This window comes from Streptomyces sp. NBRC 110028 (genome assembly GCF_001417735.1).
Lineage (GTDB): Bacteria > Actinomycetota > Actinomycetes > Streptomycetales > Streptomycetaceae > Streptomyces.
This window is the reverse complement of the sequence record NZ_BBUZ01000029.1, coordinates 1-56,350: the sequence shown is the minus strand read 5'-3', so window position 1 is coordinate 56,350 and position 56,350 is coordinate 1. Positions and strand designations below refer to the sequence as shown.

52 protein-coding genes are annotated in these 56,350 nt (G+C 72.8%); 18 read left to right on the top strand and 34 right to left on the bottom strand.

The features are described from left to right. Window positions 1-88: 88 nt before the first annotated feature. Entirely contained in the window at window positions 89-586 is a 498-nt protein-coding gene (locus tag ASC60_RS20925) for a MarR family winged helix-turn-helix transcriptional regulator (RefSeq protein ID WP_055553231.1), read from the bottom strand. A 109-nt stretch (window positions 587-695) separates the two neighbouring features. Here ASC60_RS20925 and ASC60_RS20920 point away from each other — a divergent pair, with 109 nt between their 5' ends. Next, complete coding sequence (locus tag ASC60_RS20920) at window positions 696-1,112, top strand: organic hydroperoxide resistance protein (RefSeq protein ID WP_055553565.1); 417 nt, start codon at window positions 696-698, stop codon at window positions 1,110-1,112. A 62-nt stretch (window positions 1,113-1,174) separates the two neighbouring features. Here ASC60_RS20920 and ASC60_RS20915 read toward each other — a convergent pair whose 3' ends face one another. From ASC60_RS20915 to ASC60_RS20905, 3 genes are all read right to left on the bottom strand, one after another. Beyond that, window positions 1,175-1,921 (bottom strand): VCBS repeat-containing protein, encoded by a 747-nt coding sequence (locus tag ASC60_RS20915; RefSeq protein ID WP_055553229.1) that lies wholly within the window; start codon window positions 1,919-1,921, stop codon window positions 1,175-1,177. A gap of 151 nt (window positions 1,922-2,072) precedes the next feature. Continuing rightward, window positions 2,073-3,122: a helix-hairpin-helix domain-containing protein gene (locus ASC60_RS20910; protein WP_055553227.1), complete on the bottom strand. Its 1,050-nt coding sequence runs from the start codon at window positions 3,120-3,122 to the stop codon at window positions 2,073-2,075. Further along, entirely contained in the window at window positions 3,119-6,607 is a 3,489-nt protein-coding gene (locus ASC60_RS20905) for a DNA polymerase III subunit alpha (protein WP_055553225.1), read from the bottom strand. Before ASC60_RS20905 ends, ASC60_RS20910 begins: the two co-directional genes overlap by 4 nt. 211 nt (window positions 6,608-6,818) lie before the next feature. Between ASC60_RS20905 and ASC60_RS20900 the strand changes: the two genes are divergently transcribed. Further along, entirely contained in the window at window positions 6,819-7,271 is a 453-nt protein-coding gene (locus ASC60_RS20900) for a PPOX class F420-dependent oxidoreductase (protein ID WP_055553564.1), read from the top strand. A gap of 378 nt (window positions 7,272-7,649) precedes the next feature. Then, window positions 7,650-8,096: a subtilase-type protease inhibitor gene (locus ASC60_RS20895; protein ID WP_055553224.1), complete on the top strand. Its 447-nt coding sequence runs from the start codon at window positions 7,650-7,652 to the stop codon at window positions 8,094-8,096. Window positions 8,097-8,198: 102 nt separating this feature from the next. On the opposite strand, the gene ASC60_RS20890 is transcribed toward ASC60_RS20895, so the two are convergent. The 10 genes from ASC60_RS20890 to ASC60_RS20845 all read right to left on the bottom strand — a co-directional run bounded on the left by ASC60_RS20890 (window position 8,199) and on the right by ASC60_RS20845 (window position 20,589). Continuing rightward, complete coding sequence (locus ASC60_RS20890; RefSeq protein ID WP_055553223.1) at window positions 8,199-9,275, bottom strand: S1 family peptidase; 1,077 nt, start codon at window positions 9,273-9,275, stop codon at window positions 8,199-8,201. Window positions 9,276-9,546: 271 nt separating this feature from the next. Then, window positions 9,547-10,488, bottom strand: a complete 942-nt coding sequence (locus ASC60_RS20885; RefSeq protein ID WP_055553562.1) for a slipin family protein — start codon at window positions 10,486-10,488, stop codon at window positions 9,547-9,549. 167 nt (window positions 10,489-10,655) lie between these two features. Next, entirely contained in the window at window positions 10,656-11,564 is a 909-nt protein-coding gene (locus ASC60_RS20880) for a S1 family peptidase (protein WP_055553221.1), read from the bottom strand. 315 nt (window positions 11,565-11,879) lie between these two features. Continuing rightward, the gene (locus tag ASC60_RS20875; protein ID WP_055553219.1) at window positions 11,880-13,187 is read right to left on the bottom strand and encodes an NtaA/DmoA family FMN-dependent monooxygenase; all 1,308 of its coding nucleotides are present in this window, start codon (window positions 13,185-13,187) and stop codon (window positions 11,880-11,882) included. After that, window positions 13,184-14,266 (bottom strand): LLM class flavin-dependent oxidoreductase, encoded by a 1,083-nt coding sequence (locus ASC60_RS20870; protein WP_055553216.1) that lies wholly within the window; start codon window positions 14,264-14,266, stop codon window positions 13,184-13,186. Before ASC60_RS20870 ends, ASC60_RS20875 begins: the two co-directional genes overlap by 4 nt. Before the next feature lie 31 nt (window positions 14,267-14,297). Beyond that, the gene (locus ASC60_RS20865) at window positions 14,298-15,287 is read right to left on the bottom strand and encodes an ABC transporter substrate-binding protein (RefSeq protein WP_199831006.1); all 990 of its coding nucleotides are present in this window, start codon (window positions 15,285-15,287) and stop codon (window positions 14,298-14,300) included. A 22-nt stretch (window positions 15,288-15,309) separates the two neighbouring features. After that, a complete protein-coding gene (locus tag ASC60_RS20860) occupies window positions 15,310-16,062 on the bottom strand; it encodes an amino acid ABC transporter ATP-binding protein (RefSeq protein WP_199831015.1) in 753 nt (250 codons plus the stop codon). A gap of 5 nt (window positions 16,063-16,067) precedes the next feature. Next, window positions 16,068-16,955, bottom strand: coding sequence for an amino acid ABC transporter permease (locus ASC60_RS20855; RefSeq protein WP_055553211.1), 888 nt, complete (start codon window positions 16,953-16,955; stop codon window positions 16,068-16,070). 61 nt (window positions 16,956-17,016) lie between these two features. Further along, window positions 17,017-18,918 carry an FAD/NAD(P)-binding domain-containing protein gene (locus tag ASC60_RS20850; protein ID WP_055553209.1) on the bottom strand — a complete coding sequence of 634 codons (1,902 nt, stop codon included), beginning with the start codon at window positions 18,916-18,918 and terminating at the stop codon, window positions 17,017-17,019. A 432-nt stretch (window positions 18,919-19,350) separates the two neighbouring features. Continuing rightward, complete coding sequence (locus ASC60_RS20845; protein ID WP_079038513.1) at window positions 19,351-20,589, bottom strand: DUF5685 family protein; 1,239 nt, start codon at window positions 20,587-20,589, stop codon at window positions 19,351-19,353. 233 nt (window positions 20,590-20,822) lie between these two features. On the opposite strand from ASC60_RS20845, the gene ASC60_RS20840 reads away from it, so the two are divergent. Beyond that, the gene (locus ASC60_RS20840; RefSeq protein ID WP_055553205.1) at window positions 20,823-21,257 is read left to right on the top strand and encodes a cell division protein SepF; all 435 of its coding nucleotides are present in this window, start codon (window positions 20,823-20,825) and stop codon (window positions 21,255-21,257) included. A 234-nt stretch (window positions 21,258-21,491) separates the two neighbouring features. On the opposite strand, the gene ASC60_RS20835 is transcribed toward ASC60_RS20840, so the two are convergent. After that, window positions 21,492-22,679 (bottom strand): acyl-CoA dehydrogenase family protein, encoded by a 1,188-nt coding sequence (locus tag ASC60_RS20835; protein ID WP_055553203.1) that lies wholly within the window; start codon window positions 22,677-22,679, stop codon window positions 21,492-21,494. A gap of 113 nt (window positions 22,680-22,792) precedes the next feature. Further along, window positions 22,793-24,553, bottom strand: a complete 1,761-nt coding sequence (locus tag ASC60_RS20830) for an MFS transporter (RefSeq protein WP_055553201.1) — start codon at window positions 24,551-24,553, stop codon at window positions 22,793-22,795. A 382-nt stretch (window positions 24,554-24,935) separates the two neighbouring features. Here ASC60_RS20830 and ASC60_RS20825 point away from each other — a divergent pair, with 382 nt between their 5' ends. Next, a complete protein-coding gene (locus tag ASC60_RS20825) occupies window positions 24,936-26,120 on the top strand; it encodes a hypothetical protein (RefSeq protein ID WP_055553199.1) in 1,185 nt (394 codons plus the stop codon). A 313-nt stretch (window positions 26,121-26,433) separates the two neighbouring features. Continuing rightward, window positions 26,434-27,480: a phosphatase PAP2 family protein gene (locus ASC60_RS20820; RefSeq protein WP_055553197.1), complete on the top strand. Its 1,047-nt coding sequence runs from the start codon at window positions 26,434-26,436 to the stop codon at window positions 27,478-27,480. Between the two features lie 130 nt (window positions 27,481-27,610). On the opposite strand, the gene ASC60_RS20815 is transcribed toward ASC60_RS20820, so the two are convergent. Further along, window positions 27,611-27,826: an I78 family peptidase inhibitor gene (locus tag ASC60_RS20815; RefSeq protein WP_055553196.1), complete on the bottom strand. Its 216-nt coding sequence runs from the start codon at window positions 27,824-27,826 to the stop codon at window positions 27,611-27,613. 405 nt (window positions 27,827-28,231) lie between these two features. On the opposite strand from ASC60_RS20815, the gene gvpO reads away from it, so the two are divergent. The 8 genes from gvpO (at window position 28,232) to ASC60_RS20775 (ending at window position 31,810) form a co-directional block, all read left to right on the top strand. Next, a complete protein-coding gene (gvpO, locus tag ASC60_RS20810) occupies window positions 28,232-28,537 on the top strand; it encodes a gas vesicle protein GvpO (RefSeq protein ID WP_055553194.1) in 306 nt (101 codons plus the stop codon). 51 nt (window positions 28,538-28,588) lie between these two features. After that, on the top strand, window positions 28,589-29,053 hold the full coding sequence (locus tag ASC60_RS20805) for a gas vesicle structural protein GvpA (protein WP_055553192.1): 465 nt from the start codon (window positions 28,589-28,591) through the stop codon (window positions 29,051-29,053). A gap of 11 nt (window positions 29,054-29,064) precedes the next feature. Next, entirely contained in the window at window positions 29,065-29,784 is a 720-nt protein-coding gene (locus ASC60_RS20800; protein ID WP_055553190.1) for a GvpL/GvpF family gas vesicle protein, read from the top strand. After that, window positions 29,784-29,990, top strand: coding sequence for a gas vesicle protein GvpG (locus ASC60_RS20795; RefSeq protein WP_055553188.1), 207 nt, complete (start codon window positions 29,784-29,786; stop codon window positions 29,988-29,990). Before ASC60_RS20800 ends, ASC60_RS20795 begins: the two co-directional genes overlap by 1 nt. Beyond that, a complete protein-coding gene (locus ASC60_RS20790; protein ID WP_234357049.1) occupies window positions 29,969-30,349 on the top strand; it encodes a gas vesicle protein in 381 nt (126 codons plus the stop codon). The genes ASC60_RS20795 and ASC60_RS20790 overlap by 22 nt, the downstream gene beginning before the upstream one ends. Next, complete coding sequence (locus ASC60_RS20785) at window positions 30,346-31,185, top strand: GvpL/GvpF family gas vesicle protein (RefSeq protein WP_055553186.1); 840 nt, start codon at window positions 30,346-30,348, stop codon at window positions 31,183-31,185. The genes ASC60_RS20790 and ASC60_RS20785 overlap by 4 nt, the downstream gene beginning before the upstream one ends. A gap of 146 nt (window positions 31,186-31,331) precedes the next feature. Next, window positions 31,332-31,535, top strand: a complete 204-nt coding sequence (locus ASC60_RS20780) for a gas vesicle protein (RefSeq protein WP_055553184.1) — start codon at window positions 31,332-31,334, stop codon at window positions 31,533-31,535. After that, window positions 31,532-31,810, top strand: coding sequence for a gas vesicle protein K (locus ASC60_RS20775; RefSeq protein WP_055553182.1), 279 nt, complete (start codon window positions 31,532-31,534; stop codon window positions 31,808-31,810). The genes ASC60_RS20780 and ASC60_RS20775 overlap by 4 nt, the downstream gene beginning before the upstream one ends. 45 nt (window positions 31,811-31,855) lie before the next feature. Here ASC60_RS20775 and ASC60_RS20770 read toward each other — a convergent pair whose 3' ends face one another. From ASC60_RS20770 to ASC60_RS20760, 3 genes are all read right to left on the bottom strand, one after another. Beyond that, a complete protein-coding gene (locus tag ASC60_RS20770) occupies window positions 31,856-32,848 on the bottom strand; it encodes a YafY family protein (protein ID WP_055553180.1) in 993 nt (330 codons plus the stop codon). A 65-nt stretch (window positions 32,849-32,913) separates the two neighbouring features. Beyond that, entirely contained in the window at window positions 32,914-33,822 is a 909-nt protein-coding gene (locus tag ASC60_RS20765) for a hypothetical protein (protein ID WP_370592948.1), read from the bottom strand. 14 nt (window positions 33,823-33,836) lie between these two features. After that, entirely contained in the window at window positions 33,837-35,075 is a 1,239-nt protein-coding gene (locus ASC60_RS20760) for a glycosyltransferase family 4 protein (RefSeq protein ID WP_055553176.1), read from the bottom strand. Between the two features lie 269 nt (window positions 35,076-35,344). Here ASC60_RS20760 and ASC60_RS20755 point away from each other — a divergent pair, with 269 nt between their 5' ends. Next, window positions 35,345-36,169 (top strand): hypothetical protein, encoded by an 825-nt coding sequence (locus ASC60_RS20755; protein WP_055553174.1) that lies wholly within the window; start codon window positions 35,345-35,347, stop codon window positions 36,167-36,169. 5 nt (window positions 36,170-36,174) lie between these two features. Then, window positions 36,175-36,597: a hypothetical protein gene (locus ASC60_RS20750; protein WP_055553172.1), complete on the top strand. Its 423-nt coding sequence runs from the start codon at window positions 36,175-36,177 to the stop codon at window positions 36,595-36,597. Window positions 36,598-36,666: 69 nt separating this feature from the next. Here the strand turns inward: ASC60_RS20750 and der are convergent, their stop codons facing one another. From der to ASC60_RS20680, 14 genes are all read right to left on the bottom strand, one after another. Next, window positions 36,667-38,130, bottom strand: coding sequence for a ribosome biogenesis GTPase Der (gene der / locus ASC60_RS20745; RefSeq protein WP_055553170.1), 1,464 nt, complete (start codon window positions 38,128-38,130; stop codon window positions 36,667-36,669). A 54-nt stretch (window positions 38,131-38,184) separates the two neighbouring features. Then, complete coding sequence (locus tag ASC60_RS20740) at window positions 38,185-38,865, bottom strand: 1-acyl-sn-glycerol-3-phosphate acyltransferase (RefSeq protein WP_055553169.1); 681 nt, start codon at window positions 38,863-38,865, stop codon at window positions 38,185-38,187. Then, a complete protein-coding gene (gene cmk / locus ASC60_RS20735; RefSeq protein ID WP_055553167.1) occupies window positions 38,862-39,566 on the bottom strand; it encodes a (d)CMP kinase in 705 nt (234 codons plus the stop codon). The genes ASC60_RS20740 and cmk overlap by 4 nt, the downstream gene beginning before the upstream one ends. Window positions 39,567-39,658: 92 nt before the next feature. After that, window positions 39,659-40,744, bottom strand: coding sequence for a prephenate dehydrogenase (locus ASC60_RS20730; RefSeq protein ID WP_055553165.1), 1,086 nt, complete (start codon window positions 40,742-40,744; stop codon window positions 39,659-39,661). Continuing rightward, window positions 40,741-41,103 (bottom strand): chorismate mutase, encoded by a 363-nt coding sequence (gene aroH, locus ASC60_RS20725; RefSeq protein WP_055553163.1) that lies wholly within the window; start codon window positions 41,101-41,103, stop codon window positions 40,741-40,743. Before aroH ends, ASC60_RS20730 begins: the two co-directional genes overlap by 4 nt. A gap of 130 nt (window positions 41,104-41,233) precedes the next feature. Continuing rightward, window positions 41,234-42,301, bottom strand: a complete 1,068-nt coding sequence (locus ASC60_RS20720; RefSeq protein WP_055553161.1) for a pseudouridine synthase — start codon at window positions 42,299-42,301, stop codon at window positions 41,234-41,236. Next, window positions 42,301-42,969 (bottom strand): SMC-Scp complex subunit ScpB, encoded by a 669-nt coding sequence (scpB, locus tag ASC60_RS20715; protein WP_055553159.1) that lies wholly within the window; start codon window positions 42,967-42,969, stop codon window positions 42,301-42,303. The genes ASC60_RS20720 and scpB overlap by 1 nt, the downstream gene beginning before the upstream one ends. Next, window positions 42,966-44,147 (bottom strand): ScpA family protein, encoded by a 1,182-nt coding sequence (locus ASC60_RS20710; RefSeq protein WP_055553157.1) that lies wholly within the window; start codon window positions 44,145-44,147, stop codon window positions 42,966-42,968. The genes scpB and ASC60_RS20710 overlap by 4 nt, the downstream gene beginning before the upstream one ends. A 69-nt stretch (window positions 44,148-44,216) precedes the next feature. Continuing rightward, the gene (locus ASC60_RS20705) at window positions 44,217-44,822 is read right to left on the bottom strand and encodes a hypothetical protein (protein WP_199831005.1); all 606 of its coding nucleotides are present in this window, start codon (window positions 44,820-44,822) and stop codon (window positions 44,217-44,219) included. Continuing rightward, the gene (locus ASC60_RS20700) at window positions 44,807-45,982 is read right to left on the bottom strand and encodes a ParA family protein (RefSeq protein WP_078510474.1); all 1,176 of its coding nucleotides are present in this window, start codon (window positions 45,980-45,982) and stop codon (window positions 44,807-44,809) included. The genes ASC60_RS20705 and ASC60_RS20700 overlap by 16 nt, the downstream gene beginning before the upstream one ends. Window positions 45,983-46,366: 384 nt before the next feature. After that, window positions 46,367-47,482 carry an alanine dehydrogenase gene (gene ald, locus ASC60_RS20695; protein ID WP_055553560.1) on the bottom strand — a complete coding sequence of 372 codons (1,116 nt, stop codon included), beginning with the start codon at window positions 47,480-47,482 and terminating at the stop codon, window positions 46,367-46,369. Window positions 47,483-47,727: 245 nt separating this feature from the next. Next, complete coding sequence (locus ASC60_RS20690) at window positions 47,728-49,740, bottom strand: tetratricopeptide repeat protein (RefSeq protein ID WP_370592947.1); 2,013 nt, start codon at window positions 49,738-49,740, stop codon at window positions 47,728-47,730. Between the two features lie 192 nt (window positions 49,741-49,932). Next, window positions 49,933-50,559: an NUDIX hydrolase gene (locus ASC60_RS20685; RefSeq protein ID WP_055553153.1), complete on the bottom strand. Its 627-nt coding sequence runs from the start codon at window positions 50,557-50,559 to the stop codon at window positions 49,933-49,935. Window positions 50,560-50,649: 90 nt separating this feature from the next. Next, window positions 50,650-52,305 carry a CTP synthase gene (locus tag ASC60_RS20680; protein ID WP_055553151.1) on the bottom strand — a complete coding sequence of 552 codons (1,656 nt, stop codon included), beginning with the start codon at window positions 52,303-52,305 and terminating at the stop codon, window positions 50,650-50,652. Between the two features lie 515 nt (window positions 52,306-52,820). On the opposite strand from ASC60_RS20680, the gene ASC60_RS20675 reads away from it, so the two are divergent. Beyond that, window positions 52,821-54,623, top strand: coding sequence for a glycoside hydrolase family 15 protein (locus ASC60_RS20675; protein ID WP_055553149.1), 1,803 nt, complete (start codon window positions 52,821-52,823; stop codon window positions 54,621-54,623). 31 nt (window positions 54,624-54,654) lie between these two features. Beyond that, window positions 54,655-56,328 carry a PucR family transcriptional regulator gene (locus tag ASC60_RS20670; RefSeq protein ID WP_055553147.1) on the top strand — a complete coding sequence of 558 codons (1,674 nt, stop codon included), beginning with the start codon at window positions 54,655-54,657 and terminating at the stop codon, window positions 56,326-56,328. Window positions 56,329-56,350 lie beyond the last annotated feature (22 nt).

Below are 56,350 nucleotides of genomic sequence, written 5' to 3'. Positions count from 1 at the left end.
GCTCAATCATTCCCGGCGTGTGGCAACGCTCTCCCCTCCGCACCGGGCCGCCGATGATCGCGGCAGGGCACGTACGCCGGGGGCGCGCTCAGGCCTCTTCGTCCGCCAGCGCCGCGTCGAGCGCCGCCGTCAGCCGCTGCACCCGCGACCGCAGATCGACCAGTTCCTCCTTGTCCAGACCGCTGGCCCGGATCACCTTCAGGGGCACCTCCCGGGCGCGCTCCTTGAGCGCCACGCCCTCCGCCGTCGGCCGGACCGTCACCGAGCGCTCGTCGTGCGCGCTGCGCTCGCGCTCGACGAGTCCGGCCGACTGCATGCGCTTGAGCAGCGGCGACAGGGTGCCCGAATCCAGCCGCAGGTACTCGCCCAGCTGCTTGACCGGCATCTCGCCGTGTTCCCACAGCACCAGCAGCGCCAGGTACTGCGGGTACGTCAACTCCGTGTCGCGCAGCACCCGTCGGTAGATGCCGCCGAAAGCGCGCGAGGCGGCGTGCAGGGCGAAGCAGAGCTGCAGGTCGAGCCGGAGCGGATCGTCCTCCGTGGCGGCCCCGCTCTGCGCGGAAAGCGGGTCGGGCTGAGATGACATATGACCAGCGTACCTCTTAGTTGTGCACAATTTAATTGTGTGCTCTACTGCCACTGCCGGATCGGACCGGACTCCCCCGGCCACCGGGACTGGAAAGGGATTGGTCTTCATGGATGCGCTCTACACCGCGGTGGCCACGGCGAACGGCCGCGACGGACGCGCCGTCAGCTCCGACGGCCGGCTCGACCTGCCCCTCGCGATGCCGCCCGCCCTCGGCGGCGACGGTGCGGGCACCAACCCGGAGCAGCTGTTCGCCGCCGGCTACGCCGCCTGCTTCGCGAGCGCGCTCGGCCTCGTCGGCCGCCAGACCAAGGTGGACACCAAGGACATCTCCGTCACCGCCGAGGTCGGCATCGGCAAGGACGAGTCGGACGGCGGCTTCGCCCTCAAGGTGACGCTGCGCGTCGAGCTGCCGGCCGACCTGGAGAACGAGGCCGGCCGCAAGCTGGTCGAGCAGGCGCACCAGGTGTGCCCGTACTCGAAGGCGACGCAGGGCAACATCGAGGTCGAGCTGGTCGCCGAATAACCGTCGGGCCGGCCGGGCGCCGCGGCAGCTTCCGATGGAGCTGCCGCGGCGCCCGGCGGTGGTCAGGAGCAGGGCTTGTAGAACTGCTTCCAGCCGTCGGTGGGCATGGCCGGCGGCTCGGACAGCGACCCGGCTTCGCCGTACTTCTGGAACGCCGCGTAGTCGAAGTCCGCCAGGCCGCCGCCCGGCTTCGACAGGCGCACGTCCCGGTCCAGCTGGCCGTCGCCGCCGTTGTTGAGGATGGCGAGGTCCGGGTAGGCGTCGTCGTTGTAGCGGGCGATGGTCAGCTGCCTGGCCTCGCCGTGATCACCGATGTCGGAGTGCCGGGCGTCGGCCGACCGCAGGTTCGTCCGGTTCAGCGGGCCGGGACGGACCTCCGCGAGACGGGCCGTGTTGGGGTCGTCCCCCTTGGCCGGCTCGACGACGTTGACGACCATGTCCAGCGTGCCGTCGTTGCCGAAGTCGGCGACCGCGGCGGTCGCGGTCTCGCTCTTCTTCGCCCCGAGCAGGTCCTTGACCTGGACCTTGTTGCCGAACGAGCCGCCCTTGGCGCCCCACTGGATCGTCATCCCGGTGCCGGTGTGCCCAGGGTTGACGATCTTGTCGGGGTAGCTGTCGCCGTCGAGATCGCCGATCAGCGTGGTCGCGTCGGCCAGACACGGGGCCGACGCGTCGGCGGCGCGGTCGGACCGGTGCGCGCCGCCCGGGGCGGACGGCTCGGCCGCCCCGGCCTGATAGCCGGCGACGGTCAGGGTCAGCGCGGCGGCCGCGATCGGCACGGCGAGCAGACGTGAGCTCTTCCGGAACATGCGTGAGCTCCTTTCACTTGATGACGTGCTGTCAGAGGGGAGCCCCAGGTGGCGAGTTCATCTTCTGAACGCCGTGTGACACGAATGTGACATTCACATGGACGGCGTGGGCGCCGGGGGGCGCGACGCACGCGGCACTTGCGCGACGTCGTTACGCGACGTCCAGGAATCCGGCGGGCCGGACCGCGGACACGCCGAAGCGGGCCCGCGCCCGGTCGGCGGCGGCCTCCGCGCGGCGGGCCTTGTCCTCCGCGGCGTCGAAGGACAGCTGGTGGGAGGCGAGTTCGGCGCTCATCAGCCCCTCGGCCCGCAGGCTGATGGACCGCACCCGGGCCCGCTGCAGCCCGAGCGCGTCGTGCAGCGCGTACGCGGTGGCGGTCAGCACCGGGGTGTGGCCGGTCGGCTCGGTCAGGGCCCGGGAACGGGTCGTCGAGGAGCGGTCGGCGTACCGGACGGTGAGGCTGAGCCGGGCCGCGATCTGCCCGCTCGTGCGCAGCCGGATGCCGAGTTCGTCGGCGAGCGTCAGCAGCGCCCGGCGCCGCCGGACCGGGTCCAGCTCATCGCGGTCGAAGCGGTGCTCGGCGCCCATGGCGCGGGCGGGGGCGTTCGGGGTGACGGGCGCGGGGTCGATGCCGTGCGCCCACGCGTGCACCCGGCGCGCGGTCGCCGCGCCGAGGATCCGCTGCAGCGTGGACAGCGGCGCGGCGGCGATCCGCTCGGTGGTGTCGAGCCCGTACGCGCACAGGGCCCTGGCCGTCGCGGGGCCCACACCGGGCAGGGCGATGGGCGGCTTACGGGCCAGGAACCCGGCGACGGCGTCGGGGTCGTCGGGGACGGTACGGACCGTGCCGGGCGTGTTCGGCGGGCTGTCGTGGGCGGCCATGCGGGCGAGCATGGGGTTGGCGGCGACGCCCACGGTGCAGTCGACGCCGTACCGGGCGAGCGCCCGCACCCGCACGATCTCCGCGAGCCCCGCCGCGTCCCGCCCGAAATACCGCAGCGCACCCCGGACATCGGCGAGCGCGGCATCGGGCGGCAACGCCTCCACGACGGGCGTCACCTCGCCGAGCAGCGCGAGCAGCCCCTGATAGACGTCCTCGGCGAGCACGCCCTCCCCCTGGAACCGCACGTACAGCACATGCGCCACGGCCTCGGCCGGCCGGCCGGGCTCATGGGGCTCGCGGGGGTTTTCGGTGGTCATCCCGCGCTCCCCGGGCTCGCGTGCCACAGCTTGCGGCCGGTGGCGGACTGGTCGCCCGCGGGCTGGAGGTCGGCCCAGGGGTGCATGGCGTAGCCGGTGGACAGCTGGATGCGGCGGCCGGATTCGGGGCCGGCCGCGTCCGCGCCCGCGCCCGCCAGCTCGGCGGCCACCGCCTCCAGGCCGCCTTCGCTCCGCAGCCGGGCCAGTTCGGCGAGGTTCCACACGGCCGAACCGACGACGCTGAGGCTGCGCGGGCCGCGGCGCTGGACGACGCCGCGCACCAGCAGCAGCCAGGAGTGGAAGACGGTGTGCGCGCACGCGGCGTGGCTGTCGTCGAAAAAGGCGCAGTCGACCAGGCCCGTACCGTCGTCCAGGGTGGTGAAGATGACCCGGCGGCCGGAGCGGATCGGCGGGGTCTGGGTGGCGGCCTTGGCGCCCGCGACGAGCACCGTCTCCCCGTGCCGGGCCGACCGCAGCCGCTTCGCCGGCATCGCGCCCAGCTCGTCCAGGAAGACCCGGTGGTCGGCCATGAGATGGCGGGAGACGTCCATGCCGAGGATGCCGAGTTCGGCGCCGAGGCGTTCGCCCTCGTCGAGGTCGGGCAGGCCGGCGGGGGCGGGCGGGCCGGTCTCGGCCAGCGGGAGCTGACCCTCGTCGTGGGCCCCGCCCCGCTGCCGGTGCAGTTCGGCGATGTGCAGCAGCAGGTCGCGGCGGCCCGTACCGAACGCGTCCAACGCCCCGACCTGGGCGAGCCGTTCGGCGACGGGACGTCCGGGGTGGGCGCGCAGCCACAGGTCCTGGAGCGAGGAATAGGGCTGTCCGGCGGCGATGCGCCGGGTCTCGGCCTCGCTGATGCCGTGGACGTCGCTCAGCGCCAGCCGGACGCCCATATCACCAGCCCCGGACACCAGTTCGATTCGATAGCCGGGGCCCGAGCGGTTCACATCGAGCGGAAGGATCGGCACGCCCCGCCGCCGCGCGTCCGCCAGCAGCAGCCGCTTGGGGTACATCCCGGGGTCATGGGTGAGCAGTCCCGCGTAGAAGGCCGCCGGATGGTGCGCCTTGAGCCAGGCGGACTGGTACGTGGGGACCGCGAAGGCGACCGCGTGCGCCTTGCAGAAGCCGTACGAACCGAACGCCTCGACGATCTGCCAGGTGCGGCCCAGCACCTCCGCCGCGTAACCCCGCCGCCCCGCCTCGGCGTGGAACCAGGCCCGCACCCGGCCCTGCCGTTCGGGGTCGGACAGCGCTCGGCGCGCCTCGTCGGCGAGGTCCCGCCCGCATCCGGTCATGATCGACAGGATCTTGATGATCTGTTCGTGGAAGACGACGACCCCGTAGGTCTCGCGCAGCGCGTCCTCCAGGTCCGGATGCGGATAGCGGGCGGGGTGGCGGCCGTGCCGGGCGTCGATGAAGGGGCGCACCATGTCGGCGGCGACCGGGCCCGGCCGGAAGAGCGATATGTCGACCACGAGGTCGTGGAAGGAGGTGGCCTGGAGCCGGCCGAGGAGATCGCGCTGGCCGGGCGATTCGATCTGGAAGCAGCCGAGCGTCTCGGTGGAGCGGATCAGGTCGTAGGTCGCCGGATCGCCGGGCCGGACCTGCGAGGGGTCGTCGAGGTCGACGGTTTTCCCGGTGGCCCGCCGGATCTCGGCGACCGCGTGCGCCATCGCGGACTGCATGCGTACGCCGAGGACGTCGAGCTTGAGCAGCCCCAGCTCCTCGACGTCGTCCTTGTCGAACTGCGACATGGGGAAGCCCTCGCCGCTGGTCGGCACGATGGGGGTGCGGGCGAGCAGCCCGGCGTCGGAGAGCAGGACCCCGCAGGGGTGCATGGCGATGCCACGGGGCAGGCCGTCGAGCGCCTCGACCAGTTCCCAGAGCTTGCCGAACCGTTCCTGCTCCGCCGTCGCCTCACGCAGTTCCTTCAGCTCCGGCAGTTCGGCGAGGGCCGCGCGCGCGTCGCGGGCGCGGATGTGCGGGAAGGACTTGGCGAGCCGGTCCACCTCGGCCGGGTCCATGCCGAGGGCCGCGCCCACGTCCCGTACGGCGTGCCGCACCCGGTAGGTCTCGGGCATCGAGACGGTCGCGACCCGCTCCGCCCCGAAGCGGTCGAAGATCGCGCGGTAGACGTCGAGGCGGCGCGCCGACTCCACGTCGATGTCGATGTCGGGCAGCGCGGCCCGCCGCACCGACAGGAAGCGCTCCATCAGCAGACCGCACGACACGGGGTCGGCGTGGGCGATGCCGAGCAGATGGTTGACGAACGAGCCCGCGCCGGAGCCCCGGGCGGCCACCCGCACCCCGAGCGCGCGGGTGTCGTCCACGACCCGGGCGACGGTGAGGAAGTACGAGGCGAAGCCGAGCCGTTCGATGGTGCGCAGCTCGTCCTCGAGACGCTCCCAGCGCACCCGGTCGCGGTCGTGCCCCCGCAGCACCATGGCGGCGGCGCAGCGCGACCGCAGCACCCGCTCCGCGCTCCGCCGCCCGGCGCCGACCAGGCCCGGCTCGGGGAAGTGGACCGTGCCGAGGCCGATGTGGTCCTCGGGGTCGACCAGGCACGCGGCGGCGGTGCGCGCCGTCTCCTCCAGCAGCCGGTGCGCGCCGTCCCGCCGCAGCCCGGCCGCCTCCGCGACGCGCTCGGCGGCGCGCGCCATGTCGCGCGGGCCCTTGAGCCAGCGCTCGCCGCTGTCGAGCGAGGCGGGGTCGCGCGGGTCGATGGGGACCAGGCGGCGGGCGGCGTCCAGGACGTCGGCGACCGGGCCCTCGCCGGGGTCGGCGTAGCGGACGGCGTTGCTGAGGACGGCCCGGACGCCCTGGTCGGCGGCGAAGCCGACGGTACGGGCGGCCAGCCGCAGCGAACCGGGCCCGGTGCCGGCGCGGCCGTGCCACACGGCCTCCAGCCGCAGCGCGTCGCCGAACAGCTCGCGCCAGGGGGCGATCAGCCGTGCGGCCCGGTCGGGGCGCCCGGCGGCCAGGGCGCGGCCGACGTCGGAGTCCGGGCCGAGGAGCGCGGTCACGGGGGCGAGCGCCCCGGGGGTGCTCACCAGGTCGCGCCAGCGCAGCAGGGGTGGCCCGTCGCCGCCTGTGCGGGCGGAGCCGGGGTGGGCGAGCCCGGTGTGGGCGGCGGAGACCAGCCCGCACAGGGCGGCCCAGCCGGCGGCGCCGTCCCGGGCGAGGAAGACCGCCCGGGGCGCGGACTCGTCGATGAACGCCCCGCCGCGCACCGGTGTGCGCCGCCGGGCCGTGCGCCCCGGGTCCGGGGGCTCCGCCTGGACGGCGAGGTCCACCCCGAAGAGCGGCCTGACCCCCGCGGCCTCACTCGCCCGGGCGAACCGCACCGCTCCGGCGAGGCTGTCGCGGTCGGTCAGCGCGATGGCGTCCATGCCGCGCTCGGCGGCACGCGCCGCCAGCCGCTCCGGGTGCGCGGCGCCGTACCGCATGGAGAACCCGGAGGCGGTGTGCAGATGCGTGAAGCCTGGCATCCGCACCTCCCACTGCTCACACCCCCTGGCCGATCCTGCTCCGCTCGTCCTCCCCGGCCCCCACCTTAACCCCATCCTCGAACAAGCGTGCGAGTGACATCGCACGCCCCTCACTCCACCTCACCTATCCACCATAAGCATGCAAATCACCTCTTCATTCCGCGTGTCGCATCCCGGGGAACCGGCCATCGGCGCACGTATCCTGATCACCATGACGGAGCCGACCCTGCTCGACCTGCTGCGGGAACAGCGCACCGGCGCGCTCGTCACCCTCAAGCGCGACGGCCGCCCCCAGCTGTCCAACGTCGCCTACAGCTACGACCCGGCCGAGCACCTCATCCGCGTCTCGGTGACCGACGACCGCGCCAAGACCCGCAATCTGCGCCGCGATCCGCGCGCGAGCTTCTACGTCACCAGCGGCGACCGCTTCTCCTATCTGGTGGCCGAGGGCGACGCCGAGCTGACCCCGGTGACGACCGACCCCCATGACGCCACCGCCGATGAGCTGGTCGAGGTCTACCGCGCCATCCAGGGCGACCATCCGGACTGGGAGGAGTTCCGCGCCGCGATGGTGGCCGACCGCCGGCTGGTGGTGCGGCTGCGGGTCGGCCACGCGTACGGCTGGGGCCGCCACACCGGGCCGCTCAGCGGCGCGCTCGACTGACCCGGCGCCCGGCGCCGTCGAAGACACCACCGGCTTCGCCCCGATACGGTCGGCTTGCCCTGGCAGATTCTCGCTCCGGTGTCACTCGCGCACCGCGGCCCCCGGCACACCTCTCGGCCGAGCGTCCCTGAATCGATTCGAGCGGCGCTGAACTGTCGTTCGAGGAGGCGGCGGCCCGCCCGCACTCCCCCGGCCCGCACATCAGCCCGCACCCGGTCGACACGCGGCGTTCCCCTGGGCCACGCCGTGCGCACGCGACAATGAGCCACCGAACGACTACTTGTAGCGACCGGAAGTGCTCGATCAACGTGCGTTCCCGACCCCCGGGGCGTAGAACTCCGTCCGGTATCTGCAAGCACGAGCAAGGGAGTGTTCGCTATGCGGAAGTCGACAGGGACGATCGCCGGTCTCGGTGCCGCGCTGGCCATGAGCGCCGCGCTCGGGCTGGGGGCGAGCGGCACGGCACACGCCGAACCCGCGACGCCGAAGAGCCTGTATCCGCCGTCCGCGCTGGTCCTCGGCGTCGGCTACGGGGACGACGCGTCCTCGCCGGCCGTACAGCGCGCGGTGACGCTCAGCTGTCAGCCCACCCCCACGGGTACCCACCCGGCGCCCGCCCGCGCCTGCGCCGAACTGCGCGCCGCGGACGGCGAGTTCTCCACCCTGACCGAGTCCGCCGAGTCCGGCCGGATGTGCACCAAGGAGTGGCGGCCGATCACCGTCACCGCGCAGGGCGTCTGGGACGGTCAGCGGGTGGCGTACGAGCACACCTTCGCCAACAACTGCGTCAAGAACGCGGCCGCGACCCAGCTCTTCGAGTTCTGAGCGGGCCACGCACACCGGGCGGGCCGAGCGGAGCGAAGGCCCCCGGACACCGTCCACGGGTGTCCGGGGGCCTGTCCCTGTGCGGGCGGATCCGCCGGTACGTCAGCCGATCTCGGCGCCGTACGCCTTCAGCGCCTCCGGCACCGGCTGGAAGAACGTCTCGCCGCCCGAGGAGCAGTCACCGCGGCCGCCGGAGGTCAGACCGAGCGCCGTGCCGCCCGCGAAGAGCGCGCCGCCGCTGTCGCCGGGCTCGGCGCAGACGTTGGTCCGGATCAGCCCGCTGACCGAGCCCTCCTGGTAGTTGACGGTCGCGTCGAGGCCGGTGACCTCGCCGTCGTGCACCTGGGTGGTGGAGCCGCTGCGGGTCACCTTCTGGCCGACGGTGGCCTCACCGGCCTTGGAGATGGCCCGGGTGCCGCCGTCGTAGAGGTTCACCGCGCTCGGGTGCGGCACGCCCTTGGTGTACTTGACCAGGCCGTAGTCGTTGCCGGGGAAGTCGCTGCCCTCGTTGGCCCCGATCTCGTCACCGTCCTGCGAGTCGGACCAGCTCTTGATGGACTCGGTGCAGTGCCCGGCGGTCAGGAAGTACGGCTGACCGTCCTTGACCACGTTGAACCCCAGCGAGCAGCGCCCGCCGCCGCCCCAGATGGCGTCGCCGCCCGCAAGGAAGGTGGAGAACGTACCGGCCGAGCGCTTCACCTCGACCTTGTCGCCCAGACTCTTGGCAACCTTGCCGAGGGTGGCCATCCGGCTGCCCGTGACGCTGCTGTCCGCGGTGACGACGACCTTGTTGGCTCTGGGGTCGACCGACCACGAGGTGCCGGGAATGGTCGCCTTGTCCTTCAGGGTGGCACTCGCCCGGCCCAGCTGGGCCAGTGTGTGCTCGACCACCTTGGCCTCGGCGCCCGCGTCGCGGACCCGCTCGGCGGCGGCCTTGTTCACCACGTTGACCACGAGCTTCCCGGCCTTGGCGTCGTAGTACGAACCGGCCGAGTCACCCCCCAGCGCCGAGGCGAGGGTGTTCGCGAGCTTGCCCGCGGCGTTCACCGAGAGCGTGTGGGGCCGCGGCTCGGCGGGGGCGGCGCTGGCGTTCTGCAGGGTGAGGGCGGCGGCGACCAGAGCCACGGCTCCGGTCCCGGCGATGGCGGCACGGCGCTTGGGTATGCGGCGGTGCTTCAACTCTCGGTCCTCCAGTGGGGGGTTGGGCCGTTGAGGCAGTGGGGTGCCCGGCCCGGAGGGCGTACGGCACGGCGCGCGCCTGCCCATGCGGGAGCGCGTCCATGCCACATTGCGCGCCGAGTATTCCCAGCGCCGCCGGAGGCGCACAAGACCGCGTTCACGTCATCCGCGTGGCATTCATGGAGCGTCGATCCTCATATCCGGACATGACGGTGCCCGCGCACCTCGAACGGGCGCGCGGGCACCGGCCCATGGCCGACGGATCAGCGGGCTATCGCTCCACGGCACGCTCCGGTTCGTGCTCCGGCTCGCGCTCCGGTTCGCGCTCCGTCAGCGTGGGGACGCCCGGAGCGGGCGGGGCGGCCTCCGGTGCGGACGCTCCCCGCCCGGCGGACACCGGCTCCCCGGCCGGCTCCCTGGCGCTGCCGCCGTCCGCCCGGGCCGCCTCCTGGGGCTGCTGGCCCCGCTCCAGGAAGCGCAGCAGCTCCACCGGTATGGGCAGGACCAGCGTGGAGTTCTTCTCGGCGGCGACCGCCATCACCGTCTGCAGCAGCCGCAGCTGGAGGGCGGACGGGGTCTCGGCCATCTGCGCGGCGGCCTCGGCGAGCTTCTTCGACGCCTGCAGCTCCGCGTCCGCGTTGATCACCCGGGCCCGGCGCTCCCGGTCGGCCTCCGCCTGGCGGGCCATCGACCGCTTCATGGTCTCCGGCAGCGACACGTCCTTGATCTCGACGCGGTCGATGTGGACGCCCCAGCCGACGGCCGGGCTGTCGATCATCAGCTCCAGCCCCTGGTTGAGCTTCTCCCGGTTGGAGAGCAGATCGTCCAGATCGCTCTTGCCGATGATCGAACGCAGCGAGGTCTGGGCCATCTGGGAGACCGCGAAGCGGTAGTCCTCGACCGCGACGATCGCCTCGGCCGGGTCCACGACCTTGAAGTAGACGACCGCGTCGACCCGCACGGTCACATTGTCGCGGGTGATGCCCTCCTGGGCGGGCACGGGCATCGTCACGATCTGCATGTTCACCTTGCGGAGCCGGTCGAAGGCCGGAGCGATCATCGTGAAGCCGGGCCCCCGGACATCCGAACGGAGCCTCCCGAGCCGGAAGACCACCCCCCGCTCGTACTGCTTGACCACGCGGGCCGCCGCCATGGCGCAGACGACACCGATACAGGCCAGGATCACCACCACTGTCACGAATGCATCGAGCATCACGGCCACCTGCCGTCCGTATCGCGAACGATGCCCCACCCGGGGTATCGATGTCCACAATAGTCCCGCTCCGCCCGGCTTGGGAGGGTTGCGGAAACCGGGAAACCCCCGCCCGGAGACCCGGGCGGGGGCGTGCCAGGTGGTGCGACAGCCGTGTCCGTACGTCTTTAGTAGACGCTCACGCCGTACGCGTTCAGCGCCTCGACGACCGGCTGGAAGAACGTGGTGCCACCGGAGGAGCAGTCACCGCTGCCGCCGGAGGTGAGGCCGAGGGCGGTGGAACCGGCGTAGAGGGGGCCGCCGCTGTCGCCGGGCTCGGCGCAGACGGTGGTCTGGATCATGCCGTACACGATGTCGCCGTTGCCGTAGTTGACGGTGGCGTTCAGCGCGGTGACCCGGCCGCTGTGGATGCCGGTGGTGCTGCCGCGCCGGGTGACCGTCTGGCCCACGGTCGGGTTGGCGGCGCTGGTGATGTCCTGGCTGCCGACCGTGCCCTGCGGGGTGACCGAGCCGCTGTACCGGACCAGACCGTAGTCGTTGGTCGGGAAGCTGGAGCCGGCCGTGGGGCCGATGGTGGTGGTGTGCCCGGAGTTCGACCACCAGGTGCCCGCGCCGTCGGTGCAGTGACCCGCGGTGACGAAGTAGTTCGCCCCGCTGCTGTTGCGTACGTTGAAGCCGAGCGAGCAGCGCCAGCTACTCGCGTAGATGGCGTCGCCGCCGGAGATCAGCTTCTGGATCTTGCCGGGGGTGCGCTTGACCTCGATCGCGTCGGCGTTGCCGCCCGCCGCGTCCTTGATCTTGGCTATCTCGCCCTGGGAGACGGTGCTGTCGGCGGTGACCACCAGACCGCCCGTCGCCTTGTCGACATACCAGGCGGTGCCCGCGACATCCGCGTTCAGCACGGCCGCGCTCGCCGATGTGGTCTCGGCCGCGCTGAAGGTGCGGGTCGCGTCGTTCCCCGCGTAGGCGGCGGGAGCGGCGAGCGCCGCCCCGGTCACCAGGGCCGATGTGGCGGCGAGGAGTGCGATGCGTCTCGCCCGGGTGCCGTGGGGGGTAGTGGTGCGCTTGATCCTCAACTCTTCCTCCGGGGAATCGGGGGTCTGCTTGGGTGGGCAGGCCCGTGAGGCGCAGTCAGCGAGCACACCGGACGGGATTTTCCGACGTGCTCCTGACAAGCGCTGCCCGGAAGTATTCGCGGCCGAGGCCGGAAAGGGCAAGAGGACGGTTCGGAAAACCATTGGACACACGCCTCATGGCCCCGGCGCCTTTCGGCCGCCGGGGCGGTGCGCCCGTCCCTTCGGGCACGTGGTGAGACGAGCACGACGGCGGCCGGGTTCCACTTCGGCACCGCTCCGGTGGCCCCGCCCCCGTACGACCGTCTCCGGTACCGCTTATTCCGGGGCGTCCGGACGGGAAAGCCCCAGGTGATCACGGAGGGTGCGGCCGGTGTACGCGGCGCGGAAGACGCCCCGTTCCTGGAGCAGCGGAACCACCCGGTCCACGAACTCGTCGAGCCCGCCGGGGGTCAGATGCGGCACCAGGATGAAGCCGTCGGCGGCCTCGTCCCGCACAAAACGCGCCATCTCCCCGGCGACCGCCTCCGGGGTGCCGATGAACGACTGCCGTCCGGTCGTCTCGATGACGGTCTCCCGGATGGAGAGCCCCTTCTCCTCCGACAGCGCCCGCCACTTGGCGGCGAGCGCCGGCGGATCGGCGTGCCGCACCCGGCCCTGGACGAGCTGGGAGCCGGGGTCCGGGTCGATGTCCGGAAGGGGGCCGTCCGGGTCGTAGCCGGACAGGTCGACGCCCCAGACCTGCTCCAGGGCGAGGATCGCGTTCTGCGGCGAGACCTGCTGCCGCCGGATCACGGCCGCCTTCTCCTGGGCGTCGGCGGTGGTGTCGCCGAGGACGAAGGTCACCCCGGGCATGATCTTCAGATCGCCGGGCGCCCGGCGATACGCCGCCAGCCGCCGCTTGACGTCGGCGTAGAAGGCGCGGCCCGCCTCCAGGGTGCCGTGCCGGGTGAAGATGATGTCGGCGGCGGAGGCCGCGAACTCCCGGCCCTCGTCGGAGTCCCCGGCCTGGATCACCACCGGATGGCCCTGCGGGGAGCGCGGTACGCCGAAGTGGCCCTCGATGTCGAACTGCTCGCCCCGGTGCGCGAACGGGCGCGGCGAACCGCCCCTTGGCCAGGAGTCCCACAGCTCGCGCGCGGTGGCGACGAACTCGGCGGCCCGGGTGTAGCGGTCGGCCCGGTCGAGGTAGCCGCCGCGCCGGAAGTTCTCTCCGGTGAACGCGTCGGATGAGGTGACGACGTTCCAGGCGGCGCGGCCCCCGCTGAGGTGGTCGAGGGAGGCGAGGCGGCGGGCGAGTTCGTACGGCTCGTTGAAGGTCGCGTTGACGGTGGCGGCCAGGCCGAGCCGTTCGGTGACGGCGGCGAGCGCGTTCAGCACGGTGATCGACTCGGGCCTGCCGACCACGTCGAGGTCGTGGACGCGGCCGCCGTGCTCGCGCAGCCGCAGCCCCTCGGCGAGGAAGAAGAAGTCGAACAGACCGCGCTCGGCGGTGCGCGCCAGATGCTCGAAGGAGCTGAAGTCGATCTGGCTGCCGGACCGCGGATCGGCCCAGACGGTGGTGTTGTTGACGCCGGGGAAGTGCGCGGCCAGATGGATCTGCCGGGGCTGCTGTCGATCGTTCACCGGGCTGCCTCCCTCGCGAGGGCGTAACGGTTGGCCGGGCGCGGCCGCCCCAGGTGCTCGCGGAGCGTCGTACCGGGATAGAAGGTGCGGAACAGCCCGCGGTGCTGGAGCGCCCCGACCGTGCCGCCCACGAATCGCTCCAGATCGCGGTGCGGGACGGCGGGGACGATGTGGAAGCCGTCCACGGCCCGGGCGTCATGCCACCCGGCGATCAGGTCCGCGAGGCCGACCGGGCCCCCGCGGTACAGCGGCGGAGCGCCGTCCCGGGCGGTCAGCGGGTCCCGGGGGGAGTCGGGTCCGCCGTCGCCCAGGTCCACCGCGAGGGCGGCGAGCACGGTGAGCGCGCCCGGGTCCCGGCCGTACGCCGCCGCGCGGCGGCGCAGTTCGTCCCGGGCCCGGCCCGCCGCCTCCGGGTGGGCGGCCCGTATCCAGGCGATGTCGGCGTGACGGGCCGCGGTGTCCCAGGTCACCGGGTCGGTGGCGGCGACGGCGACCACCGGGTGGCCCTGCGGCGGCCGGGGCACGATGGCTGGGCCGCGCACCCGGAAGCCGGCGCCCTCGTAGTCGACGTAGTGCAGCTTGTCGCGGTCGATGAAGCGGCCGGTGGCGGTGTCGCGGATCTCCGCGTCGTCCTCCCAGCTGTCCCACAGCCGGGCGGAGACATCGGCCACCTCCCCCGCCTCCGCCCAGAGTTCGGGGGCGGGCGCGGCGGGGCGGCGCCCCACCAGCCGCGCCTCCGCCTCGGTGGCCGACACCCCGACGGTCCAGCCCGCCCGGCCGCGGCTCACCCAGTCCAGGGTGGCCACGGCGGACGAGACGTGGAACGGCTCGGTGTGGGTGGTGGTGACGGTCGGCACCAGGCCGATCCGCTCGGTGGCGGGCGCGACGCGCGCGAGGACGGCGAGCGCGTCGAGCCTGCCCTGCCCGTCCCCCGGCGGGCCGAACGTGTCGTCCAGGGTGACGAAGTCGAGCGCGCCGCGCTCGGCGAGCCGGGCCAGCTCGATGTAGTACGGCGCCCCGTACTGGCCGGCGCCGTCGATGGCGGCGGCCAGATGCAGGGGACCGGCGGGTGTGGTCATGGACTGGGGCCCTTCCTCGGTCGGGGGATGGTCACAACGTGGCCAGACCGCGCGGGTTGACCTCGGACTTCTTCACTGCCTCGCTGGAAAGCCCCCAGCGCTTCAGCACCCGGGCGTACGAGCCGTCCTGGATGATGTGGTCGATGGCGGCGGCGTACGCGTCGACCAGTCCGCTGCCCTTCCTGGTGGTGGCCGCGATCTTGCCCTGCACCAGGTCGCCGCCGCCGGAGAGCGTGCCGATGATCTGGGTCTGACCGGCCGAGGCCACGTGGTAGGCGGCGGTGGGGTGGGGGCCGAGATAGGCGTCGATGCGCCCGGACTGGAGGGCGAGGTAGTAGTCGGTGTCCTTCTGGAAGTACGTGATGTCCACGGGCTCGCGGCCCGCCTTCTGGTTCTCCTTGCTCCAGTCGACGAGGATCTTCTCCTGGTTGGTGCCGGAGGAGACGGAGATGGTCCTGCCCGCGACGTCCCTCGGGCCCTTGACCCGCCACGAGGTGCCCTTCTTGGCCTCGAAGGCGAGGTTGTCCAGCCGGTAGGTCGCGAAGTCGTACTTCTGCTTGCGCTCCTCGGTGACGGTGACGTTGGAGAAGACGGCGTCGAACTTGGAGCTGTCCAGGCCGACGAAGAGGTTCTCCCAGGAGACCGCGTCGAAGGCGATCTTGAGCCCGAGGGTGTCGGCGACCAGGGTGGCGAGGTCGATCTCTACGCCGATCCGGGTCGTGTCGTCGGTCGCGTAGAAGCCGAGCGGCGGCGAGGCACCGGCGCTGCCGCCGACGCGCAGCGTGCCGCGGCGGCGGATCGCCTGGGGCACCTTGGCCGCGATCGCGTCCGCCTTCGTGCCTCTGATCCGGTGCTGCCGGGGGCTGACGTTGAAACCGGCGCCCTTCTTGCCGTCGGCGCCCACCGTCTGCTGGGCGTCACCGTCGCCGCAGGCGCCGAGCAGGGCCGTGGCGGGGACGGCGGCGAGGGCGGCGGCGAGCAGGGTGCGGCGGCTGGTCACGGGGGTGCTCCTTGGATGCATGGGGTGGTTCACCGGGCCCTCGTCACAGGACCTTGGAGAGGAACGCCTTGGTGCGCCTCTCCCGGGGGTGGTCGAGCACGTCGGCGGGCGGTCCCTGCTCGACGATCCGGCCGTCGTCCATGAAGACGACGGTGTCGGCGACCTCGCGGGCGAAGCCGATCTCATGGGTGACGACGATCATCGTGGTGCCCTGGCCGGCGAGGTCCTTGATGACGTCGAGGACCTCACCGACCAGCTCGGGGTCGAGGGCGGAGGTCGGCTCGTCGAACAGCAGCAGCTCCGGCTCCAGGGCCAGCGCGCGGGCGATGGCCACCCGCTGCTGCTGCCCGCCGGAGAGCTGCCGGGGGTACGCGGACGCCTTGTCCGCGAGGCCGACCCGGGCGAGCAGCCGCTCCGCGCTCTCCACCGCCTGCTTCCTGGGACGGCGCAGGGCGGATACCGGGGCCTCGATGAGGTTTTCCAGCACGGTCAGATGCGGGAAGAGGTTGAAGTTCTGGAAGACGAAGCCGATCCGGGTGCGCTGCTTGAGGATGTCGCGCTCGCGCAGCTCGTACAGCTTGCCGTGCCGCTTGCGGTAGCCGACCAGCGAACCGGCGACGCTGATCCAGCCGCTGTCGACCTTCTCCAGGTGGTTGATGGCGCGCAGCAGCGTGGACTTGCCGGAGCCGGACGGGCCGAGCACGACGGCCACTTGCCCGGCGCGCACCTCCAGGTCGATGCCGCGCAGCACCTCCAGCGACCCGAAGCTCTTGTGGACGGAGCGGATGTCGACCATGGCGGTCATCGGGTGGCTCCCCGGGAGAAGTGGCGCTCGACGAAAGCCTGGGCGATCGAGAGCAGCGTGGTCAGGATGACGTACCAGACGGTCGCGACCATCAGGAGCGGCACGACGCGGCCGTTGCGCCCGTAGACGACCTGCACCTGGTAGAAGAGTTCGCCGATCGCCATGACGGAGACGATCGAGGTGCCCTTGAAGAGGGAGATGACCTCGTTGGCGGCGTTCGGCAGGATGGAGCGCATCGCCTGCGGCAGCACGACGCGGCGCAGTTGCCGCAGCCGGGGGATGCCGAGGGCGGCGGCCGCCTCCAGCTGTCCGGCGTCGACGGCGAGGACGCCGCCGCGCACGATCTCGGCCGCGTACGCCGCCTGGTGCAGGGCGAGTCCGAGGACGGCGGCGCTCATCGCGCCGACGAGCCCGGCGGTGTCGAAGGAGAAGAAGCCGGGCCCGAACGGGATGCCGAAGTCGAGCCGCTTGTAGAGGTAGGTGAGGTTGAACCAGAAGAGCAGCTGGACGATGAGCGGGATGGAGCGGAACGCCCAGATGTAGGTGAAGGCGACCGACTTCAAAAACGGGCTCCTGGAGAGCCGCATGAAGGCGAGCACGATGCCGAGGGCGAAGCCGAGCGCGGTGCCGTAGAACGTCAGCTGGATGGTGATCCAGACGGCCTTGAGGATCGTCTCGGTGGTGAAGAAGTCGGCGAAGACGTCCCATTCCCAGCCGGGGTTGGTGATCAGGCCGTGCGCGAACTGGGCGACCAGGACGGCCGTCACGGCGACGGCGACCCAGCGCCAGGGGTGGCGTACGGGCACGACCGTGAGCGCGGAGTAGTCCTCGGGCGCGGCGCGTTCGGACGCTTCGCGGAGAGGTGGATCGGAGGTCACAGACACGGGAGGTCCTCGGGGAAGCGGGTTGTCGGATGGGTGCGGGGACGTACGGGGACGTACGGACTCAGGCGGTGAGCGCGGCGCGACAGGACAGGTCGCGCAGCGCGAGCAGCAGGGCGCGCGCGGTCGCGTCGTTCTGCCGGAACGCGGGGGCGCCTGTACGGGGCCGGGCGAAGGCGCCGGAGGAGCGGCCGTCGGTGTGCGGGCCGAGCGCGAAGCGGCGCGGGTGGGGGCGGCCGCCGCGGTCCAGGATCCGGGCGTCGTCGGGGCTGACGGCGAGCAGTCCGGCGGGGGTGGCGGCCGCGCCGTCCCGGTGGAGGGCGCGCAGCAGCGGATCGCGGGAGCGGCGCACGGTCGGCTCCGGCAGCCGGGCCTCGACCAGGGCACGGGCCTCGATCTGACTGCCGGGGACGCTCGCGCCGCCCGCCCGGAACACCCCGCGCCGGGGATCGGTGGTCACGGTCATCCCGGCGCCGAGGAACCGGACGATCCCGGCGCGGGAGAGCGCGAGGAGCTGCTGAAGGCGCGGGCCGGGCGGCCCGGAGGCGAGGTGGCTGAAGAAGCCGTGCCACCAGCCGCCGTCGCCGAGGTCGCCGAGCCGGGTGAGCTGGCCGTAGACGGAGAGCAGGGCGAGGAAGACGGCCAGGTCGGTGCTGTGCGCGGGGTCGTGGCGGCGGGCGAGGTCGGCCTCGATGTAGCCGCGCAGGCCCTCCTGGAGGGCGTCGGGTCCGGGGTGGCGCAGCCCGTCGAGCGGATGGTCGAGGGCGTCGAGATCGAGCCGGTCGGCCGGGTCGGGGACGGTTGCGGCCACCAGGGCGCGCAGTTCGGCGCTGCCGGGCGGGCAGGCGGCGTACCGCTCCTCGAAGTCGGCCCAGTCGGCGGCCGTACGCTCCGGGTGGACGGTGAACAGCCGGTGGTAGTGGGCGAATCCGAGTTCCTTGTCGATCAGCGGCCGGATGTCGCGCCGGAAGTCGGGCGGTGCGGGGCGCCGCAGCAACTGGTCGACCTGGGCGGGGCCGAAGAAGCGGGGTACCGGCGGCCGTTCGCCGGTCAGGCCGTAGCCGATCTTGGCGTGGTACGGGACGCCGCGGCGCGAGCCGACGTACAGCACGGGTTCGCGCCCGGAGGGCCGGTAGACCGGCCGCCCGTCGGGCCCGTGGTCGTACCGTCCTCCGCGTCCCTCGGTGAGCAGCACCATAAGGTCGACAAAGGCGAGGCCGAAGCCGCGGACGATGACCGGCTCGCCGGGCCGCAGCCGGTTCAGCTCGCTGTCGGCGGTGAACTCGGGCGGCAGGTGCACCAGCTGGTGCTCGGCCGCGAAGGCGGACAGCGCCCGCTGTTCGGGGCCGGGCTCGGCGTCGAGATGGCCGAGGGCGAGGACCACGGCGTCGGCGAGGAGCGGGGCGGCGCGCCCTTCGAGCCACACCCGCTGGCGTCCGTCGCGCGGTCCGGTGACCCGTACGGCACGGCAACGGTGCTCCTGGACGGTGATCCCGGGCGGCAGGGCGGCCACCGACCGCTCGTACACCCAGCGCAGATAGGCGCTCTGCAGCCGTCGGGTGGCGAAGCTGCGGCCGGTCAGCGAGGTGGCCTCGGCGACGGCTTCGGGCGGCAGGGCGGCCAGTTCACCGGCGGGCAGCGCGCCGCGGCGTACGCGGTCGGCCCACTCGGCGAGAGAGGGGCCGGGGCGGACCGGGCCGTCCCGTTCCACCGACTCGTCGGTGAACATGGTGACGTCCTCGGCCATGGAGTTCATCCACAGCAGCGGGGACTGGTCGGGGCGCCAGACGCGGCCGCCGCCGGGCGGATGCGGGTCGACCAGGTGCAGGGTGAACGAGGCTGCGGGGGTGTGGAGTTCGGGCGCGTTGGCGGCGATCCGCTCCACGAGCCCGGTGGCGCGCGGGCCCGCGCCGACGATGACGACGGCGTGCGGCGATGGGGAGGGGAGGTCCGGGGTGGCGGACATGCGAAGACTCCGTGAGTTCGTAAAAGGAACACACGCGTTGCCCGCACACACCTCGCCGCGCCCCTCAGCACGGCATGGGGCCGAGGTTAAGGCGTGGCCACGGCCCGTTGTCAAGGCTGTCCACACTGTGAGCGAGGTGTCTCGCCCCGGTTGACGCGGAACCGGAAGGCTGCTCCACTTACCTCATGCATTCATGGCAGCGACTGGTCACGCGCGACCACATCGACTTCGGTCGGGTGTGGTCGTCGTCCTGTTCGGGCTGACTCCGCCCGCCTCCGCTGCCCTTCGGCGTCGAGGTTCCGGGCCTCGCCCGCCCGCCGGCCGTGCCGGTGTGGCCGTCCACGTCCGCGTCGTCACGCGTCTCATCGCGCCTTCACACACGCTTCAGCGCTTCGCGCTTCCCCTCGCGCACGGCCTGTTCCGGAGCACCGGCTAGCAGCCGCAATCGCAGCCGCAGTCGCAACCGTCACAGCAGTTACCGCAGCAGTCACCACAGTTGCTGCAGCAGTCACCGCAATCACAACAGTCCGAGCAGTCGTCGCACTTGTGGCACCAGCCCTCGCGCGGCTGCCCCGACCACGGGTCGTGGTACGGATCCCGGCAGCACACCTGGCAGGTGCAGAAGAGCCCGGCCCATACCGCGCACCCGGCCATCAGCCCGCGCCGCCTGCCCCGGTCCGGCGGCTCGGGCGGCGTGCCGCCGGGGCCACCGCCGGGTCCGTGCGGCGTGATCCACGGCGACTGCGGCGGCGGCGCGCCCCGGGACGACTCCGGGGCGTCCGCGGCCTGCCCGGTATGGGTACAGGCGGTGGTGCCGAACGCCCGGTCCACCGCGCGCGGCAGCTCGTGCGCCAGCAGCACATGGGCGAGCTTGCCGGACCCCTTCCCGGCGAAGGCGACGTCCTGGAGCGCGAGCCGCACCCCCCGCACCGCGTCGTCGCACAGCCGCCGCACCTCGGCGAGGTCCGCGCCGGTGGCCGTGATCGGGTTCCAGGCACCCGTCTCGGCGTCCTCGGCGAGGTCCTCGACCGCGTCCAGCAGATGCGCGAGCCTGCCGAAGAGCCGTCCCGCCTCCTCCAGCGGCGCCCGATTGCCGGGCTTTCCGGCCAGTACGGCGGTGTGACCGAAAGCCGCGGCGGTCGCGGTCTCGGTCGGCTCCGTGACCGTCAGCAGCGAGGTACCGGCACCCGCCAGCTCCTCGATCCCCTGCTGCCGCCCGACCGCGTCCAGCAGCACGGCGGTGTCGAAGCCGATCTCGGCACCGCTGCGGGCGCCCGCCCGGTCCCACCGCCCGGCCACCAGGCGGGCGGCCGCGGCGACCGGCCGCCGGGCCAACGCCCCGTCGCCGTCCGCCACATGGTCCCGCATCTTGGCGGAGGCCAGCACCAGCGAGACGGTCGCCGCGAGCCGGGCGCCCTCGCCCCGGGCCACCGACGCGGTGCGCATCCCGCGCAGCGGGCACGGCCCGGCGGTGCGCCGCCGGCCGTCGGGACGACCGGCCTGAGCCTCCACCAGAACCGATATGACCAGCCCGTCGTAGTTGGTGGCCATGCGGGCGAACTGACCGTGGTCACCGCGCAGCGCGAGGCACAACCCGCACAGATGCGCCATCCATTCCGTCCGGAGATTTTGCGACAGCCGGTGCCGACAAGGCCGGATAATGCCAAACAAAACTGTCCCCGTTCACCCGTACGTCCCCGGTGTCACCCGTCCGGCCTGCGGAGTCTACCCAGCGCACCGTCAGCCACCGTCATCAGGCGCGACCCTGATATGGCGCCAAACGTTGTGCACCGGTAACGTCACAAATCCGCTGTGCGGCCGCAATCCACGTGGCACATCATCCGCATCATGGACGACCATAGAGGGGCGGACAGTACACACCGTAAAGAGGAGAGGAGGCGTCCATGGGATCGGTGCGCAAGGCGAGCGCTTGGCTTGGCCTCGTCGACGACAGCGATGACGAGCGCTACTACGACGACGACTACGCCGAGGGACCCGAGCCAGGCGACTCCTGGGTGACCGACCCGCGGGTGCGGGTGGCCGACCAGGCCGCGCAGAACCAGGGCACGCGGATCGCGACGGTCACCCCGGACGGATTCCGGGACGCCCGCGGAATCGGTGAGATGTTCCGGGAGGGCATCCCGGTCATCGTCAACCTGACGACCATGGAGCCCGCCGACGCCAAGCGCGTGGTGGACTTCGCCGCCGGACTGACGTTCGGGCTCCGCGGCTCCATCGAGCGCGTCGCCAACCGCGTCTTCCTCCTCACCCCCGCCGACTACCAGATCGTCAGCGGGGAGCCCAGCCGCAGGATCGGCGGCTTCTTCAACCAGAGCTAGGGCGTGTCCGCAAAGTCGCGTCGGATCAGCCCGCGGCGTCAGGGGGCACCTCCCAGCGGTAGCTGGGGGCGCGTGCGATCGCAAGGCGGAGGGGCGTCCTCGCGGGGGCACCTCCCGGACGGAGTCTGGGGGCGGTCTCTCCTTGGACGCGCCCGACAACGCAGCGAGCGTGCGTGCCAGGCGTCGCGGGCCCGGCGGGACTTTGCGGACACGCCCTGGCCTCGGCGGGGCGGCTCACCGGAAAGCGTCGAGACCGGTGAGCGCCTTGCCGAGCACCAGTTGGTGCATTTCGACGGTGCCCTCGTAGGTGAGCACCGATTCCAGATTCGTCGCGTGCCGCATCACCGGGTATTCCAGTGAGATCCCGTTGGCGCCCAGGATGGTCCGGGCCGTGCGGCAGATCTCGATCGCCTCGCGCACGTTGTTCAGCTTGCCGAAGCTGACCTGCTCCGGCCGCAGCCGCCCCGCGTCCATCCGCCGCCCGAGATGGTGGGCGAGCAGCACGCCCTTGTGCAGTTCCACCGCCATGTCGGCGAGCTTGGCCTGGGTGAGCTGGAAGCCCCCGATGGGCCGCCCGAACTGCTCCCGGCTCCGGGCGTACTCCAGCGCCGACGCGAAGGACGAGCGCGCCGCGCCCAGCGCGCCCCAGATGATGCCGTAGCGGGCGTGGCTCAGACAGGACAGCGGTCCGCGCAGCCCGGTGGCCTCGGGCAGTACGGCGTCGGCGGGCAGCCGCACCTCGTCCAGGATCAGTTCGCTGGTGACCGAGGCGCGCAGCGACCACTTGTGCTTGATCTCGGGGGCGGAGAAGCCGGGCGTATCGGTGGGGACGACGAAGCCGCGGATGCCTTCGTCGGTGCGGGCCCACACCACCGCGACCCCGGCCACCGAGCCATTGGTGATCCACATCTTACGGCCGGTCAGCACCCAGTCCGTGCCGTCCCGCTTGGCGTAGGTGCGCATACCGGCCGGGTCGGAGCCGTGGTCCGGTTCGGTCAGCCCGAAGCAGCCGATGACCTCGCCGGCGGCCATCCGCGGCAGCCACCGCTGCTTCTGCTCCTCGGAGCCGAAGCGGTGGATGGCGTACATGGCGAGCGAGCCCTGCACCGAGACCAGGGAGCGGATGCCGGAGTCGGCGGCCTCCAGCTCCAGGCAGGCGAGCCCGTACTGGACGGCGCCGGCGCCCGTGCAGCCGTAGCCGCTGAGGGACATGCCGAGCGCGCCGAGGGAGCCGAGTTCGCGGGTCAGCTCGCGGATGCCGGGGAGTTCGCCGCGCTCGTACCAGTCGGCGATGTGGGGCAGGACGCGGTCGGCGGCCCACTTCCGCACGGTGCTCCGGACGGCCAGGTCCTCCGGCTCCAGCAGATCGTCGATGCCCAGCGGGTCGTCGGGGTCGAACGGCGGCAGGGTGCCAGCGGACATGAGCAGCGACCTCCGGTTCGGTACGGCTTCCGGCCGATGACGCTACGGCCGGGTAACGCCCGCCGTCCAGACCGTATGGATCAGCGGGGCGCGGCGCCCGGGGAGAGGCGCCGTCAGCTTCCGGACTCGGCGCCGACGGCGGCGGCGGGATCGCGGCGCTGCGGGGCGCCCGGCACGCGGGTGGCTTCCGGGGTCTCGGGGGCGTTCGCGGACCCGGCGGAAGCCGTGCCGTCCGAGCCCTCGGTGCCGCCCGTGCCGCCGGAGGGGCCCGTGCGGTCCATGTCGTCCGTACCGTCTTCGTCGGCGGGCGCGCACTCCATGGTCTTCGGCAGCCGCAGCGCGGCCACCGCGCCCAGCAGCAGCAGACCGGCGCTGACGGCGAGCGTCACGTGCAGACCGTGGACGAAGGACGCGCGGGCCGCGGCCAGCAGCGCGGCCCCGGGCTTCCCGCCGAGATGGGAGGAGACGTCGTACGCCGCGCCCAGCGACTGGCTCGCGGCGGAGCTGGCCCGCTCGGGCACCCCGGCCACCGAGGAGACGCCCGGCTTGTAGGCGGCGTTCATGACGCTGCCCAGGAGCGCTATGCCGATCCCGGCGCCGAGCTGGTAGGAGGTCTCGCCGATGGCGGCGGCACCGCCGGCCGACTTGGCGGAGGCCTCGTTGAGCATGGACTCGTACGCGCTGAACAGCGTGGTCTCCAGGCCGAAGCCGAGGACGACGAAGCTGATCACGAGCACCGCGGGCCGGTCGGACTGGCCCATGATGGTGAGCGACAGGACGCCGGCGGCGGTGAGCACGAAGCCGAGCGCCACCATCGTGCGGGGGCCGAGCCGCTGGAGCATCCGGGAGCCGACGAGCCCGGCGGCCATGGCGGCGAAGGTGAGCGGCAGCAGCCTCAGCCCGGTCTCCAGCGGGGTGAGCCCGAGGACCAGCTGAAGGTACTGCGCGGCTATCAGCTCCAGGCCGACGAGCGCGAGCAGGGCGACCACGATGCAGCCGACGGAGATCGAGAAGGCGGGCCGGGCGAACAGTTTGAGGTCGACCAGCGGATGCGTACGGCGCCGCTGGCGGCGGACGAAGAGGACCAGCACCACCAGCCCGAACAGGATGGGGGCGGCCGTGGGGGCGTCCAGCGGCCCCGCGCCGCTGCCCATCCTCTTCACTCCGAAGACCAGGCAGAACAGCCCGCAGGCGGCCATGAGCGCGCCCAGCACGTCCCAGGGGCCCTCCCGGTCGCCGGTGGACTCCGGCAGCAGCCAGCGGCCGACGGGCAGCGCCACGACCATCAGCGGGAGGTTGACCAGGAAGACCGAGCCCCACCAGAAGTTCTCGACCAGGAAGCCGCCGAGCAGCGGGCCGACCGCGGCGCCGACCGCGGCGACCGCGCTCCAGACGCCGATGGCCAGGGCCCGCTCCCGGCGGTCGGGGAAGACCTGGCGCAGGATCGACAGCGTCGCGGGCATGATCATCGCGCCGCCGACGCCCAGCAGGGCGCGGGCCACGATGAGGATCTGGGGGGTGGCGGCGAAGGCCGCGAGCGCCGAGGCGGCGCCGAAGAACGCGTAGCCGAGCAGCAGCACCCGGCGGCGGCCCACCCGGTCGCCGAGGGTACCGAAGAGGATCAGCAGCGAGGCGCAGACCAGCGGGTAGGCGTCCACGATCCACAGCAGTTCGATCGCGCCGGGCCGCAGGTCCTCGGTTACGGCCGGAACCGCGACGTGCAGCACGGTGGCGTCCACGGCGACGAGCAGCAGGCTGACGCAGAGCACGAGGAGGACGATCCAGCGGTTCGCGCCGCCGCCCGCATCGGTACCGCGCCATTGCCGGGGAACGGCCGCCGTCCGCCGAGCGCGGGTCGTGGTCGTCCCGGACATGTACGCACCTCCCTGGTCTTGCGCTCGCGTCGCGCCGGGACGGGACGAACGTCACTTCGTAGAGACGTCCGGCGGCCCGGCGGCGAAGGCACGAGTGGAGAGGTCAGGGTACGCGAGTCGCCGCGCGGGGCGTGTGCCGCAGGTCATGTTGTGGGCATCGCCCCAGGCCAGGTCGGTGGAATACGTTCCGCCGCTCCCCTTTTGTCCGCCGCCCCCCTCCCGTCCCCTTCCCGTCCCCTTCCCGTCCCCTTCCCGTCCGTCCGCCGTACGCCGGCCGTTCCGCCGGCGGCCCTCCGGCCGTCCTCCCGTCGTCCCCGGCTGTTCGTCCGCCGGTTGTCCACAGGCCCGGCGGGCCCCGGAATCATCCTCGATAATCGTCGCCGTGACTGATCTCGCCCAAGCCGACACCGCGCCGCCCGGCGCCGGGCTGCCGGGCGGCGTGGCGTTCGCCGCGCTGCGCCGGGCCGCCCCGGCGCTGATGCTGTATGCCGGGACGCGCGCGCTCGGCCTCGTGGTTCTCGCGGGTTGGGGGGCGGTCGCGGGCAAGAGTCCCCACCAGCTCCTCACGGCCCGCTGGGACTCGCTCTGGTACTCCCGCATCGCCGAGGAGGGATACGGCTACACGATCCATCTGCCCGATGGATCGGTCCATTCCAATCTGGCGTTCTTCCCGCTGTTCCCCGGGCTGGAGCACGCCGTATCGGCCGTGACGCCGCTCAGCGCGCCGGACGCGGGGCTGGCCGTGAGTTCGGTCACCTCGCTGTTCGCCGCGTGGGGGATCTTCGCGGTCGGCGATCTGGTGTACGGGCGCCGGGTGGGGATCGCGCTGGTGGTGCTGTGGGGGGTGCTGCCGGTCGGGATCGTGCAGTCGATGGCGTATTCGGAGTCGCTCTTCACGGCGCTGGCCGCCTGGTCGGTGTACGGGGTGCTGACCCGGCGCTGGGTGTGGGCGGGGGTCCTCGCGGCGCTCGCGGGGCTCACCCGGCCGGTGGGGGCGGCGGTGGTCGCCGCGGTGTGGATCACGGCGGCGGTGGAGCTGCTGTCCGGTGAGCGGTGGCGGTGCGCGTTCCATACCCAGCGGCGCGTACTGGCCGGGGTGGCGCTCGCGCCGCTGGGCTGGCTGGGCTATGTGGTCTGGGTGGCGGTGCGGACCGACAGCCTCACCGGGTACTTCGACGTCCAGAACGGCTGGGGGAACGGGTTCGACGGCGGGCTGGCCTTCGCGGCCTTCATCGGCGGGCTGGCGATGCATCCGCCGTTCATCGCCGGGATCGCGCTGCTGCTCGGCGTGACCGCGCTGCTCTGGCTGTACGTGGCGTGCGTACGGCAGCGCCAGCCACTGCCGTTGCTGGCGTACAGCGGCTCGGTGCTGGCCCTCGCGCTGGCCGCGAAGGGGTATTTCGGCTCCAAGCCGCGGTTGTTGATACCCGCCTTCCCGGTGCTGATCCCGCTCGCGATCGCCCTGGTCCGGCTGCGTCCGGCGCGCAGCGCGCTGCTCCTGGGCTCGGTGGGGCTGGTCTCCGCGGCGTACGGGGCGTGGTGGCTGCACGGCTCGGGGCCGCCGTGATCCGGCCGCCCGGTCCGGCCGGGCGGCGGGCCGCCGGTTCCGGCGGCGGGAGCCCGGCTGTCGCCCGGGCGACGCCCCGGGAAACGGTGAGGAACGCCACGGCCAATCGCCGATAAACACCCCTGTAAGAATTCCATAAAGAGATCCCGGATCGCTGATAGGAAGGCCTGCACACAAATGCGCCGGGGCCTCGTGCATTCCGTGGAAAGCGGCGGCCAAAAACCGACCGACGAGACACACCCCACATCACATCGTCATCACAAAGCGACCTGATCGACTGAACCCACCTGTCACGCAATGTAACGTCGATTAGGTGCGTACCGAAGACAAGCTCCTCAAGGAGGGGCGACCCACCGATCTCGCGCGGCGCGATCCCACGCGACCGCGGATGACCCGAACGCGCTTCTGGCTGCTCGGAACCACCCTCGCGGTCTACGCCGCGACCGTGATCGGCGTGCTCACCACCTCCTGGCTGGTGGAGTTCGACTGGCAGGTCATGCTGTTCCGGCCCTACAAGCAGTGGCCGGAGTTCCACATGTTCCTGGACTACTTCGTCGTGATGGGCCAGCGCGGCCCCACCGCGGTGGCGGTCGCCGCGTGGCTGGGGTGGTGCTGCTACCAGCAGCGCACCCTGCGCCCGGGGCTGGTGCTGGGCACCTCACTGCTGCTGCTGAACATGACCGTGGGCGCCGTGAAGATCGGCTTCGGCCGGCTCGGCCCGCACTACGCGACGAGCGTCGGCTCCAATGAGATGTGGCGCACCGGCGATATATTTCCTTCGGGTCACACGGCGAACGCCGTGGTCACCTGGGGTGTGCTGGCCTATCTGGCGACCACTCCCCTGGCCCGCAGGATCGCCTCGCTGATCGCCGCGGGCTTCGCCTTCGGCGTCGGCATGACGACCGTGTACCTGGGCACCCACTGGCTGAGCGACGTGGTGCTGGGCTGGGCCGCCGGCGTGCTGGTGCTGCTGGCCCTGCCGTGGCTGGAGCCGGCGATGGCCCGTGCCGAGATGCTGCTGCTGAGCCTGTACCGGCGGCTGCGTGACGGCCGGGCACCGGTGCCCCTGCCCGCCGCGCGACCGGCCCCCGGCCCCGCCCTGGCCACGCCGCGGGCCGCGCGCGACGACGAGGCTCCGGTCCGCGAGCCGGTGAGCGTGGTCGGCCGGCCGGGCTCCACCGGGCGGGTGCCCGAGGCGCGGCCGCACCACGCGGGGCGGCAGCACACGGTCCGCTCCGAGCGCACCCCGGTCACCCCGGTCGGCAGCCGCCGGCCGCCGCACGCCGACCGCGTGCCGCGCTCCTCGACCCCGTTCGGCCCCTCGGCCGGGCGCGGCCGCACCCCGGCCACGGGCGGCTAGCCGCCCGGTCCACCGCGGGCCGGTACGCACACCCCCGCGGCCCGCACCCGGCGCGGACGACGGCCCCGGAGGCTCCCCAAGGGAGCCTCCGGGGCCGTCGCCGTGTGTCGCGTGCCCTCCGAGTGGGCGGTCAGCCGCGCCAGCAGCGCCGTACGGCGTCGTCGGCGACCTCGAAGTTGATGCGGCCGCGCAGGTACTCCATCGTGATGATCGCGCCCGGCGGCAGCGCCCGCACGGTGGTCCAGCCGCGCTCGCGCGCCACGTCCTCGGCGCTCCGGGCGTCGAGCCCCACATAGCTGTCGAGGTCGTCGTCGGGTTCGGCCGGAAGGTTCGGTACAGGTCCCATGACAGCCACCGTAGGCGCAGCCGAACGGGTGGGAAAGGAACACCTTCCGGCGCGCCGCGGAGCACACCGACAAGCCTCGTCCGCCCCGCGTCCGCCATTCGTCACACTTGTGTCACAGAAAACACGCCCGGGTTTGTCATCGACTTTGTCACTCTTACGAGCCGCGGGTTGACGCCCGGAAGCTGACGGATACTTTTCGCCGGTATCCCCTGGCAAAGAGGTGGTTCTGGTATAGGCGCGGGGCTTGCCCATGACATGCCCCGGGGGAATTCGACGGCCGCGGGAATATGCCGGCGCCGATCGGGCACCCGGCTTCCGGAGCACACAATTCCGACACAAATCGGGGAATTCGAACCCCGAGGTTTACCCCGCCGGGACCGCGGTACCCGGCGCATCGAGGCGAACATGACAGACACATCCGATGGAACCCGCGAGAAGACGACGGCGACCAGTGGCCCGAGCCCACTGGCGCTCCTGCGATCCGCCCGGGAACAGCTCGTCGAACTGACGGGCCTGTACCCCGAGTCGCTGCCCCGCCTGGAGCAGACCGACGACGGCTGGGTGCTGGACGCCGAAGTGGTGGAACTGGCCCGGGTGCCGGAGTCGATGAGCCTGATGGCCTTGTACGAGGTGACTCTCGACCCGGACGGCCAGCTCACCGGCTACCGGCGCATCCGCCGTTACGAGCGCGGGCGAAGTGACCGCGGCTGACCGGCAGGGGGAAACGGCCGGCCCGGCCGGACACGAGAGGACACACACGACATGACCACGGTTGTTCCAGCACAGCAGAGCAGGGGTGGGGGCGGCACCAGCGGCCTCTACGACGTCCTGGAACTGATCCTCGACCGCGGCCTGGTGATCGACGCGTTCATCCGCGTCTCCCTGGTCGGCATCGAGATCCTCAAGATCGATATCCGGGTCGTGGTGGCGAGCGTCGACACCTATCTCCGGTTCGCCGAGGCGTGCAACCGCCTCGACCTGGAGGCCGGTCCGAACAAGTCCCCCGGCATCCCCGAGATCCTCGACGGCGCCACCGAGAGCGGTGCCCGCAGCAAGACCAAGGGCGCGCTGTCCGGGGCCGGCGAGACCGTCTCCAAGGCCGCCCACTCGGTGGCCGACGCGCTCCGGGGCGACGAGGAGCCCGAGCCGGAGGAAGCGCCCGCCCGTAGCCGGTCCCGGCGCCCGGCGGCCCGGAAGTCCGCGCCGAAGAAGGCCGACGAAAGCTGAGGAGAGAGCTGATGAGCACCTATGTGTACGGGATCGCCCGCGGCACCCTCCCGGACCTCGGCGACACGCTGCTCGGCATCGGTGATCCACCGCTGCCGGTGCGCGCCCTCAACGAGGGCGAACTGGCCGCGATCGTCAGCGACTGCCCGCCGGAGCTGAAGCCCCGGCGCCGCGATCTGCTGGCCCATCAGCACGTACTGACCGAGGTGAGCGACAAGCGCTCGGTGCTGCCGATGCGGTTCGGCTCGGTCTCCGCCAGCGACGACGACGTCCGCACGGTGCTGAGCCGGCACGCCGACCGCTACGAGGACCAGCTGCGGCGGCTGGCCGACCGCGTCGAGTACAACGTCAAGGCGGTGCACGACGAGGACGCGGTGCTCCACCAGGTGCTCTCCGAGGAGCCGGAACTGCGGCTGATGGCCGAGGCCAACCGGGCCGCGGGCGGCGGCACCTACGAAGAGCGGATGCGCTTCGGCGAGCGGGTGGCGAACGCGGTGCGGGCCCGTGAGGTGCGCGACGCGCGGACCGTGGAGGAGTCGCTGGCCCCCGCCGCCGAGGCGGTGCGCCCCGGCCCCGAGGGCGGCGGCTGGTTCCTGAGCCTGTCGGTGCTGCTGGCCAAGGACGGCTCCGAGCCGCTGCTCGAAGCGGTCGCCGACCTGGAGAACGACCACCCCTGGATGAAGCTGCGGGTGAACGGCCCGCTGCCGCCCTACAGCTTCGTCGAATCCTGATGCTGCTGATCGGCTGGGTGCTCGGACAGGTGCTCGCCGCGGCGGAGCGCGAGTACTACGACCCGGCCGCGATCCAGCGCGAACTGATGGCCCTGGAGCAGCGGCTGGAGGACGGGGAGATCGACGAGGCGGAGTTCGAGCGGCAGGAGGACGTGCTGCTCGACCGGATGGAGGAGGCGCAGCAATGGGCGAACGGGACCCTGTGACCACCGCGTACGGCTCCGCGGCGGGGTACGGCTCGCGGGCTCCGTACGGTGCCCCGGGCTCGTCCGGGCTCGCCACCCGTGGTGATTCGGCCAACCTCGCGGACATCCTGGAGCGGGTGCTCGACAAGGGCGTGGTCATCGCGGGCGACATCCGCATCAATCTGCTCGACATCGAACTCCTGACGATCAAGCTGCGGCTCATCGTGGCCTCCGTCGACAAGGCCAGGGAGATGGGCATCGACTGGTGGGAGCACGACCCGTCGCTGTCGTCGCGCGCCCGCCGCGACCCGGCACCGGCGCCCGCACCGGCACCGGCGCCGCCGGTGGAGAACGGCACGAGCGAGGAGGCGGCCGGATGACCGACGCGACCCATGTGACCGACGCGAGGGACACCGCGGAAGCGGCTGAAGCGACCGGAACGCTGGAGTACGCGTACGCCGTCGTCCGCGAGGACGGCATCCCGCGCACCGCCCTGGAGCGGGTGCGCGGGGTCGCGGGCGAACCGGTGCGCGCCGTCCGCCATCTGGGGCTCGCCGTGCTGGCGGGATCCGTCCCGGCCGCCGAGTTCGACGAGGGGCCGCTGCGCGAGCGGCTGGAGGACCTGACGTGGCTGGAGGGCGTGGCCCGCGCCCATCAGCGGGTGGTCGACACGGCCGGGACCAACGCCTGTGTCATCCCGGTCCGGATGGCCACCGTCTGCCGCGGCGAGGAGGGGCTGCGGCGGCTGCTCGCCACCGGCCGGGACCGGTTCGCGGCGGCGCTGGACCGGCTGGAGGGGCGGGTGGAGTGGGGCGTCAAGGTGTACGCGGCCCCCGCCCCCGCCGAGGAGCCGTCCGCCGACCCCTCGGCCGCCACCTCGGGCCGCGACTATCTGCGCCGCCGCGGCGCGCAGCGGCGCGCCGCCGAGGAGGCTTACGGGCGTACGGAGGAGGGTGCGCGCCGGGTGCACGAGACGCTGGCCGCGCTCGCCGAGGGCGCCCGGCTGCATCCGCCGCAGGACGTACGGCTGTCCGGCGAGGCGGACCGCAATGTGCTCAACGCGGCGTATCTCCTGCCGCGCGAGGACAGCGAGGTGTTCGCGGAGCGGGTGGGTCGGCTGGCCGGGCGGGAGCCGGGGCTGCGGCTGGAGCTGACCGGTCCGTGGGCGCCGTACTCCTTCGTCGCCGCCGAGGGCAACGGGCGGGCCGAGCCATGACGACGAGGGGGTGTTGTGTCGATCAGGCCGGATCAGGGGGCGGGGTCCGGGGCGTGCGATCGCAAGGCGGAGGAGGAGAGCGCGGCGGCGCTGCCTGCGACGACGACAACGCGGCGAGCGTGCGTGCCGGACCCCGCGAGTCCGGCATGATCCGGGAGACACCCCCTGCCCCGCTCGCCCACCGGCAGATCGCCCTGGTGGACCTGCTGGACCGGCTGCTCGCGGGCGGCGTGGTCATCACCGGCGATGTGACCCTGCGCATCGCGGACGTCGATCTCGTACGCATCGACCTGCGGGCGCTCATCAGCTCGGTGAACGAGAACGTGCCGTCGCCCTGGGAGGAACCGTGAGCCGGAAGCTGGAGCTGGACCAGGACACGGTCGAGCGCGATCTGATGAAGCTGGTCCTGACCGTCGTCGAGCTGCTGCGGCAGCTGATGGAGCGGCAGGCGCTGCGCCGGGTGGACCAGGGAGATCTGACGGAGGACCAGGAGGAGCGGATCGGGCAGACCCTGATGCTGCTGGAGGACCGCATGGGAACGCTGTGCGACCGCTACGGCATCAAGGAGTCCGACCTCAACCTCGACCTCGGGCCGCTCGGCCCGCTGCTGCCCCCGAGGGAGTGACGGCGCCGTTGAGCGCGTCGGCCGGGCAGGAGCGGGACCAGCGGCTCAAGGGCCGGGGCGCGGTCGGTCCGGGGCCGGGTCGTGGCCCAGCGAACGGTCCAGCCGGTCCCTGAGCGCGCGGATGTGCTGGCCCAGTTCGGCCGGTTCGCGCACCTCGAAGTCGAAGCCGGTCAGCGCGATGTGGACCACCAGCGCGTCGAGGACGTGGGCGCCGGTGTGCAGCAGACAGCTGTGCTCGTCGACCGGCTCCACCACCCCCACCAGGGGCGAGATGCGCTCCGCCGCCCGCTCGGCGGGCACCCGCAGCAGGACCGTGGCCCGTTCCCGGTAGACGGCGTGGGACACGCCCCGGGAGACGTAGGCCGCGAGGTCGTCCGCGGGCGGGCGGCGCGGGGTGAAGCGGGGACCGTGCGGCGGGGTGGGGGTGATGCGGTCGGCCCGGTACGTACGCCAGTCGTCCCGGTCCACGTCCCAGGCGACCAGGTACCAGCGGCGCTGCGCGGCGACGAGGCGGTGGGGTTCGACGGTGCGGCGGGTGACCGCGCCGCCGTGGTCGCGGTACTCGAAGCGCAGCCGCTGGGCGTCCCGGCAGGCGCTCGCCAGCTCGGTCAGGACGGCCGGGTCCACACCGGGTCCCCGGGCCGCGCCGGGCATCGGCACGGTGAACGAACTCAGCGCGCTCACCCGGCGGCGCAGCCGGTCCGGCAGCACCTGTTCCAGTTTGGCGAGGGCCCGCACCGAGGTCTCCTCGATGCCCTCGACGCCGCCCGCGGCCTGGCGCAGCCCGACGGCGACCGCCACCGCCTCCTCGTCGTCCAGCAGCAGCGGCGGCAGCTGGGCGCCCGCGCCGAGCCGGTAGCCGCCCGCCGTGCCGGGGGTGGAGTGCACGGGGTAGCCCAGCTCGCGCAGCCGGTCGATGTCGCGGCGCACCGTGCGCGGGGTGACGGCGAGCCGGTCGGCGAGGTCCGCGCCGGACCATTCGCGGTGGGCCTGCAGCAGGGAGAGCAGACGGAGCAGCCGGGCCGAGGTCTCCAACATGGGGCCGAGTCTGCCAGCTCTTGAGGACAGGGGTGGTCCTCAAGGGGCGCGTGCCTCACGGTCGCTCAGTCCGGGTCGGCGACCTTCACCGACAGATCGTTGTCGACCGTGTAGTACGGACGGACCGTGGCGGTGCCGTGCGGGGCGTCGACCGTCCGCGCCGGGTAGGTGAAGATCTCCTTCTTGTCCGCGACGTCGTCCAGTATCCGGGCGAGCCGGACCGGGGCCGCCGTGTCGTCCGCCGGGCGCAGCCACAGGTCCCACAGGTCCGTGCCGCCGCCCCAGCTCTCCGCGAACCGCGCGTAGGAGAGGGTGAAGGAGAAACCGGCGCCGTCCGCCGTCACCGGCGCGGCGCGCACCAGGTCCGGGTCCCGGCGGCAGCGGGCCTCCACCACCGCGCCGTCCAGCCAGTCGGCGGGCGACTCCACCTGGTACAGCCGCCCGCCGGCCGTCATCGTGCCGTCGTCGAGCCGGATCTCCCCGGCCTCGGCGTGCGGCGCCCGGCGCCAGGTGCGCAAGCTGAGGTTGCCGTGCTTGGTGGCGTAGGGGATGCGGACGGACAGCGGCGAGGTGCTGGGGCCGGGCCTGCGGTCGACCAGCGAGCGCAGATCGTGCAGCCCGGGGGCGAGCCGCCGCGGCTCCTGGTCCCCGTACGCCACGAACACGTCCCAGCGGCCCTCGGGCAGGGCGACCGTACCGGGCAGCGCGGCCTGCAGCCGCCCGTCTGCGGTCGGGCCGAGCGGCAGCCGGACCTCGCCGTCCTCGCCGGGGCCGGCGCCGCGCCGCATCAGCACCAGCGCGCCGTTCCAGTTGTCGTAGCTCCCCGGCTCCGGGCGGGCCCAGTCCGCGATGTGGAAGGTGAGCCCGCCGGCGGAGTCCGCGACGCAGTCCGCGCGCACCGCGGCGACGTCGGTGGCTTCGCTCATGCTGTCCCCCTCGATGGGCTGGGTGGGCTCGGCCGATCTCGCTGTCACGCTCCCGGTTCCCCTCATGCCGCGTGCGCCCTTCGCATCGCCTCGGTCGTCGCCAGCGCCCCGCCGACCAGCGAGCCGCGGGCCCGGTGCAGCGAGCCGCGCAGTCCGCCGCGCGCCCTCAGATCGGTGAACAGGGTCTCGTAGCGGCCCGCCACCCGGGACGGGTCGAAGCGGGCGGAGTCCTTCAGCGCCGCCTGGCCCATCTGCTGCCGCAGCTCGTCGTTGTTGATGAGGTCCAGCAGCGCCCCGGCGATCGCGTTGGTGTCGCCGGAGGGCACGAGGCGGCCGTCCACGCCATTGTCGATGATCTCGGCCGGGCCGTGCGGGCAGTCGGTGGCGACCACCGGCAGTCCGCAGCGCATCGCCTCCACGATGGTCATGCCGAACGACTCCAGGCTGGAGGTGACGGCCGCTATCGAACCCTTGGCCCACTCGGGGTCCAGGGGGTTGGCGGGGCCCATGAGGAAGACGTGGTTGTAGAGGCCGAGCTTGTCGATGAGGGCGCGCAGCTTGGCGCGCTGCTCGCCGCCGCCGTAGATCCGCAGCCGCCAGTCCGGGCGCGCCTCGCTGACCTTGGCGAACGCCTGTATCAGCAGGTCGTACCGTTTCACCGGGGCGAGCCGGCCGGCCGCGACGACCCATTTGCCGGTGCCGTCGGCGGGTTCCAGACCGGGCGCGGGGACGCTGTTGGGCACGGATTCGATCCGTACGCCCGGCAGCCGCATCCGTCCCCGGTAGTCCTTGGCGTCGGCCTCGGTGACGGTCGTCACCGCGTCCAGCCGCGGGTAGCAGCCGCGCAGGGTCCGCGCCAGCCCCGGGGAATGGGTGCTGAGCGTCAGATGCTCCTGGCCGACCCGGACCGGGCCGCGGCGCGCCTCCCGGGCGATGTGCACATTGAGGCCCGGGCGGGTGCCGACCACCACATCGGCCCGGAGCCGCCGCAGATGCTCGCCGATGCGGCGGTCGGTCAGCTCGCTGTACTGCTGGTACCGGCCCTCGGTGGCCGGGAAGATTTTCGCGGGCCGCGTGTACGCGGGGTCGTCGCCCTCGTAACCCGGGCTGTTCTTACGGATGTCGACGAGATGCGCGAGCCGCACGTTCGGGCCGGGGTCGAAGATCGGCCGGTCCCGGTGGCGGAACACCGAGACGATCTCCACGTCGTGCTGCTCCCCCAGCGTGCGGGCGAGGTTGTACGTGGTCCGGATCGTCCCGCCGATCCCGTACGCGTTGTGAATCAGGAATGAGATGTGCATCCGTCCCGTATCCCACCGTTTCCCCGCGGACGGGGTGTCTCGTCCGCCTACCACGACGTAAGACAACGAAAGCGGCCGCAGGGTTGGGCGGCATCACTGTCTTGTTCCCCAACAGATAGGAAATCGGTAGCCAATTCAGGGAACTTCCACGGGAACTCCCGCATCACAGGTGTGGCGGGCGGTGGCCGCGTGACCCCCGCCGTGGATGGCCGTTGTCTACGTATGAGCCGGGGACCGCCCGGCCACGGACCGAGACCGAGGAGCCACCCGTGCCGCGCATGCTCGACGTCAGCGATGACGTACGCGCCGAGATCGGCGACGAAGAAGCCGACCGGCTGCTCGCCGGAGTCAACGCCCCGGGCGCCTACGACTGCACGTCCTGCCGCACCCCCGGCAACTCCGACCAGGAGCGCACCAGCACGGTGCTGTTCGTGGGGCAGGAGACCGCCGTGCTCGCGTTCGCGCACGCCACCTGCGTCCCCTCCCAGGTCGTCCCGGTCTCCGAGGAGCAGCTGGCCGGTGCGGTACGGTCCATCACCGCCGAGGAGTCCTCGCCGTACGCGGCCGGGCCGCCCCCCGCGCAGCCCGCCGCCTACCCGCACTCCGCCCCGCCGCCGCCCCGGCAGGCGGTGCTCGGCGTCACCAGCGGGGTGGTGCTGGTGGGCGGGGAGCAGCGCCCGGCGCTGGTCGTCGAGCCGACCGGGCCGATCACCCGGCCCGGTGCGACCGGGCACGGCGACGACTTCCTGCCGCTCCTCACCGAGCAGGGCTTCCTGCCGGTGGTGGACCTCGGCCGGCCGCCGGTGGCCATTCCCGGCTGGTCGGTGCTGCTCGCCATGGGGCAGCTGCACGCGGTGCTGATGCCGGCGGCGAACGGCGGCTCCCCGGTGGCCTGGTGGCAGGCGCACAGCCCGATGCCGCTCAGCGAGGGCTGGCGCGGCGCGGTGGGCCGCTCCCAGCAGGTCCTGGTGTACGCGGCGGCGGCGGGCACGATCGGCACCCAGCCGCGGGAGGACCAGCTGCGGACCGCCCTGGACCGGGCCGCGGCGCGCGGCGCGCTGGTCGGTGCCTCGATGCCGCTCGCGGGCACCTGATCCGCATGACCCACCCCGTCCCGGGCTGCCGCCGCCTGACCCAAGCGGCCCATTCGCCGCCGATGCCGCATCCGAAGGGCGTCCTGGTCGTTGGCACATACGTGCACGGATACGACCTCCCCTACCGCTCCCCCTCTTACGCCCACATCCCGGCCATGCGCCCGGCGCTGGAGGCGTCGCCCGACCCGTGGCGGCACTCCGCGACGCCGATCTACGACGCGCTGTACGCGGAGTACCGGCGGCTGTTCCGGGCGCTGCCCGGCGACCGGTCGGACGAGGAGGATCTGGGGTTCGTCGCGTTCAGCGCCATCGGCCAGCCCCGCGGCCTGACCAGCGGCGGCCACGGCGGGGCCTGGGACACCGGCGGGCTGTACTACCGCACGTACCTGCCCGCCCTGCCGCCCGGCCGGCGCGACGGGCGGGGCTGAGCGCCACCGGAGCCGTGGCGCCCCGGGGGCGCCACCTCTTTCCCGGTGGCGCCCCCGCGGCCGCTCCCGCTACCTCTTGCGGCCGCGCTTCTCGCGTACCCGCACCGAGATCTGGATCGGGGTGCCCTCGAAGCCGAACTCCTCGCGCAGCCGCCGCTCGACGAAGCGGCGGTAGCCCGCCTCCAGGAAGCCCGAGGCGAAGAGGACGAACCGCGGCGGCCGGGTGCCGGCCTGGGTGCCGAACAGGATGCGGGGCTGCTTGCCGCCGCGGATCGGGTGCGGGTGGGAGGCGACGATCTCGCCGAGGAACGAGTTCAGCCGCCCGGTCGGCACCCGGGTCTCCCAGCCCGTCAGCGCCGTCTCGATCGCCGGGACCAGCTTCTCCATGTGGCGGCCGGTACGGGCCGAGACGTTGACCCGGGGCGCCCACTGGACCTGCCCCAGCTCGGTCTCGATCTCGCGCTCCAGGTAGTAGCGGCGCTCCTCGTCGAGGGTGTCCCACTTGTTGTACGCGATGACCAGCGCGCGCCCGGCCTCCACGGCCATCGTGATGATCCGCTGGTCCTGGACGCTGATGGACTCGCTGGTGTCGATGAGGACCACCGCGACCTCGGCCTTCTCCACGGCGGCCGCGGTGCGCAGCGAGGCGTAGTAGTCGGCGCCCTCCTGGAGGTGGACCCGGCGGCGGATACCGGCGGTGTCCACGAACTTCCAGGTGATCCCGCCGAGTTCGATCAGCTCGTCGACCGGGTCGCGGGTGGTGCCCGCGACCTCGTTGACGACCACGCGCTCCTCGCCCGCCACCTTGTTGAGCAGCGAGGACTTGCCGACGTTCGGGCGGCCGATGAGCGCGATGCGGCGCGGGCCGCCGACCGTGGCCCCGAAGGTCTGGGCCGGGGCCTCGGGCAGCGCCTCCAGCACCGCGTCGAGCATGTCGCCGGTGCCGCGGCCGTGCAGGGCGGAGACCGGGTGGGGCTCGCCGAGGCCGAGTGACCACAGCATCGCCGCGTCCGCCTCGCCGCTCGGGCCGTCGACCTTGTTGGCGCACAGCACGACCGGCTTGCCGGCCCGGCGCAGCAGCTTGACCACGGCCTCGTCGGTGTCGGTCGAGCCGACCGTGGCGTCCACCACGAAGACGACCGCGTCGGCGGCCTCGATGGCGAACTCGGCCTGGGCGGCCACGGACGCGTCGATGCCGAGCACGTCCTGTTCCCAGCCGCCGGTGTCGACCACCTTGAAGCGGCGGCCCGACCATTCGGCCTCGTAGGTGACCCGGTCGCGGGTGACGCCCGGCTTGTCCTCGACGACCGCCTCACGGCGGCCGATGATCCGGTTCACCAGGGTCGACTTGCCGACATTCGGGCGGCCGACGACGGCGAGCACCGGCAGCGGGCCGTGGCCTGCGGCGGCGAGGTCGCCCTCGACCTGCTCCAGGTCGAAGCCCTCCTGCGCGGCGAGCTCCATGAACTCCGCGTACTCGGCGTCGCCCAGCTCTCCGTGCTCGTCGCCGCCGCTGTGGATCTGGTCGTTCATGAAGTGATGTCCTCGTCGTCCCTCAGTGCCGCGTGCCCCGGTGGGCACGCGGGTCTATGTCTCGTCGTGGCGGCCCGTGAGCCGCCGGGCGCTCCCCAGGTGCTCGCCCAGACGCTTCTGGATGAGCACGGTCGCCTCGTCCAGCGCCGCCCGGGTCCGCCGGCCGCTGCCGTCCCCCGCCTGGAACGGGTCGCCGTAGACCACGTCGATCCGGCTGCGCAGCCTCGGCAGCGCCCGGGCCCGCCCGTCGGCGCGACGCTGCTCGCCGGTGCCGAGCACGGCCACCGGCACGATCGGGGCGCCGGACCGCACCGCGAAGTACGCGAGCCCCGAGCGCAGCGACGCGAAGTCGCCCTCGCCGCGGCTGCCCTCGGGGAAGATTCCCAGCACCCCGCCGCGCTCCAGCACACCCAGCGCATGGGTGATCGCGGTGCGGTCGGCGGTCGTGCGGTCCACCTTCAGCTGGCCGACGGAGCGCATGAACGGGTCCAGGGGACCGACGAACGCCTCCTTCTTGACCAGGAAGTGCGCTGGGCGGGGCGCGGTCCCGATGATCATCGGGCCGTCGACGTTGTGGGAGTGGTTCCCGGCCAGGATGACGGGGCCGGCGGACGGGACCCGCCAGGCGCCCAGCACCCGTGGCCGCCACAGCCCGTACATCAGGCCGATGCCGATGCGGCGCCCCACCGCGGCGCCGGCCGCGCTCGGCAGCTCCGGGTCGGCGGTGGCGGTCATGCGGCGGCCCGCTTCTCCTCGACCAGCGTGACCACGCATTCGATGACCTGGTCGAGGGTGAGGTCGGTGGTGTCCACCTCGACCGCGTCGTCGGCCTTGGCCAGCGGCGATGCCTTGCGGCCCGAGTCGGCGGCGTCCCGCTTGGCGAGCGCCGCCCGGGTGGCGGCCAGGTCGGAGGCGTCCTTGCCCTTCAGCTCACCGCTGCGGCGGGCGGCCCGCGCCTCGGCGGAGGCGGTGAGGAAGATCTTGAGGTCGGCGTCCGGGAGGACGGTGGTGCCGATGTCCCGGCCCTCGACGACCATGCCGCGCGGTGCCTCGGTGGCGATCGTCCGCTGCAGCTCGGTGATCACCTGGCGCACCTCGGGGACCGCGCTGACCGCGCTGACCCGGGAGGTGACCTCCTGGGTGCGGATCGGCCCGGAGACGTCGGTGCCGTCGACGGTGATGGTCGGAGCGGCCGGGTCGGTGCCGGAGACGATGACCGGCTTGCGGGCGGCGTCGGCCACGGCGACGGCGTCCTCGACGTCGATGCCGTTGTCCACCATCCACCAGGTGATCGCCCGGTACTGGGCGCCGGTGTCCAGGTAGCCGAGGCCGAGCTTGGCCGCGACGGCCTTGGAGGTACTGGACTTGCCCGTGCCTGCGGGGCCGTCGATCGCGACAATCACTGCTGCCGGGGCGGTCCGGGCGGCGGTTTCCACGGTGACAGACACCTTTCGTATGCACGGGGCTGGGTTTGAACGGAGCTTGTTTGAGCCCCGGACAAGGTTACTGGCTCATCCGGGGCGCCCGGTCACTGCCGGATGGACCAGCCCCGCTCGCGGAGGGCGGTGGTCAGACCGGGGGCGGCGGCGGGCTCCACCATCAGCTGGATCAGGCCCGCCTGCTGGCCGGTGGCGTGCTCGATCCGTACGTCCTCGATGTTGACGCCCGCCCGGCCCGCGTCGGCGAAGATCCGGGCCAGCTCGCCCGGCTGGTCGCCGATGAGGACCGTCACGGACTCGTAGGCGGCCGAGGCGGTGCCGTGCTTGCCCGGCACCCGCTCGCGCCCGGCGTTGCCGCGGCGCAGCACGTCCTCGATACCGGCCGCTCCCCCGCCGCGCTTGGCGTCGTCGGCCGACTGCAGCGCGCGCAGCGCCCGTACCGTCTCGTCCAGGTCGGCGGCGACCGCGGCGAGCACATCGGCGACCGGGCCGGGGTTGGCCGACAGGATGTCGATCCACATCGCGGGGTCGGAGGCCGCGATCCGGGTCACATCGCGGATGCCCTGGCCGCACAGGCGCACCGCGGTCTCGTCGGCGTCCCGCAGCCGCGCCGCGACCATGCTGGAGAGCAGGTGCGGGGTGTGCGAGACGAGCGCCACGGCCCGGTCATGCGCTTCGGCGTCCATCACCACGGGCACGGCGCGGCACAGCGCGACCAGTTCCAGTGCGAGATTGAGCACTTCGGTGTCGGTGTCGGCGCCGGGTGTGAGCACCCAGGGCCGCCCCTCGAACAGGTCCGCGGTCGCGGCCAGCGGCCCGGAGCGCTCCCGCCCGGCCATCGGATGCGTACCGATGTACCGGGTCAGGTCGCAGCCCAGCCCCTCCAGCTCACGCCGCGGCCCGCCCTTGACGCTGGCCACGTCCAGACACGCCCGCGCCACGCCCCGGCGCAGCACGTCGGCCACGGTCCGGGCCACGTACGCGGGCGGTACGGCGACGATCGCCAGGTCCACGGGCCCGTCCGGCTCACCCAGCGTCCCGGCCCCGAGCGCCTCGGCGGTACGGACCGCGTCCGCGTCGTGGTCGGCGAGGTGGACGTGGATGCCACGGCCCGCGAGGGTCAGCGCGGCGGAGGTACCGATCAGTCCGGTACCGATGACGAGGGCTGTTCTCACTGGGCGATGTCCTTGCGGAGGGCCGCCGCGGCGCCGAGGTACACATGGGCGACGTCGGTCTTGGCGAGGTCGGTCTCGACATGCGCGAGTATCCGGACGACCCGCGGCATGGCTCCGGTGATGTCCAGCTCCTGCGCGCAGATCAGCGGCACGTCGGTGATCCCCAGCTTGCGCGCGGCCACCGCGGGGAAGTCGCTGTGCAGATCGGGCGTGGCGGTGAACCACATGCTGATCAGGTCGTCCGGCGCCAGGCTGTTGCGCTCCAGGATGGCGGTCAGCAGCTCGGAGACCTGCTCCCGCATGTGCCCCGCCTCGTCCCGCTCCAGCTGAACCGCCCCGCGGACCGCTCGTACCGCCACGTCTGTGCTCCCTGCCCGTGCTGTGCCTGTGCCGCGCCCGCCGCGTCCCCGCGCGCCGTACGCGTCCCCAGTGTCCCCGATCAGCCTAACCAGCCGGTGCCGCCGCCCGCTCGGGCGTCCCGCGGGTGCCTCAGAGGTCGACCTCGCGCATCAGCATGCCGACCTCGGTGTTGGTGAGGCGGCGGAGCCAGCCGGACTTCTGGTCGCCCAGGGGGATCGGGCCGAAGGCGGTGCGGACCAGCTTCTCGACCGGGAAGCCGGCCTCGGAGAGCATGCGGCGCACGATGTGCTTGCGGCCCTCGTGGAGGCTGACCTCGACGAGGTAGTTCTTGCCGGTGTTCTGGACCACCTTGAAGTGGTCCGCGCGGGCGTAGCCGTCCTCCAGCTCGATGCCGTTCTTGAGCTGCTTGCCGAGGTCGCGCGGCAGCGGGCCCTGGATGGCGGCGAGGTAGGTCTTCTTGACGCCGTAGCGCGGGTGGGTGAGGCGGTGGGCCAGCTCTCCGTGATTGGTGAGCAGGATGATGCCCTCGGTCTCGGTGTCGAGGCGGCCGACGTGGAACAGCCGGGTCTCGCGGTTGGTGACGTAGTCGCCCAGGCACTGGCGGCCGTCCGGGTCCTCCATGGTGGAGACCACACCGGCGGGCTTGTTCAGCGCGAAGAACAGGTACGACTGGGTGGCGACGGTCAGGCCGTCGACCTTGATCTCGTCCTTCTCCGGGTCGACACGCAGCCCCTGCTCGGTGACGATCTTGCCGTTGACCTCGACCCGGGCCTGTTCGATCAGGTCCTCGCAGGACCGGCGCGAGCCCATGCCCGCGCGGGCCAGGACCTTCTGCAGCCGCTCGCCGTCCTGCTCGCCGAAGGTCTTGGGCAGCTTGGTCTGCGGCTTGTTGTGGCGGGCCCGGTTCCGCTCCTCTATCTGCGCCTCGTACTCGCGCGGGCGGGCCGGGGCGTTGGGCTTCCGGCCGCGGCCGCCCACGCCCTTGGGGGCGCCGCTCTTGGCCGCGCCGCCCCGGGGGCCGCCGCCGCTCTGCTTCGGGGCGCCCGCGTCGTAACGGCGCTCCTCGGGACGGGGGCGACCGGTGCGCTTCTGCTTGTCGTCGCGCCCGTTCCCGGCCCCCCGGTAGTTCTTGCCGCCGCTGCTGCCGCTGCCGCCGCCGCTACCGCTGCCCCTGCTGTTCCTGCCGCTGCTTCGCATCAAGTTTCCGTCTGAGAGTGGCTGCTGTCGTGTACGTCTGCGTCTGTGTCCGGTGCGTCCGGGTCGAACGACGGCACGCCCTCCTGGGACTCGCCCTCGACCGCGTCCGCCTCGGGGAGGAACGGTGCCAGCTCCGGCAGCTCCTCCAGCCCGCGCAGGCCCATCCGCTCCAGGAAGTAGTTCGTCGTCCTGTACAGGATCGCACCTGATTCGGGTTCCGTGCCCGCCTCCTCCACCAGTCCGCGCTGCAGGAGGGTGCGCATCACGCCATCGCAGTTCACGCCACGGACGGCGGAGACGCGGGAACGGCTGACCGGCTGACGGTACGCGACCACCGCGAGGGTTTCCAAAGCGGCCTGGGTGAGCCGGGCGTGCTGGCCGTCCAGAACGAAGCCCTCGACGGCCGCGGCGTACGCGGGCCGGGTGTAGTACCGCCAGCCGCCCGCGACGAGCCGCAGCTCGAATCCGCGGCCCTGCGCCGTGTACTCGTCCGCCAGCTCCCGCAGCGCCTCGGCGATCACGCGGCGCGGGCGGTCGAGCACCTTGGCGAGGTGTTCCTCGGTGGCGGGTTCGTCGACGACCATGAGGACGGCCTCCAGCGCGGGCCTGAGGTCGAGCGCCGCGACCTCGGAGAGCCCCGCCTCGGCCTGGGTGGCCGGTTCGCTCATGCCCGTACCTCCTGTGCCCGGTGCTTCTGCGGTTCGTCGAACTCATCGGTGACCAGCGGCCGCTGTCCGTCCTCCGCGCCCGTCCAGCGCACCATGAGCGCCCCCAGCGCCTCCGGCTGCTCCAGACGGACCGCGCGCTCCCGGTACAGCTCCAGCAGGGCCAGGAAGCGGGCCACGACGGTGAGCGTGTCCGGCGCGTCCTCGGTGAGCGCGGCGAAACTGGCCTCCCCCAGCTCCCGCAGCCGCCCCACCACCACCTCCGCCTGTTCCCGCACGCTCACCAGCGGGGCGTGGATGTGGTCGACGTACACCTGCGGCTTGGGTTTGGCCTGCATCGCCTTGACGGCCAGCTTGGCGAACCCCTCCGGGCCGACCCGGATGACGACATCGGGCAGCAGGTCGGCGTGGTGCGGCTCCAGGCCGACGGTGCGGGGGTAGCGGCGGGCCTCCTGGATCAGCCGGTCGTGGAAGATGTCCGCGACCTGCTTGTACGCGCGGTACTGGAGCAGCCGCGCGAACAGCAGGTCCCGGGCCTCCAGCAGCGCCAGGTCCGCCTCGTCCTCCACCTCGGCGGCGGGCAGCAGCCGGGCCGCCTTGAGGTCGAGCAGGGTCGCCGCGACCACCAGGAACTCGGTGGTCTGGTCGAGGTCCCAGTCCGGCCCCATGGCCCGGATGTGCGCCATGAACTCGTCGGTGACCTTGGAGAGGGCGACCTCGGTGACGTCCAGCTTGTGCTTGGAGATCAGCTGGAGGAGCAGGTCGAAGGGGCCCTCGAAGTTGTCGAGCCGCACGGTGAACGTGCCGTTGCCGTCCTCGGCGCCTTCGCCGTCCCCGGCGTGCTCGCCGTCCGTGCCGGTGCCGCCGCCGGGGTCGCCATCGCCATCGCGGTCGCCGTCGCCGTCGCCATCGCGGTCGCCGGAAGGGTCCGTGGCGACGTCGGGCGGCGCCCCATGGCCCCGCGCGGCGCCCCCGTCCGCCGCGTCCCCGCCTCCGGCGCGCTCGTGCGCGGGCTCGGACTCCCCGCCGGACTCCCCCGGCGCGGCCTCGTGCCCGGGCGGCGCGTCCCCGGCGCTGCCGGGCGTCGTGTGCGCCTCGGGCGGCGCGAGCCCGGTGGGCGGGGGCGCGCCGGGGCCTCGGCCCAGGGGGCGGCGGCGGGGCGACGGGTCGTTGGTCGGCATCGCGGTCCAGGGTGCTCATCGAGGCCGGGCGGTCAGCCCGCGATCGGGGCAGGCTATCGCCCGGCCCGGTCAGCGGCCGCGCAGGCGGCGCACCAGAATGCTCGCGTCGCCGCGCGACTCGAGGTCGGCGAGGACGACCGCGACCGCCTCGCGGACGATCCGGCCGCGGTCGACCGCGAGTCCGTGTTCGCCCCGCAGCACCAGTCGCGCGTGTTCGAGGTCCATCAGCTCCTCGGCGGAGACGTAGACCGTGATCTTCTCGTCGTGTCGCTCGCGCCCGCTGGGCCGCCGGTTGGCCGCGCGGGCACGGCGGCGGGCGGGGCCGCCCTGGGCGGGCGGGGACGTGCCCTCGGACGCCTGGCGGCCCTTGGCGGGCCGCTCCCCGGCCCCGGTGCCGTTCGCCGCCGCCGCGGCGGGGCGTCCACCGGCCGCGTCCTGGGGCGTGCTCTCGCGTCCCGTGTGTTCGGCGGCGCCGGGCTGCTCGCCCCCGTCGGCCGGTGCGCCGCCCGGCGCCGCCTCGCTGCCCGGGTCGGACTCGGAGGCGGGGGCGGGCACCCGTGGGGCCTCGCCGTTCGCCTGGCGGCGGCCGGACGCGGGCGAGGAGGACTGCAGTCCCATCCCTCCCGTGGTGCGGAACAGTTCGTCGGCTCCCGGCAGACTCACTCGGCGTGACACCGGGCGAGCACCTCCCTGGCGAGCTGACGATAGGCGGCGGCACCGACGGAGTTGGACGCGTACGTGGTGATCGGCTCACCGGCGACCGTGGTCTCCGGGAAGCGGACCGTACGGCCGATGACCGTGTGGTAGACGTGATTGTCGAACGCCTCGACCACGCGGGCGAGGACCTCACGGCTGTGCACGGTGCGCGAGTCGTACATGGTGGCGAGGATGCCGTCGAGCTCCAGGTCGGGGTTGAGCCGTTCCTGGACCTTCTCGATGGTCTCCGTGAGCAACGCCACACCGCGCAGCGCGAAGAACTCGCACTCCAGCGGCACGATCACCTTGTGCGCCGCGGTGAGCGCGTTGACGGTGAGCAGGCCGAGCGAGGGCTGGCAGTCGATGACGATGTAGTCGTAGTCCGCCATCAGCGGCTTGAGCGCCCGCTGCAGGGTGGACTCGCGGGCCACCTCGCTGACGAGCTGCACCTCGGCGGCCGACAAGTCGATATTGCTGGGCAGCAGGTCCATGTTGGGCACGGCCGTCTTCAGCAGCACCTCGTCGGCCGACATGCCCCGCTCCATGAGCAGGTTGTAGACGGTGAGGTCCAGCTCCATGGGGTTGACCCCGAGGCCGACCGAGAGCGCGCCCTGCGGGTCGAAGTCGACGAGCAGGACCCGGCGTCCGTATTCGGCGAGGGCCGCGCCCAGGTTGATGGTGGAGGTGGTCTTGCCGACGCCGCCCTTTTGGTTGCACATCGCGATGATCTTCGCTGGGCCGTGGTCGGTCAGCGGCCCCGGGATCGGGAAGTACGGCAGCGGCCGCCCGGTGGGGCCGATGCGCTCGCGTCGCTGGCGGGCCGCGTCGGGGGCGAGGGTCGCCGCGTACTCCGGATCGGGCTCGTACTCGGCGTCCGGGTCGTAGAAGTGCCCGTCGGGCAGGTCGTCGTAGTCGGCGAAGCGGGCGGGTTCGTTGCCCCCCTGGTCGCCGGCCATGGCGTTCACGTGATGGCCGTCCATGCTGTGGCTCTGGTGGGCTGTCGTCATGCTCGTCACGCTCTGGTGGGTTGCGAAAGTACGGACAGCGACGGAGCCGACAGCCTCCAGCCCCGAGGGGCCCTGGCCCCGCGCAGCCGGTCCTGGTTGACCACCCCCGGGAGAAAATGTCGACTCATTCACAAGTCGTCCTACCTCCTTGGTGACCAGGAAATTTCTCGATAGGTCAGCGTGACACCATGCCGACGGTTGGCGACTCTATGGCGTGTCGGCGGTCCTCAGCAACACAATCCACCGGAGACGGCACGATGTGTCGGCAATCGAACACCCCGATGTCAAGGGCGTATGGGCGGCGCCGCGGAGATTTCACCACCCCCCAAAGCGTCTGGATGGTTACATTCAGGGCGAGTTGACCGAGGCCCGGGCCGGGCCTGATCCGGGGCGTTCCGGACACGCCCTCGGCCGGGTCCCGTCCTTCGACAAGACCCGGCCGGATGCTCGGTGTTGACCCGATGTTGACGGCCCGCGTTGACCGTCCGTCGACCGGAGTTGACCGGCCGCGCGGCCTCAGCCGATCAGCGAGGCCAGGTCGACGGAGGGCAGCGAGTGGGCCTCGGCGACCGGCCCGTAGACGACCTGGCCCTCATGGGTGTTGAGCCCCTTGGCCAGCGCCGCGTCCCGGCGCACCGCCTCCCGCCAGCCGCGGTTGGCCAGCTCGACGATGTACGGGAGCGTGGCGTTGGTGAGCGCGTGGGTGGAGGTGTTGGGCACGGCGCCCGGCATGTTGGCCACGCAGTAGAACACCGAGTCGTGGACCGTGAAGGTCGGCTCCGCGTGGGTGGTGGGACGCGAGTCCTCGAAGCAGCCGCCCTGGTCGATCGCGATGTCGACAAGGACACTTCCCGGCTTCATGCGGGACACCAGCTCGTTGGTGACCAGCTTGGGCGCCTTGGCGCCGGGGATGAGCACCGCGCCGATGACGAGGTCGGCGGCGAGGACCGCCTTCTCCAGCTCATAGGCGTTGGAGGTGATGGTCTGCACCCGGTTGCCGAAGATCCGGTCGGCCTCGCGCAGCTTGTTGATGTCCTTGTCGAGCAGGGTCACGTGGAAGCCCATGCCGATGGCGATCTGCGCGGCGTTCCAGCCGGAGACGCCGCCGCCGATGACGACCGCGCGGGCGGCGGCGACGCCGGGTACACCGCCGGGCAGCACGCCGCGGCCGCCGGCCGAGCGCATCAGGTGGTACGCGCCGACCTGCGGCGCGATCCGGCCCGCGACCTCGGACATCGGGGCGAGCAGCGGCAGGGTGCGGTTGGCGGACTCGACGGTCTCGTACGCGATGGCGGTGGTGCCGGACTCCAGCAGCGCGTCGGTGCACGCGCGGGAGGCGGCGAGGTGGAGGTAGGTGAAGAGCGTCTGGTCCTTGCGCAGGCGGTGGTACTCCTCCGCGATCGGCTCCTTGACCTTCAGCAGCAGGTCGGCGGTGGCCCAGACCTCGTCGGCGGTGGCGAGGATGCCGGCGCCGGCGGCGATGTACTCCTCGTCGGTGATGGAGGAGCCCAGACCGGCGCCCTGCTCCACGAAGACCTCGTGGCCGTTGCGTACCAGCTCGTGCACGCCTGCGGGGGTGATGGCCACACGGAACTCGTTGTTCTTGACCTCGCGGGGGATACCGACCTTCACGTCGATCACGGTCCTTGAAATGGGGGGGGAACTTAAGGGCTTGACCGGCCGGAACCGGCTATAGACAGGCAAAATGGAACTTGTCCGCATGCCCGTGACGATCGCAGCGATCGCGGTACAGCCAGTGTAATGAAGGACGTCGCGCTGTCTAGCCTTGCATTGCTTCAATCTTTAGCAAGACCACCACTGATTTCGTAGGTCGACTCGCGGTCTCCCTTCAGTCCCGGGATGCGCGGCCCTCGGCGTCATGGGACCTCATCCCGCTGAGACCTGGCCCACTCGTCCGCCCGGCGCGCCGCCGCGGCCGCCTCCGACCACGTGCGCAGCGCCTCCTTCGACCGGCCCGTCTTCTCCTGGGCCTTCGCCGTGCCGCTCAGCGCCCGGGCGTACCCCTCCAGGTCCCCGGCCCGGCGGCAGGCGGCCGCGGCGGCCCGCCAGTCGCGCAGCGCCTCGGCCCAGCGGCCCGCGTAGCCATGGACGGTGCCGAGACGGGCGTACAGCCGGGCCTCGGCGGCCAGGTCGCGGCGGCTCAGCCGCAGTTCCAGGGCGCGGCCGTACCAGTCGGCGGCCCGGTTCCAGTCCTCCAGCTCCTGGTACGTCGCGCCGATCGACTCCAGGGCCCGCCCGGTCGTGTACGGATCGTCCGCCGCCCGGGCCGCCTCCAGCGCGCCCTTGTAGCGGGCGAGCGCCTTGTCGATCCGGCCCGCGCCCGCGTCCAGGTCACCCAGGTTCAGCAGCGCCGCCGCCCGCTCCACGGGCAGATCGCGGCGCCGGGCCACGTCCAGCACCAGCTGGTGGAGCCCGTACAGTTCGGGTGCCGCGCCCTCGGCGCCGCGGTGCGCGGTCAGCGCATGGGTCAGCGCGGCCACCAGCCGTCGCGCCAGGGTGTCGACCCCGCCCGCCTCGACGGCCAGCCGGGCGGCCTCCACCAGCACGGGCAGCCGGCTCTCCAGCCACTCCCCCGCCGCCCCCGCCGACGGGAACCGCAGCGCCCCCGGCAGCGCCGCCAGCTTCTTGCGGGCCGGGGAGCCCGGCGGCTCGGCCGCCAGCCGGCAGGCGTGCAGTTGCCGTACGGTGCGCTCCAGCATCCGCGCCCGGGCCAGCTCCACCTCCGCCGGGCGCTCCGTCGCCTCCAGCAGCGCGCGCAGCAGCGGGTAGAGGCAGCCGGGCACCTCGTACCGGCCCTTCTCGCGCGGCCGCAGCATCCCGTACGCGGCGAAGCCCTCCAGCGCCGCCCGGCCGTCCGCCACCGAGCATCCGGCCAGCGCGGACGCCGTGTGCGCGTCGGCCGAACCGGCCGGTGCCAGCGCCAGCAGCCGCAGCATCCGGGCGGCGGCCGGGGGCAGCGAGCCGTACGCCAGCCGGAAGGCGCGGGCCAGCGGGCGGGCGCCGCGGTCCACGTCCCCGTCGGCCGGGGGCAGTTCGCGCAGCCGCTCGATGACGTCGGACACCGAGTCCTTGGGGCGGGCGGCGAGCCAGCCGCCGACGAGCACGAGCGCGGCGGGCTGACCGGCGCACTCCTCGACCAGGGTCTGCGCGGCCACCGGGTCGCAGGTGATCCGGGTGGGCCCGGCGTACTGCGCCAGCAGCCCGACCGCCGCGCTCACGTCCAGCCCGCCGAGGGTGCACGGGCGGACGTCCGGGACACCGGTCAGCGGGCCCCGCGAGACGGCGATGACCAGGCAGTCGGGCTCGTCCGGGAGCAGCGCGTCCACCTGCCCGGCGCCCGCCACGTCGTCGAGCAGCAGCAGGACCCGCTTGCCGTCCAGCGTGTCGCGCAGGGTCTCCCCCAGCTCGTCCTCGTCCGCGCCCGGCGGGGCGGTCACGCCGAGCCTGATCAGCAGGTCGCGGGCGGTCCGCTCGGTGGGCACGGGGTCGCCGGAGGATGTCATCAGCCGGGCCCGCAGCACCCCGCCCGGGTAGTCGTCCGCCAGCCGCCGGGCCAGCTCCTCGGCCAGCGCCGTACGGCCCCAGCCGGGCCGCCCCGCGATGAGCAGCACCCGGCTGCGGGCGGCCTTGCGGCCCGCGATCGTGTCGAGCCCGGCGCGGTCGATGTCGGCCCGCAGCGCCAGCAGCTCCCGGCGGCGGCCCGCGAACCCCCGGCCCACGGTGGCGGCCGCCGCGAACAGCACCGCGCGCGTCGCGCCGCTCCACACCCCGCCGTCGGCCGCGCCACGGGCCGGAGGACTTACGTCCGCGTCCCCGTCCGCGGGTTCGCCCAGGGGCTCCCCGTCGGTGTCGACCGCCTGCTCCGCCACGGGCCCCACTCCCGTCCACCTGCGCATACGAGCCCGCCGCTGCTGCGGTCAGGGTTCGTACGAGCGTAGTTCACTCCGCGTCAGGTCCCGGGCACTCCGGGCCGGTGACGCGGTCCGAAAATCACCCCATCGGATGGTGAGACGGTTTGTTCCCCACCCCGGCGCAACCCCCACCGGGGGGAAGCCCGGCGGCTACGCCTCGAAGGGCCGGGCCGGCCAGGGGGCGTCGGCGGGGCGCAGGGCGTCCACGCCGTCGCCCGTCAGGGCGGCGTGGAGGGCCAGGACGCCCACCGCGAGGCAGTTGTTGTGCAGGTCACCGGCCAGCACACGGCGCACCAGCTCGTCCAGCGGCACCCGGGCCAGCTCCATGTCGGCCTCCTCCTCGGAGACCTCGTACCGCTCCCCGTCCGCCGCCGAGATCTCCCGGGCGAGGAAGATCCGTACGGCCTCGTCGCAGCCGCCGGGCGTGGTGTAGACGTCCGTCAGCACGCGCCAGTCCTCGGCCTTGACGTGGGCCTCCTCGTACAGCTCGCGCTGCGCGGCGCGCAGGGGGTTCTCGCCGGGGATGTCGAGGAGACCGGCCGGGATCTCCCACAGCCGGTGGCGGACCGGGTGGCGGTACTGGCGCAGCACGATGACGCGGCCGGTGTCGTCGAGGGCCAGGACGGCGACGGAGCCGGGGTGGACCTGGTAGTCGCGGGTGACCGTCGTGCCGTCGGGCATGACGACCTCGTCGGTGCGCACGCTCGTCTTGTTGCCGGTGAACGGCGTGGCGGTGGCGACGGTCCGCCACTCCTCGGGGGTGTCCTGGATGCCCATTGCTCTGCCTCAGCGTCCTTTCCGCATGCGGTTGGCCGGGGGCGGCGGGCCGCTCGCGCGACGCCCGCGCCCCCGTCCCAACCGTAGCGGTCAGGCTCCGGCGGCCTGCCCCTGAGCAGCGGTCTGTCGCTCGACCGCCGCCTTCACCAGACCGGCGAAGAGCGGGTGCGGGCGGGTCGGCCGGGAGCGCAGCTCGGGGTGGGCCTGGGTGCCGACGAGGTAGGGGTGAACCTCGCGCGGGAACTCGACGTACTCCACCAGCTTGTTGTCGGGGGAGGTTCCGGAGAAGACGAGCCCGGCCTTCTTCTCCAGCTCACCGCGGTAGGAGTTGTTGACCTCGTAGCGGTGGCGGTGCCGCTCCTCGACGTACGGCTGGTCGTCGTAGACCTCGCGGACGATCGAGCCCTCGGCGAGCTTGGCCGGGTACATGCCCAGCCGCATGGTGCCGCCCATGTCGCCCTCGCCCGCGACGATGTCCAGCTGCTCGGCCATGGTGGAGATCACCGGGTCGGTGGCGGCCGGTTCGAACTCGGTGGAGTTGGCGCCGGTGATGCCCGCGAGGTTCCGCGCGGCCTCGATGACGATGCACTGGAGGCCGAGACACAGGCCCAGCAGCGGGATCTTGTTCTCGCGGGCGTAGGTGATCGCGCCGACCTTGCCGATGACACCGCGGTCGCCGAAGCCGCCGGGAATGCAGACCGCGTCGCAGTCCGCCAGCTGCTGCCGGGCGCCGGCGGCGGTCTTGCAGTCGTCGGACGTGACCCACTTGATCTTCACGCGGGCGTTGTTGGCGAAACCGCCCGCGCGCAGCGCCTCGGTGACGGACAGATAGGCGTCGGGCAGGTCGATGTACTTGCCGACGAGCGCGACCGTGACCTCGTGGTCGGGCTGGTGGACCCGCTTGAGCAGGTCGTCCCACTGGGCCCAGTCCACATCGCGGAAGGGCAGGTCCAGCTTGCGGACGACATAGGCGTCCAGCCCCTCGGCGTGCAGCACCTTGGGGATGTCGTAGATCGACTTGGCGTCGATGGCGGCCACCACCGCGGCGTCGTCCACGTCGCACATCAGCGAGATCTTGCGCTTGATGGAGGTGGGGACCTCCCGGTCGGCGCGCAGCACGATGGCGTCCGGCTGGATACCGATGCTGCGCAGGGCGGCGACCGAGTGCTGGGTGGGCTTGGTCTTCAGCTCACCGGAGGGGCCGATGTACGGCAGCAGGGAGATGTGCACCACGAAGACGTTGTCCCGGCCGACCTCGTGGCGGACCTGGCGGACGGCCTCCAGGAAGGGCAGCGACTCGATGTCGCCGACGGTCCCGCCGACCTCGGTGATGACGACGTCCACGTCATCGGTGGCCATGCGCCGGATGCGGTGCTTGATCTCGTTGGTGATGTGCGGGATGACCTGCACGGTGTCGCCCAGGTACTCGCCGCGCCGCTCCTTGGCGATCACGCTGGAGTAGACCTGGCCGGTGGTGACGTTGGCGGATCCGTCGAGGTCGACGTCGAGGAAACGCTCGTAGTGGCCGATGTCCAGATCGGTCTCGGCGCCGTCGTTGGTGACGAACACCTCACCGTGCTGGAACGGGTTCATCGTGCCCGGGTCGACGTTCAGGTACGGGTCGAGCTTCTGCATGGTGACCCGCAGACCCCGCGCCTTCAGCAGCGCACCGAGGCTGGAGGCGGTCAGGCCCTTGCCGAGCGAGGAGGCGACACCCCCGGTGACGAAGAGGTGCTTGGTCGTCATGGGCTTAGCGGCAATGGCCAAAAGGGGGCTCCCGTGGTCGCGTCGTGAGGGTGCGGTCCGGCAGCTGCCCCGCTGTCGCGGGGGTGCCGTCGCTGAGGTTCGGGGGGTTTGTGCCCGCCGCTCCACGGGCTACCAGGGTATCAGTGCCCCGGAGCGGCCGCTGGAGGGCGTCGGCGTGACACGGCCCGCCGCACCTCTGCCGCACCGTACGCTGTCATGACAACAACGCGTATCGTCCGCACCTCGCGTATCGCTACAACTACCCCGCGTACGCATCCCCTGGACACCACGAGCCCCACCCGTGATCCGGCCACCCGATCGGCGGTCGTGACGCGAGCCACGATATGGACGGGCTCAAGCGGATCACTGTCCTGCGTCGTATCCTGCTCGGACGAAACGCTACGAGCCCCGGCACGGCACCACCAGCTCGCCTCCGGAACAAGAGCTCGTCCAATATTTTCCGGAGACCGTAAGCACGCCCGCAGGGGCATACGGCCGTTCGAATGGGGAAGCACGTGGCCGGGCGTATCGAGGACTACGCACTCATCGGTGATATGCAGACCGCCGCCCTCGTCTGTAAGGACGGGACGGTGGACTGGCTGTGCCTGCCCCGCTTCGACTCCCATGCCATCTTCGCCGGTCTACTGGGCACCGAGGAGCACGGATTCTGGCGGCTGGGCCCCGCGCACACCGCCGGGAGCGAGCCCCCGACCGCCGACCGCCGCCGCTACCGGGGCGACTCGCTGGTGCTGGAGTCGGAGTGGGACACCCCGCGCGGCACGGTCCGCGTGATCGACTTCATGCCGCCGCGCGACGGCGCCCCGCAGCTGGTGCGGATCGTCGAGGGGGTCAGCGGCCGGGTGCCGGTGCGCTCCGCACTGCGGATGCGCTTCAGTTACGGCTGGGTCGTGCCGTGGGTGCACCGGGTGGACTCGCGGACGGTCGCCGTCGCCGGTCCCGACTCGGTGTGGCTGGACACCGAGGTCGACACCTTCGGCAAGGACCTCACCACCTACGCCGACTTCACGGTGGCCCCCGGTGACCGGATCGCCTTCACCATCAGCTGGCAGCCCTCGCACAAGGAGCCGCCCGCTCTGCCCGAGCCGGAGGCCGCGCTGGAGGCGACCGAGGATTTCTGGCGGGAGTGGGTCGAGCACTGCACGTACCACGGCCCCTACCGGGACGCGGTCGTCCGCTCGCTGATCACCCTCAAGGCGCTCACCTACGCCCCCACCGGCGGCATCGTCGCCGCGCCCACCACCTCGCTGCCCGAGGAGATCGGCGGCGTACGGAACTGGGACTACCGCTTCACCTGGCTGCGGGACGCCGCGATCACCCTGTCCTCCCTGCTGCGCACCGGCTACCGCGAGGAGGCGCGCGCCTGGCGCGAATGGCTGCTGCGCGCGGTCGCGGGCGACCCGGAGAACCTGCAGATCATGTACGGCATCGCGGGTGAGCGGGAGCTGTCCGAGGCCGAGCTGACCTGGCTGCCCGGCTACGAGAACTCCCAGCCGGTCCGGGTCGGCAACGGCGCGGCGGGCCAGCTCCAGCTGGACGTCTACGGCGAGGTCACCGAGGCGCTGCACCTGGCCCATATGACGGGCCTGGCCCGCAACGACTACGCGAGCGTGCTCCAGCTCAAGCTGATCAACTACCTGGAGGAGCACTGGGACGAGCCCGACGAGGGCATCTGGGAGGTGCGCGGCCCGCGCCGGCACTTCGTGCACTCCAAGGTGATGGCCTGGGTCGCCGTCGACCGCACCGTCAAGCTGATCGAGTCGGGCGAGGTGGACGGCCCGCTGGACCGCTGGCGGGATCTGCGCGACGAGATCCACCGGGACGTGTGCGAGAAGGGCTACGACGCCGAGCGCAACACCTTCACCCAGTCCTACGGCTCCAGGGAGCTGGACGCCTCCCTGCTGCTCATCCCGCAGATGGGCTTCCTGCCGCCGGACGACAAGCGGGTCATCGGCACCATCGAGGCGATCCAGCGCGAGCTGTCCACGTCCGACGGTTTCGTGATGCGCTACCCGACCGCGGGCGAGGACGCGGGCGTGGACGGACTGGAGGGCGACGAGGGCGCCTTCCTCGCCTGCTCGTTCTGGCTCGCCGACGACCTGGCGATGATCGGCCGGGTGGACGAGGCCCGCAGGCTCTTCGAGAAGCTGCTGGGGCTGCGCAACGACCTGGGGCTGCTGGCCGAGGAGTGGGACCCGCACCACCAGCGCCAGGTGGGCAACTTCCCGCAGGCGTTCAGCCACGTCCCGCTGATCGACACCGCCCTGCGCCTGACCGCCTCCGGCGCGTACGGCGGCTGACGCGACGGCCCGCGGGGGCGGCCCGGACCGGATGGAAACCCAAGGAACGATCACCGTGGCGCGGGCCCTGGACCTGCCCGCCCTGCGCCGCGGCCTCCCCGAGGTGGTGACCGGGGCCGAGCTGCTGGACCGGCCGGTGCGCTGGGTGCACGCGGGTGAGGCGCCGAACATCGCCGCCCTCCTCAAGGGCGGCGAGCTGCTGCTGACCACCGGTCTCGGGGTCGGCCCCCGCCCCGCCGAGCAGCGCGCTTATCTCCGGCGGCTCGCCGAGCGCGGCATCGCGGCACTGGTGGTGGAGCTGGGCCCGCGGTTCCGCACGCTCCCGGTGGCGGTGGTCGACGCGGCGCGCTCGTGCGGGCTGCCGCTGGTGCAGCTGCACCGCGAGGTGCCGTTCGTGGCGGTCACCGAGGAGATCCACACCGAGATCGTCAACGAGCACTACGCCCTGCTGCGCCAGGCCGACGTCGTCCACCGCCAGGGCACCGAGGTGCTGCTGCGCGGCGGCGGAGTGCCGGAGATCCTGCGGAACTTCGCCGAGTTCGCGGGCAACCCGGTGTACCTGGAGACCCCCGACGGCCGGCTGCTGTACGCGGCCGGGCCCGCGGGCGTGGCTCCTGGCGCCACCGATCCGCTCCAGGCGTGGGAGGGGCTGCGCGCCCGCCGCGCCGACCGCAGGCCGCCCGAGCCGCCGGCGGGCAGCGTGCTGGCCGATGTGCCGGGCGGCGGCCGGGGACCGGGCGCGGTGCGGGCCCGGCTGACCGTGCTGCCGGTGACCGCGCCGCTCGCCCCGGTCCACCGCATCGCCGCCGAGCGGACCGCTGATCTGCTGGCGGTGGTGCTGCTGCGGGCGCGCCAGGAGGAGGAGCTGACGGCGCGCGGCCGGGGCGACTTCCTGACCGATCTCGCGGAGGGGCGGGTGGAGCCGTCGGACGCGCCCGCGCAGGCGCGGGTGCTGGGGTTCCGGCCCTCCGGCGACGGCCCGCTGCTGCCGATGGTGATGCGGCTCGCGGAGGACCCGCGTCCGCTGAGCGGGGGCGGGGCCGCCGGGGGCGTCGGCGCGGAGAGCTGGGCGGAGCTGGCCCACGCGCTGCGGGAGGAGCTGGCGTCGGTGGGCGCGCCGGTGCTGCTGGGCGTACGGCTGCCGGAGGCCCGGGTGCCGCTGCTGGTGGGCTTGCGGACCGCGGCGGACCGCGGCGCGGTGGCGATGCGCGTCGCGGCGGCGCTGCGGGCGGGGGTGGGGCGGGCCTGGCCGGACCGGCCCGCCGGGGCCCATCCGCCGGTGGTGATCGCCGGTCTCGCGGCGGGCTGGGACGGGGTCGGCGGCGAGCTGCGGCACGCGGCGGAGGCGGCGCACGCGGCGCACGGGCTGGCGGACCGGGACTGGTACGACGTCCGCAGCCTGGATGTCGACCTGTTGCTGTGGCGACTGCGTGAGCACGGCGACCTGGCCGCCTTCGTCGACCGGGTGATCGGCCCGCTGCTCGCCCACGACCGTGACGCCCGTCCGCCGCTGGTGCCGACGCTGGAGGTCTATCTGCGGCACGCGGGCCGCAAGGCGGAGACGGCCCGCGCGCTGCACCTCAACCGCCAGACGCTGTACGACCGGCTGGCCCGGATCGCCCGGCTGCTCGGCACCGACCTGGAGGACCCCCAGACGGTGCTCGCCCTGGGGGTGGCCCTCCAGGCCCGCCGCCATGTGCGGTGACGACTTCCGGAAGAAGTCGTCT

Excerpts from the sequence above, each read along its gene's own strand:
- ASC60_RS20805 (WP_055553192.1), top strand. The coding sequence starts at position 28,589 with ATGACCACGGTTGTTCCAGCACAGCAGAGCAGGGGTGGGGGCGGCACC.
- ASC60_RS20915 (WP_055553229.1), bottom strand. The coding sequence starts at position 1,921 with ATGTTCCGGAAGAGCTCACGTCTGCTCGCCGTGCCGATCGCGGCCGCC.
- ASC60_RS20800 (WP_055553190.1), top strand. The coding sequence starts at position 29,065 with ATGAGCACCTATGTGTACGGGATCGCCCGCGGCACCCTCCCGGACCTC.
- ASC60_RS20720 (WP_055553161.1), bottom strand. The coding sequence starts at position 42,301 with ATGCGAAGCAGCGGCAGGAACAGCAGGGGCAGCGGTAGCGGCGGCGGC.
- ASC60_RS20770 (WP_055553180.1), bottom strand. The coding sequence starts at position 32,848 with ATGTTGGAGACCTCGGCCCGGCTGCTCCGTCTGCTCTCCCTGCTGCAG.
- ASC60_RS20795 (WP_055553188.1), top strand. The coding sequence starts at position 29,784 with ATGCTGCTGATCGGCTGGGTGCTCGGACAGGTGCTCGCCGCGGCGGAG.
- ASC60_RS20885 (WP_055553562.1), bottom strand. The coding sequence starts at position 10,488 with ATGCTCGATGCATTCGTGACAGTGGTGGTGATCCTGGCCTGTATCGGT.
- ASC60_RS20710 (WP_055553157.1), bottom strand. The coding sequence starts at position 44,147 with ATGCCGACCAACGACCCGTCGCCCCGCCGCCGCCCCCTGGGCCGAGGC.
- ASC60_RS20850 (WP_055553209.1), bottom strand. The coding sequence starts at position 18,918 with ATGTCCGCCACCCCGGACCTCCCCTCCCCATCGCCGCACGCCGTCGTC.
- ASC60_RS20865 (WP_199831006.1), bottom strand. The coding sequence starts at position 15,287 with ATGCATCCAAGGAGCACCCCCGTGACCAGCCGCCGCACCCTGCTCGCC.
- ASC60_RS20740 (WP_055553169.1), bottom strand. The coding sequence starts at position 38,865 with ATGACCGCCACCGCCGACCCGGAGCTGCCGAGCGCGGCCGGCGCCGCG.
- ASC60_RS20750 (WP_055553172.1), top strand. The coding sequence starts at position 36,175 with ATGACCCACCCCGTCCCGGGCTGCCGCCGCCTGACCCAAGCGGCCCAT.
- der (WP_055553170.1), bottom strand. The coding sequence starts at position 38,130 with ATGAACGACCAGATCCACAGCGGCGGCGACGAGCACGGAGAGCTGGGC.
- ASC60_RS20785 (WP_055553186.1), top strand. The coding sequence starts at position 30,346 with ATGACCGACGCGACCCATGTGACCGACGCGAGGGACACCGCGGAAGCG.
- ASC60_RS20790 (WP_234357049.1), top strand. The coding sequence starts at position 29,969 with ATGGGCGAACGGGACCCTGTGACCACCGCGTACGGCTCCGCGGCGGGG.
- ASC60_RS20840 (WP_055553205.1), top strand. The coding sequence starts at position 20,823 with ATGGGATCGGTGCGCAAGGCGAGCGCTTGGCTTGGCCTCGTCGACGAC.
- ASC60_RS20900 (WP_055553564.1), top strand. The coding sequence starts at position 6,819 with ATGACGGAGCCGACCCTGCTCGACCTGCTGCGGGAACAGCGCACCGGC.
- gvpO (WP_055553194.1), top strand. The coding sequence starts at position 28,232 with ATGACAGACACATCCGATGGAACCCGCGAGAAGACGACGGCGACCAGT.
- ASC60_RS20925 (WP_055553231.1), bottom strand. The coding sequence starts at position 586 with ATGTCATCTCAGCCCGACCCGCTTTCCGCGCAGAGCGGGGCCGCCACG.
- ASC60_RS20920 (WP_055553565.1), top strand. The coding sequence starts at position 696 with ATGGATGCGCTCTACACCGCGGTGGCCACGGCGAACGGCCGCGACGGA.
- ASC60_RS20685 (WP_055553153.1), bottom strand. The coding sequence starts at position 50,559 with ATGGGCATCCAGGACACCCCCGAGGAGTGGCGGACCGTCGCCACCGCC.
- scpB (WP_055553159.1), bottom strand. The coding sequence starts at position 42,969 with ATGAGCGAACCGGCCACCCAGGCCGAGGCGGGGCTCTCCGAGGTCGCG.
- ASC60_RS20870 (WP_055553216.1), bottom strand. The coding sequence starts at position 14,266 with ATGACCACACCCGCCGGTCCCCTGCATCTGGCCGCCGCCATCGACGGC.
- ASC60_RS20760 (WP_055553176.1), bottom strand. The coding sequence starts at position 35,075 with ATGCACATCTCATTCCTGATTCACAACGCGTACGGGATCGGCGGGACG.
- ASC60_RS20860 (WP_199831015.1), bottom strand. The coding sequence starts at position 16,062 with ATGGTCGACATCCGCTCCGTCCACAAGAGCTTCGGGTCGCTGGAGGTG.
- ASC60_RS20830 (WP_055553201.1), bottom strand. The coding sequence starts at position 24,553 with ATGTCCGGGACGACCACGACCCGCGCTCGGCGGACGGCGGCCGTTCCC.
- ASC60_RS20670 (WP_055553147.1), top strand. The coding sequence starts at position 54,655 with ATGGAAACCCAAGGAACGATCACCGTGGCGCGGGCCCTGGACCTGCCC.
- ASC60_RS20835 (WP_055553203.1), bottom strand. The coding sequence starts at position 22,679 with ATGTCCGCTGGCACCCTGCCGCCGTTCGACCCCGACGACCCGCTGGGC.
- ASC60_RS20910 (WP_055553227.1), bottom strand. The coding sequence starts at position 3,122 with ATGACCACCGAAAACCCCCGCGAGCCCCATGAGCCCGGCCGGCCGGCC.
- ASC60_RS20905 (WP_055553225.1), bottom strand. The coding sequence starts at position 6,607 with ATGCCAGGCTTCACGCATCTGCACACCGCCTCCGGGTTCTCCATGCGG.
- ASC60_RS20780 (WP_055553184.1), top strand. The coding sequence starts at position 31,332 with ATGATCCGGGAGACACCCCCTGCCCCGCTCGCCCACCGGCAGATCGCC.
- ASC60_RS20895 (WP_055553224.1), top strand. The coding sequence starts at position 7,650 with ATGCGGAAGTCGACAGGGACGATCGCCGGTCTCGGTGCCGCGCTGGCC.
- ASC60_RS20680 (WP_055553151.1), bottom strand. The coding sequence starts at position 52,305 with ATGACGACCAAGCACCTCTTCGTCACCGGGGGTGTCGCCTCCTCGCTC.
- ASC60_RS20815 (WP_055553196.1), bottom strand. The coding sequence starts at position 27,826 with ATGGGACCTGTACCGAACCTTCCGGCCGAACCCGACGACGACCTCGAC.